We start from the raw sequence: 57,000 nt of genomic DNA, 5'->3' as shown, positions 1-57,000 counted from the left end.
AGGCTATGTTATAAGAGGTCCAAGGGCAGAGCTCGAAAATTTCTGGTCCCTCATAACCAACAGCTTTGCTCTCCACGAAATTGCCCACACTCTGGCGGCCTCTTATATACTCACGGGTTTCTTTGTGGCCGGTGTCAGCGCTTATTATCTGCTGAAAAAACAGCACCTTGACCTTTTCAAGAAATCCTTTGCCCTGGGAATCAGCATGGCCCTTATTTTTTCCGTCGTGGAAGTGCTTCAGGGGCACATGCACGGAGCAGAAGTTGCCCGATATCAGCCCACCAAGCTCGCCGCAATGGAGTCCTTCTGGGAGACCAAAAGTCACGCTCCCCAGTACCTTTTTATAGTACCCGATGAAAAAAACGAAAGGAACCTTGTGGAATTTGGCGCTATCCCCGGTGCTCTTAGTATGCTGGCCTATCATTCTCCGGATGCAACCGTAAAAGGCCTGAAGGATTTTCCGAAAAACGAGCGCCCACCGGTTACCATAACCTTTATTGCCTTCAGAACAATGATCGCCCTTGGTTTTCTCTTTCCCGTTATTGCCGCCATCGGATGGTTAAAGCGAAAAACCATTGAGCTTCACCCAGGACTTTTAAAACTCTTTCTGTGGATGATCCCTCTTCCTTACATTGCGGCTCAGGCTGGATGGACGGTTGCAGAGGTAGGTCGCCAACCCTGGGTTGTTTACGGACTGATGAGAACGGCCGATGCCGTATCACCGATAGATAGAACGCAGGTAATCCTTTCTTTCGTTGGACTCGTTACACTTTACACGATTCTCGGGGCCGTTGCCGTCTATTTGATGATCCGTTTTATCAGGAAAGGCCCCGAAGCTCCGGAATCAAACTAAGGAGGGTCCGACAATGCTTAACACGATATGGTTTCTTCTCTGGGGATTGATCTGGGCCGTCTACTTTGTTCTTGACGGCTTTGACCTGGGGCTGGGAACTCTTCATCCGGTAATTGCCCGAAACGAAAAGGATAAGAAGACGGTCTATCACGCCATGGGGCCTTTCTGGAACGGTAACGAAGTTTGGCTCATAACGGCCGGAGGAGTTACCTTTGCGGCCTTCCCCACTGCCTATGCCGTTCTGTTCAGCAGCTTTTACGCCCCCCTGATGATGATCCTGTTTGCCCTCATCATAAGAGGCATAAGCCTTGAGTTTCGGGAGCACTCTCATGACAGGGGCTGGAAGAAAATATGGGACTTCGGCACATGGATAGGAAGCGCGATTCCTGCAATTCTGTTCGGAGTGGCCTTTGCCAACATATTTCAGGGTATACCTATTGACGGAGAAGGCCGCTTTCACGGAACTCTTTTAACCCTTCTCAATCCTTACGGGTTGCTGGGCGGGATTCTTTTCTGTTTGCTCTTTTCCTATCACGGACTTTTATGGCTCCTGGCAAAAGTGAACGAAGGTGAGCTAAGGGAAAGAACCCTTCGGATGGCCAGGACTCTCTGGGTTCCTCTGGTTCTGTCAATTGTGGCCTTTTTGATTGCCACATGGTTCAAGACCGATCTTTATCGGAATTACCTGGAGAATCCCATTTTCTACTCCGTTCCGGCGGTCATTATTCCCGCCGCGGTTGTAGGCGGCCTTGTAGCATCGCGATACTACCTTGGAAAACCGAAGAGATGGCTACCCTGGATATGTTCGGCGGTGATGATAATCGGCACAACCTTTTTCGGAATACTCGGACTCTATCCCAACCTGCTTCCATCGAGCATCGATCCCAGGTTCAGCCTCACGGCCTTCAACGCATCCTCAAGCCCTTTAACCCTCAAAATCATGCTGACCGTCGTTCTGATCTTCGTGCCAATCGTTATTGCCTATCAGCTATGGACCTATCGGCTTTTTGCTTATCCGATAACGGATGACGAAATGGCCAAAAGCGAGCTGTATTGAAAACGAAAGAGCCGCAGGTAGATATCCTGCGGCTCCCTTTCTCATTTACGATGCTCTTCCTTGTCCCTGAAGACCAGGACGGGGCGCATTGTTCGTTTCACCAGAGTCAAAGCCTCGTCGCTTATGATCTGAAGATACTTAGGCCTGTTATGACCATAAGCTCCCAGGACCACGAGATCGTAGTCTTCGTTCATTATTTCCTTTATCGTCTCATCTACGAAATCGCCTTCCACGACCTTGGTGACCGGAGCATGACCGAATTTTTCCAAACTCGATCGACCTTCCATAACACACTTCTGGGCGAACTCTTCCGTCTCTCCCAAAGCCTTTTCCCTGACGTGAAAAACGGTGATCTGAGGCTTTTTTCGCTCAAGCATAGGTGCTATGAACTCAAGGGCTTTCTGATCGCAGGATGTTCCCCTGTAAGCAACGAGAACTCGATGTATGTTGCGCATTTCTCTCACGATGAGAACAGGGCGTCTGGCGTGATGCAGGATCTTATTGTGCACATTACCGAGAAGTAGCCCTCTGAGAGCCGAATGTCCGTGTGAACCCAATACGATAAGATCGTAGTCTCCTCTCTGAGCCTCCGCCAAGATCTCCTCGGCGGCATCTCCAGTGACAATCTTTGGCTCACAGGGAACCTTACCCGCAAGGCACACCTCACAGACATTCAAAATCTGCTTCTCGACTTCTTCTGCCTCTTCCTCGACCTTTTCCTCCAGGCTCTTCTTCTTGATAAAGGGTACTTCAAAATCATGCTGTAGATAAAAGGTAACGTCGGGTTTTACGTATATGGCCTCTACCTGAGCATCGCAGTGCTCGAGGAGATGGCAGACATATCTCAAGGCTACCCTTGATTCCGGGCTTGTATCCACACCTACGAGTACCTTTATCATCGTTTCCCCCTTTAATGGCCTCCTGTGCCCAATACCCCTGATGCCGCAACCGAAAGAACAATCACTTCCGCAATTACGATCATGACGAAGGGCCAGTCCTTCTGTTTTACGTAGGCAGGTATCAGGGTGATAAATCCGACTATGGTCATCAAGGCAAGAAGGGCTATGCCGATAAAATTGAGGAAGTCTCCTTTGTTCAGCAATCTTACCCATCCCCAGCCTACAGGGATCTTGGCCTGTTCCACGTAGTGATGGACGTTGTTGGACCAGTATTCACTAATACGGTCCATAGGAACATAGGGTTCCAGAATTCCGGTAAGATATATAAAATAAGTAACAAGCATAATGGCAATACCGAGCCAGCAACCGTAGAAAAGAAGGTCGGCATAAAGAATCTGCTCAGGTCTTGCCTTGGCTTTCGCTTTCAAATCTTCCATGTTTTATCCCCCCTTCTCACAGGAGTTTTAACCAATACCAAAGCCCTTCAAAAATGCTTTAATCCCAGCAAAGAGAAGGACAACTATGACTATGTAACGTATTACCTTGGGCTTGGCCACGGCGAGGACCCTGACTCCGACAAAGGAACCCAGCATCAGGCCTACTATGGAAGGGATTGCCATCAGAGGTATGACGCATCCCTGGTTGAGGTAAACCCATGCTGCCGATGTGTCCGTAATGGACAGCAGGAATTTGCTCGTGCCCACTGCGACCTTTAAAGGAACACCCATAAGCAGATTGAGGACCGGAACGTTAGCCCATCCCGCACCGAGGCCGAACATACCGGCCATTACCCCGATGACTATGAAAAGGATCAACCCGGCAAGGGTTCTATGGGTCTTCCATTCAACGACCTCTCTTGTGGACTCTTCCCAATAAGCACCGGACATACCAAGGGCCAGACCGATAGCATCCTGTTTTTTCACCTCTGGTCGTTCTACGTTTTTCGATGTTGCGAGTAGAACCGCTATGAAGATGATGGTTCCTCCAAGGCAAATCTGCACTATGTTTCTGGGCAGTGCCAGTCCGATGAAGGCACCCAGTATGGCGCAGGTGGATGCTATTAAGGCAACGGGTATTGCAAGGCGCAAATTGGCAAGGTTTCTTCGGAGCAGTCCGGGACCTGCGGCAAGGGCACCTGCCAGAGCAACAAGCAGTCCCGAGCCTCTTACAAAATCAAGATGGAAGGGAAAGAATCCGCTCACCAGAGGTACGTACAACACTCCTCCTCCCACTCCGGCAAGGACGGCAATAATCCCGAGAATAAAGCAGAAAATGAAGAGCACAATGACCCAGAACCACCAGGGTTTTCCTCCCTGATTTCCTTCAACTACTCGCGCGGCCGCAAAGGCGGTAACAGGATGAGCCGAAAGGAAAACTGAAAACGAAAGAAGGTAAGCCCAAAGGCCTTTCCACTTTGAAGTAAAAGCCCTTACATTCATAACCTCCCCCCTTTAGGTGCTTGAAACGATCGATTACGAAACACTATATACTTTTTTTCACAAGAGCCTGTCAAAGTAATATTATGAACTTTAACCCCGCCGATCACTTCTTCAAGTGTCACATTGTTCCTTTCGATGACGGTGTGCCGGGGTAAATCGTGGAAGGCCGTGTGGCTTCATACAGTGCCCTTCCCAGGGCTTTAAAGAGGGCTTCAACCATGTGGTGTGAATTTGAGCCGTAGCGTATGTGGGCATGGAGGGTTATGCGGCCGCTTGAAGAAAGTGCCCGGAGAAACTCTTCTATAAGCTCTGTCTCCATTTCACCCACCCTGTGACCCAGTGAAGAGCACCTCGAGTAAACCAGATAGGGCCGCTTTACCAGATCTACGCAAACCTCGGCCAGAGCCTCGTCCATGGGTATGCAGGCGTACCCGTAGCGACGGATTTGTTCCCGGTTTCCCAGAGCCATATCCAGAGCTTCACCGAGACACAGACCCACATCCTCCACGGTGTGGTGACAATCTACATGCAGGTCTCCCCGGGCAAGAATCTTAAGATCTAGTGCCCCGTGAACTGCCATCAAGGTAAGCATGTGATCGAAGAAACCGATCCCCGTCGAAACATCTACCTTTCCGGTACCGTCAAGGTTCACCAGAGCTTCAACTTCGGTTTCTTTCGTTCGCCTCTTTACCGAACCGGACCGCCCTTCCATTCCCGTCTCCTCAACGCTTATTCCGAAAAAAACTCCTCTTCAAAAACACTATCGATTTTATGCCTCAGTGTGTCAACATCATCGGCATGAACCCACTCATAACCCGGTTCTTTCCGGAACCATGTGAACTGGCGTTTGGCATAATGCCTGGTTTCCTTCTGTATTTCCCTTACGGCTTCCTCAAGACCCTTCTCCCCGCGGAGATATTCAACCATCTGGCGATAGCCTATAGCCTGCATGGGTTTCAGATCAGGGCCATATCCCATCTCCAGAAGCCTTTCCACCTCATCGACCAATCCATTTTTTATCATGTCGAGAACTCGCCGGTCGATCCGCCCGTAAAGTTCATGCCTGTCCCGAAACAGAAAGATTTTCAGGGCTCTGTAAGGGGACTCCGAGAAGCGATGCTTTTTTTGAAAGACCGATATGGGAAGACCCGTGGTTTCAAACACTTCGAGGGCTCTTAGAATCCGTTGCCTGTCGTTTGGGTGAACCCTACAGGCCGTATCAGGATCCACATCCTGCAACCTTCTGTACATCACGCCAATTCCGACCTTTTCACACTCCATCTTCAATCTCTTCTGAACCTCCGGATTGCCCGGGATCCCCTTACATATTCCCCTTGTGAGAACTCTTAAGTACAGGCCCGTACCTCCCACCACCAGTGGCACCCCTCCTCGACTCCAGATCTCTCGAATGACTCCGTCGGCGAGCTCCCGAAAGATACCGGCATCGAAATGCTCATCGGGGTCAACCACATCCAATAGATGGTGGGGGACTATCAGTCTTTCCATTTTTGACGGTTTTGCCGTCCCAATGTCCATGAATCTGTAAACCTGCATGGAGTCGGCATTGACAATTTCCAGGCCGTATTCCCGGGCAAGGCGCAGGGTAAGTGCGGTTTTACCCACCGCCGTCGGACCCGCAAATATTATGATGAGGGGTTTGTTTCGTTCTTCTTTCAAGGTTTTTATCTTCATGAAATCAGGTTCTTTTAAAGAGGCGATCGACTTCCTGTCTGGTCAGTCTGATCCAGGTCGGCCGACCGTGAGGGCAGGTAAGCACTTCCATCTCTCTGTCCATCTCTGTGAGGAGCCATTTAATTTCTTCCTCCCGAAGATATGCCGCCCCGCGAATGGCATTATGGCATGCCACGGTCTTAACGAAAAGGTCAACAAGTTCACTTATTCCCAACCCGTGATCAAGGGTCTTTATGAGGTCTTTAACGACGGCATCGTGGCGACAGGGCGGCAAAATTGCAGGGACGGATCTGATCATGGCTGCCGACATATCCAGTTTATCCACATCGTAGCCCAGAACCTTCAGGGTTTCACATCTGTCTTCCAGCCGTTCCGTCTCTTCTGCCGAAAGCTCAACCAGTATGGGCCTGACGAGCCTTTGAGACATTAGAGGAAAGGAGGTCCTGGACAACCTGTTGTAGAGAATTCTCTCGTGAGCGGCATGAACGTCGATTATCACAATGCCTTTCTCATCGCGGCAGGCCAGATAGGTTCCATCGATCTGACACAGGTACTGAAGACGAGCAAAGAAGTCCGGATTATCGGTCCACCGGGTAATTCTTTCTTCTAATTTAAGGTCCCTCTCCACTTCCCTCGGTTTTAAAAGGGTATTTAACGATTGTTCCGCGCAGTAAACAGAAGAACTGGTAAATTTTTTTCCGGGAAGGGAGCGGCGGGCCAGATCGATTCTGGATAATGCCGATCTGATCTCATCGCCAAGGAGTCCGTTAATGCGGGAAGGTTCTCTGAACCGGACTTCTCTTTTCGTGGGATGCACATTCACGTCCACGAGTTCGGCAGGAACTTCCAGAAATATGACGGCCGCGGGATATTCATCGGCGGGTATGTAGCCGGAAAAGCCGTCCCGGATAATCCTGCTTAACGTGGAATCTCTAACCGATCGACCGTTAACGAAAAGGTAAAGGTGCTTCCAGGAAGGAAATGTCAGCTCCGGAGGGCTTATAAAACCCTGAAACCTGTAGCCATCTCTTTCACCCGAGAAGTACACCAGTTTTTCTGCAATGTCCCATCCCAGCACCTGACCTACCCGTCTGGACAGATCGCCGGTCTTTGGATAGTCGAACACAATTTTTGATCCCTGACAAAGGCGGAAATGGATTCCCGGGTACGCCAGGGCAATTCTCTGTAGAAAATCGACGATGTGATACCGTTCCGTGGTCTCCGCCTTGAGAAATCTCTTCCTGGCAGGAAGGTTAAAAAAAAGGTCTCTGACGGTAACCCTGCAGCCCACGGGGCATCCCGTATCGTTTACTTCCCGGATGGTGCCGCCTTCCACAAAAACCTCGGTACCGAGTTCTTCTCCTCTGGAACGAGTGACCATCCTTAAACGACTGACCGCAGCTATACTCGCAAGCGCCTCACCACGAAACCCCAGAGTCCCTATTCTGTAAAGGTCGTCCGGGGAGCTGATTTTGCTGGTTGCGTGTCTTTCCAAGGCCAGCAGAGCATCCTCTCTGTCCATTCCTTCCCCGTTGTCCGTAACCTCCACGAGCTTCTTACCGCCGCCTTCGATAATCACGGTTATGTTATCCGCCCCGGCATCAATGCTGTTCTCAACAAGCTCCTTGACAACGGCAGCCGGCCTTTCTATCACTTCGCCTGCGGCTATCTTATTACATAACACATCGGGAAGAATGCGAATTTTCCCCATGGCGATTTTTTACCCCATTTTTAATAGTTATGTTGACATTCTGGATTATAGTGTGTTTTTTATTATAGTCATAAAAATAAGGCTCAGCAATTAAGCTCAAGGCTTTCTTGGTACGCTGGCTACGAAAGGAGCGGTACGATGCAGGTTTCCGTACCGGAGTGTGAAAACATTATACGACTTATCGCAGACGTGGTCGAAGCTTATACAGTAGCATTGATTCACTGTAATCGGTCTCGTTCCAGGATGTCATGTCTGTGTCATCACTCTCTGAGCAAACACTTTCAGGCGGAAAAAATCGTTCCCTTTGAAAAAAGCGGATTGCTTGCCCAGATAATAACGGTGCAACAGATGACCCATTGCGACAAGCTTGAGAACAAACCCATACACTCTGTTATGCCTTTTTACTCTGAAGAAGAAAACCTGATAAAAGCTTTTTGTATGTTTCCCGTAAGTAAGTGGAACGGCGTGCTCTATGTTGACACCAAGCACAAATGGTCCTTTTCACGAAAAGAACTCATGTGGATGCAACACGGTGTAGCGCTCATCTCCGATGCTTTAAAAAATCTGGAAGCTCGTGTGCAACGGGACGACTATGCCGAGTTGTTGACGTTCTTTTACGCCATCGACCACTCTCTGGACAGTTTTGACAATACTTCGCAGGATTCACTACAGGATATTCTGGACAGAACGTCAAGGTTCATAAAGGCCGATTACGGATTTCTGGTGTCGAGAAAATCTCCGGCAGGCGAAATAGCCCTGGAGGGGGTTACATCTTCCGCAGAATCCTTCCTCAGGAAGCGCATTAGCTTTTCCGGGACACTGATAGAACATACCTTTGAAAAGCGCCAACCTGTGATTGTGTTTCACCCTTCCCTTCACGGCAGGGAGATCAGCGTGATAAATCCCGGAGAAGCTCTCGGTCGGGACGGTTATTTTTATGGATTCTACGAGAAAACTCACGATAGCGAATGGGTTATGGCCTTCGTGTCTCAGAGAGAAGGCAATAACATAGGTTCGGACCACATATACGGCGTCAGACGTGCTTTCAGGCTTTTGCTCGGAGAAATAGAAAGAGACCGGCTCAGAAGGGAGTGCGATTTTAAGACCCTCTATGATCCTCTCACCGGCTTCCTCAACTCCAGGGCCTTTCAGATGGCCCTCCAGCAAAAATTTCAGCAGGCGGTAAGCCAAAATACGAGCCTTGCTCTGGTTATAATTCAGTGGGAACCCTATCTTACGCTCTGCACTTTAACGACTCCAGAGCTCCTCATGGACTGGACAAGGCAAATTGCATTGGCCCTAAGAAGCAACCTACTGGCCCCGGAAATGACCGCAGGAGTGCTTGGAGAGAATCGAATCGGCATAATTCTCAGCGACCCCGATCAGGTGGCCGGACACATTGCCTTCGCCAGGCAGTCCGAACATTTCCTGACCAGCCTGGAACTGGGCAAACGTTTGAAGCAATATCTGAGGTTTTATGCGGGTACTGCCGTTTATCCCCACGATGTTGCCCACATACCCGAAATGTGGAACAGGGCTTACACATCCCTTCTGGAGCGTATGAGAAGTTCAAACGGGCGGAACTCAGCGACTGACGAGGCAGTTCTTTCCGACGACGAAGCCCTGAAGGTACTTACAAGTTCTCGACGGACCTTACGGGCATAGTTTTTCAGAAATATCATGTCCTCATAGGTAAAATAATCGCTTCGACAGGCAAAAAAGGAATTGTTGTGATATAGAGGCTCTTCTCGAATGTTGAAAGAGCTGGTTTCGCAGGCAACCTGCCACATTGGCGTTCCCGGCACCGGTGAATATTCGGAAATAAAAGGCAGAACGCCCAGCTCGCCAACAAAATCTATGGATGCTTTTACTTCATCAGGGGTCTGCCCCGGAACTCCGCACAGGATATAAGCCCCTATTTCTCCTGTAGTCCAGCCGTGGTCGAAAAGCCTTTTCACGGCCACCTTGAACTCATCGCTGTACGTTTTTCCTCCCCAATCTCTTTGATGCCGAAATCGAGACGTTTCAAAACCCAGGCGTATTGTGGTAAATCCGGCATCTCTGAGCAACCTTACCACCCCATCTCTGCCATCTCTGTCCGAAATCAGAGCTCTTACGTGGAGTGCGTTAGGAGTGTGAAAACGAACCTTAATACCTTCATCTATCACCCTCCTGAGTACCTCCTTTAGACTTTCCCAGGAGGTCATAAGGAGTGCGTCGTCGTAGAAGGCAAAATCGCCGATTCCCTGCTCCAGTCCGTCGTAAATCTCATTCAGCACCACTTCAGGCGGACGAACGGAGTGCACGGGATAAAGATTTGACGATGCACAATAGGTACATCGATAAGGACAACCAACTCCGACCAAGAGGACTCTGTAAGGAGAGGCAGGTAAGAGGTCCCATGCCGGCGGGGGATAGCCGGAGAAGGCCTTCCACAGTTCTCTATTTTTCAGTGCTATGTCGAATTTCGCCTCCAAAAAATCGGGGATATCTTCCGGTGAGGAGCAGAAAACGAAATCGGCTCCCGAGTTGGCAGAGGCGTGGTCCGGACAAAGCCTTGCATATATTCCACCAAGCCAGACGGGCACGCCGGGCCATAGTTCCCGAAGTTTCTCGACGGTCATTCGGACACCGGGATACCAGTAGGTCATTACACAGGAAACCCAGATCAGATCTGGCACCCTCGGAATTTGAGATGCCCTCTTCAGAAATATCTCGTCGGGTATGCCATACCGGAAGTACCTTCTCGGAAAGTCCCCGTATGCCTCAGGGGTTTCGATTACCTTCTTGGGGAATTTACCCGTCCCGTAAAATCCTTCCTTTGAAGGCACGAAGCCGTCATAGGAGTTCACCACATCCGGCTTCAGGCGTTCAAGACAATCAATAAAGGCAACATCAATTCCACTTTCTCTGAGCAAAGACGCCAGAAAAAGCAAACCAAGGGGTTTTGACCAAAGATCGTAAAGAGCGAAGTCCGTAACCCAGGGATTTACCAGGACGACCAGAGGCCTTCTCATAACTATTTACCGCTACTCCTCAAGCCATGAAGGATTTTCGAGCTTACCGGCTGCAAACCTTACTATATCTTCTCAGAAAAAGGCTTCAAAAAAATATCGTGAATCATTATAGACCATAGGCGACAGACAGTTTAGCAGAGATTTAGGAGGTTTCCTGTGAGAGCGGTGATACAGAGGGTAACCGAGGCCCGGGTGACGGTAAAAGGAGAGATCGTGGGGGCGATAGGCCGGGGATTGCTGATTTTGGTCGGTGTGGGATCAGATGATTCAGAAGCCGATGTATCCTACATGGCCGAAAAACTGGTTAATTTACGAATCTTCGAAGATGCCACGGGAAGGATGAACCTTTCTCTGAAAGACATATCCGGCGACCTTCTGGTAGTATCCCAATTCACCCTCTATGGAGACTGCCGTAAGGGAAGACGACCCTCCTTTACAGATGCCGCACCGCCTGATAAGGCCAGGAAGCTCTACGATCAACTGGTCGAAGCTTTGCGCTTGCAGGGAATTAAAGTACAGACCGGAAAATTTCAAGAACACATGGAGGTGTATCTCGTAAACGACGGACCTGTAACACTTTTGATCGACAGCAAAAAGGTTTTCTGAGCAGGGAGGATGTTTTCCATGAACGGAAAAGCTCATAATGTTCCTGAAGATCTTCCACCATGCGGCATAAAGGTTGATTCAGAAGGAAACTGGTTCTACGAAGGCAGGCCTATCATTCGGGAAGACATACTGAAGCTTTTCTATTCGAACCTGCACTTTAGCCGTGAAAAGGGCTTCTGGATAGAGTGGCAGGGTAAGGCCTGCACTCTTGATGTGGAAGACACGCCTTATGTCGTGATCGACGTTGAGAAAAAGGAACAACCCGGCGGCAATGAATACTTTTTACTGCGCCTGAGGCATATAAAGGAAACGGAGCAGCTTGATCCCCGAACCCTTTTTGTCGGCCGGGGCAATGTTCTTTACTGCAAAATCAAAGGCGGAGAAGTTAAAGCAAGATTTTCACGCCCGGCTTATTACAGACTTGCAAAATGGATTGAAGAGGACAACGGAACCTTCTATGTGTGTCTTAATGGAAAAAGATATAATATTGCGTACGGCGACTTATAAAACCGCCGTAGCCGGAGTCGCCCCTGCCGTATCGCCAGCTAAACGATCGGCAGGGGCTGAACACAGAATGTTCAGACCTTTTTAGAATTCCGTCTTTTCAGTTCAGACCATCTTCGTAAAAATCCAACACCTCTCTTAAACAGCGGGTGTTCTTTGAAGGATGGACTAAGTATGCCTTTACTCTCAAGAGCCTTTCTAAGACATGTGGCTACAACTTCGCAGGATACACACTCCGGATTGGGCTCAATAAACCCCTTTTCGTTTTCCGGACACACCCTTTCCGGATTACCAAAGCACTCCCTTTCCGTGTCCATAAGGCTATTCGATAATTTCAAGAACGGCGCGCTTCCTCAGCTTAGTTGCCGCCGCATTGAGGATTGTTCTGATGGCATGAGCGTTTCGCCCTTCCCTTCCTATTATCTTACCGAGATCCTCTTTAGCCGCTCGAAGCTCGATCACACAGGTATTCTGACCCTCAATCTCCCTGACATCGACCTTCTCGGGATGCTCGGCAAGAGCCCGCGCAATAACAGCCACCAATTCTTTTAGCTCCTTCATACGCCCTACTCCGCTCGTTTAAGGTTTACAGGATTAACTCATTGCCCTACAATACCTATAAGGTTTTCACTCAAGAGCCTCTTACAGAATAAGGGGTTACACCTTCAGATCGTGTGTGGATGTACCAAACGACGATAGTTTATGACGCACTCATGCTACCACCCTGCTACCATAGGGGAAAAGGGGAAAAAGTGTCAAGAAAATTATAAACATCCAGAGACACACGGTAATGGGAACCCGGAACCAGCTCATATCCTACCAGTACGAGATGGCCGAAATCCTGTCCCTGGCTACATCGATCGTAAGAGGACTTGATCCGGAGTTCCTCATGTCAGGATCGCTGCCGCGAAGATTACTGGAAAGTATGGAGCTCTTTTATCGAGTATATGATGAGTCATGCCGGATGTATCTTGCCTATATTAAAGAGAAGCTGGGTCGAGAGGTTTCATGCCAAAGGGGATGTTCGTGGTGCTGCTATCAAATGCCGTCAGGCCTCTACTCCTTTGAATATATTTACATCTACGAAGGGCTAACCAGGGCGAATCCAAAAACTCTTTATCTGGCCAGGTTACTCGACCGAAGTGAGCACTTTTCCCTGATAATGCAAAAAGGAGAAAACGGCAAAAATCTCGAAAGGTATGTTTCAAAAAATCTTCCCTGTGCCTTTCTAAACCCCGATGATAACACCTGTGACCTTTATCACTTCCGACCCCTCTTGTGCAGGTCTTACTTCAGCCTGGGTCGCCCCAGGTATTGCCATCCCGGGAGATTCAATCCCGAAAGTAAGGACATAATTCATATTGAACCGTCCGGAAAGGTACGACAGGCCCTGATGGACTTCGATTCAAGCCTTCCTTTCAGGCTGTCTCCGATTATGAGTTTCGGAATCCTGGAATTTGGTATAAACATTATGAAGTGTAAGCCCATTCGCTGGACGGATACTTCCTGAGACCGGAGTGCCCGAAAATGAAGCAGACACTTGATCCCGTAATCAGTTACGTAAAATATGATTTGCCCCTGCCATCCCTTCAGGATAACACAGGCGACTGGGACAGGCTTGCAAGAGACCTTCGCAAGCGGGGCTATGAGCCTCTTTTGCCCTCTCCCGGCCGCCTGAAGGACCTGGCTTACAGAATAAGAGAATTGAAATTTCGAGGTACGGCTCTGCTCAAGTGGAACGGTTTTTTATGGGAGGTCCTGGAAATAAGGGCCTCTGAAAACAGAAATCCCCTTCTCGGTGCGGCTTTTGATTTAGGAACAACCCGAATTGCCTCTTACCTGGTGGACCTGCAACATGGCAGCATAATCCACCAGACTTCCGTGGAAAACCCCCAGATTCCCTACGGCGAGGACATACTGTCCAGGATTGTTTACGCAAACACACCGGAAAAGTTAAAACACCTGCAGGAATTACTCATAAACCGTATCAACGACACGATCCGAAATATTTTAAAGTCTGCAAACCTGAATCCCGACGAGGCTCATCGCTTTATCTACGCCGTAGCCGTTGCTGGGAATACAACCATGAGCCATTTTTTCGCAGGGCTTGATCCTTCAGGTATATGCAAAGAGCCCTATATACCCGTGGTCAACAGGTTCCCCCCTTTCCGAGCTTCTGAATTCGGACTCAGGGTCCATCCCGATGCGCTGCTATATCTGTTTCCCAACGTGGGCTCCTACTTTGGAGGTGATGTCGTAGCGGGTATAATTGCTACAGGAATGCATCGCAGTGAAGACATATCAATGTTAATCGATGTCGGAACCAATGCCGAGGTGGTATTGGGCAATAAAGACTGGATGATTGCCTGTGCAGGAGCCGCAGGGCCGGCTCTGGAAGGTGGAGTTGTGGAACGGGGTATGATGGCGGCTCCGGGGGCAATTGACCAGGTCAGAATAAATCCGGATACACTGGAACTGAGTTACCACGTCATAGGAGACGCCAGGCCTAAGGGGATATGCGGCTCGGGCCTTATCGACCTGATCGCCGAAATGTTTCAAGCGGGGCTACTCACCATTCAGGGAAAGATCAACAAAAAGCTCAAAAACAAAACGCACAGAATCATTGAGACGGAGGATGGAACTGCTTTTGTCGTAGCCCACGCCAACGAAACGGCCGACGGAGCCGACTTAACCATAACCGACATCGACATAGGCATTTTGCTTAAATCCAAGGCTGCCATGTACACCATTCTCAACATGATATGCAGAAAAGTGGGTATCGATATCCGCGATGTAAAAAAAATTTACGTAGCAGGAACCTTTGGAAACCATATAGACCCGAAAATGGCCATAAGGATAGGGATGCTTCCGGATCTTCCTCTCGAAACATTCATTCCCATGGGCAATACATCGGGAAAAGGAGCAGTGCAATTTCTGCTCGATAGAAGGGTGCAACGGGAAGTTGAGGAAATATGCGACAAAATCACGTACATTGAACTCAACGTAAACGTCGAACTCATGCATGAGTTCCGGGGGGCTCTTTTTATACCTCATACGGATCCCCGCCTTTTCCCCTCGGTTCGCATACCTGACGCCGCACGAGGATAGCGGGAAATGGCGTTTTTCAGGATCCTCTGGACTTCCATCACAATCGCGTTTTTCCTCATACTCTATTCCCTTTTCATATCGCCAAAGGGCCTTAAAGAGTACATTGAGCGAAGAAATCTTTATACGGAGCTGTCCAGGAGACACCAGGAGTTGATGACTGCCAACCGGGAACTTTACGATCGGATAAAGAAGTTTTCACAGAGTGCCGAATTTCGTGAGCAGGTAATCAGAGAAAAACTCGGTTGGACAGGACCAGGCGAAAAGATTATCGTGATAACGTCCGAAAAGGAAAACCCGCCAGGAAGGATCGGGGAGGGAAGAAAATGAACTATGATCGTGTTTTTTTCACAAAGTGGCGTCCTTTTTCAAATATGCTGTCCCGTTTCGACAGGTTACTTAAAAAATCCCATGTACTTGATGTGATCGAACCGGGGGATCTGGTTGCCGTGAAACTCCATGTGGGAGAACTGGGTAATCCCAATTACATCAGGCCTTTCTTTGTAAAGCATCTAATTGATAAGATAAAAGACAAAGGGGGCAAGCCCTTTCTTACGGATACAACAACCTATTATCCGGAGAAGCGATCAAACGGCTACGACCATCATGGAACGGCCGTTGCTAACGGCTTTGGTTACGCTCAGTTTGTCTGTGCAGACGGACTCAAGGGCGGATATGTTGTGCCCGTCAAAACCGGCGACGAACTCATACCGGAAATCGAGGTTGCCGGAGCATTGTATGAGGCCGACGCCATGATTGTGGTAACTCATGTGAAGGGACACCCTCTGGCAGGAGTAGGAGGGGCAATAAAAAACCTGGGAATGGGAGGGGTTTCCAAAAAATCCAAGCTGGTCCAGCACAGGCTTGTGGACATGAGACTTGAGGTAGAGAGATGCAATGCCTGCGGCAGTTGTGCCAAGGCATGCCGTTTTGGATTTCCCAGAATAGAGAACGATCATGTGGTTATCGATTCACCCGAGTGCATGCACTGCCCCATTTGCTCCAACGCGTGCCCCGAAGGGGTCATTATCATCGAAAACAGAGAACGCCTGTGCAGGGGACTTGCCATTGCCACCAAGGCGGTACTGGATACCTTCAGACCTGAAAAGGTAGCTTACCTCAATTTTGCCGTTACACTGAGCACCATATGCGATTGCGGACCGACACAGGCAGAGATACTCGGTCCGGATGTGGGAATCTTTGCCGGGTTTTCCGCTCTTTCCATTGATGCTGCGAGTTTCTCCAGCATAGACTACCGGAAGCTAAACGAGATGCACAAAACCGATTGCTGGGAGCAGGTCAGGTATCTGGCGTCACTTGGTGTCGAAGGTTCTCAGGAACCGGAAATTAAAGAAGTCTGATACGCCGAGAAGCTCCCTGAAAATATAGAACAAAACGTTGCTTCGCCTTATGGTCCTGGCGTCGAGTATTTCACCTATAAGGACCGGACGCCGGGATTTTTTTTCGTTGATCTGGATAACTCCTTCCGGGGTTACAACGTAGTCTGCAATGCTATCGTTTTCTTTAACCGGTATCATCAGATGCCTTCCGGCATTCCTGCCGTCCACACAGGCCACAGATAGGCAGTCCTTTTTGAGCCATCCCAGAAGGGCCATAACGCCTCGATGGAGATCGTAAAATCCCGTTCCGTCGCAGAGCAACGCACCCGTTCTGGTATTTGCGGCCACCACTTCGGACACGGTCATATCGATGAAAGGCTTTCTACAGGTTTTAAAGTCGATCTGTCTGCCGTATTTGCTAATCCGGTTTGTTCTTACGGCTACGAGCCGTGCACTGGGGGCTATGGAGGCAGGGTCAAGCAGGAAGAAGCTGTTTTTCAGTCGGGGCGACGGTAACACAACGATCTTACCGTCCATCAGGGCATTGTAACGCATTTGCTCCATCAAAGGACTGAGGGAAAGGTATATAAAACGGGCTTTTCTGTAGGCCAGCAGTCCTCTCAAACGCTCGCTGCACCTGTTAAGGCAGTGCTCCATCTGGCGAAGCAATTCTTCCGGGTTCAACCCGCTAAGAATGCTGATCCTCAAAGCATTTTTGCTCTGTTTCTGCCGCTCATACTTGTCTTTATTCCTGATGTATGGTCTAAAACACTCGTGCAATCTATCTTTTCGCACCATTCACTCCTTTCCATGATCGAGGTGATAGAACACAGGTTACATAAAACAAGATAGGAGGACGAAAAGATGATGAAAAGAGATCTTCGACCGGAAAATGTAAAAAAGCGTTTTCCCGACAGTATAGTACCGCTGGTTAACGGGAAGGCACTAATAATGGCGGCCAGAAAACACGGCACCATGATCATGGCCACCAACATCCGTTGCAGGCTTCCCGTTGAAGGGATTATCAGAGCTTCCATGGCTACGGGTGCTCCGGTGATGTACGAGATTGCCAAATCAGAGCTTGGCTACACGGAGTTTACTCCGGCAAGCTTTGTCGAATTTATAGTCAGGGAAAACGAACGGCTGGGTAACACCAGGGTGCCTTTTGCCATCCACGGTGATCACATCACGGTAAAAAACCCTTTGGAGAAGGAACCGGTACGCGCCTTAATAGCGGAAGAACTGGAAGCCGGGTTCACATCCTTCGCCATTGATGCATCTCACATGGAAAACGAACTGAATCTTGAAGCCACGGCCGATCTCGCCCGGCCCATAGTTGAACAGGGATTTTGTCTTGAAGTGGAACTGGGTGAAATCGGCGCAAAGAGCGGAAGCGCTGAGGGTTTTACGAGACCCGATGAAGCAGAGTGGTTCATAAGAGAGCTGGTTTCAAGGGGCATACACCCCGACCTTCTGGCCATAAACAACGGATCCATCCACGGAACCTATTTTGGGGCCGCCCAGGAAGGAATTCAGCTGGATCTGACCCTTGAAATCTGGAAGGCCATTCAGCCCTGGTCCGTGGATATCGCACAACACGGAATTACGGGGACATCCCTTGAGAAGATATCGTCCTTTATAAACTACGGCATACGCAAAGGGAATGTCGGAACCTTCTGGCAGAACATAACCTTCGGCTTTGCCATGAACCAGAACGGTAATGCCATTACGACGGAAGATAAAGGCTACGTTAAGAGACCTTACAGGGGAATTCCCGACGAACTGTGGGAAGAGATATGGGCCTGGGCAAAAGAAACCGGAAATGTGGGCGGCAATATAAAGAAGGCTAACAAGGTCTTTGCCGCCAAGCTTAACGCCATAGGTCGTGAATACAAAGAACGTATTACCTGGCAGGTTTACGAGGAAGCAGTTAAGCTATTTGAGGCCACCCGCTCAATAGGATTGGCCGATGAAGTCTGGGCGTGTCTGGAGGAACTGGGTTAAGCAGAAAAATTAATCCGGAACACCGGTACGGTGAACGGCCGGTGTTCTTATTTTTATGCCGGGAGGGTAATTTTGTAGTCCTATCGTCTTGATGAGATCTTGTGCAATGAGCTATATCTTTAAGCTGCCGAGGGGAAAGTGGTAGAGGACAGATTAAATAGAAACTTGAGCGCGGAAACCCTTTAATGCGCAAGAGGGAAAGACCCATGAAGAGCGATCGGATTATACGATCATTTCTTTTTTTTACTCTGGTTATTGTGGTTGTGTCAGGGCTATTTTTACCGTCCTACGCCGTCACAGAAAACGAGGTGATCATAGGTTTAAACATCCCTCTTACAGGTCCCTATGCCCTTCAGGGAAAGGACCAGATGAGAGCCTATAAAATGGCTCAGGAAGAAATAAATGCTTCGGGTGGAATACTGGGAAAGAAAATCAAATATCTTTATGCGGACAGTAAAAGTAATCCCGAAGTTTCCGTCGAAAATGTTAAGAAGTTTATAGCCCAGGGCGTTGATATGGTAACCGGCGGTTCTTCCAGTGGCGTGGCCGTAGCGGTCAGTCGGGTTTGTCAGGAAGCTAAAAAACTGTTCCTGGCCACCTTGACGTACTCGAACGACGTAACTGGCAAAGATGCTCATCGTTACACTTTCAGGGAAACCTATAATGCCTGGATGGCGGCGAAGGCTCTTGGGGCATATCTTAACGAAAGATTTTCCGGTGCTAGATACTTCTACATAACCGCCGATTACACCTGGGGCTGGACCACCCGGGATTCTCTGAAAAAATTTACCGGAACCGAAAACGCACCCGACGTACTGGTTCCTCTTGGAAGTCCGCGTCCCGAGTACGGGAAGGCCATCCGGAAGGCCCTGGAGACCGGCACCGACGTTCTGGTGCTCGTTCTTTTCGGCCGTGATATGATTTACGCCATGCAGGAGTGCATTGATCTGGGTTGTACCGACCAGGTTAAACAGATAGTGGTTCCCAATCTTGAAATTCACATGGCCATCGGCAGAAATCCACCTTATACTGCGGGTGTAATAGGGGCAGTTCCCTGGTACTGGGAAATCCCATACATTTATGGATATGAACGGGGAAAAAAGTTTGTGGAAGACTACAAGAAAAGATGGGGTGAAATGCCCGGATCCGGCGGTGCAACGGCTTACACCAACATCTACCTTTACAAATGGGCCGTAGAGAGGACGGGGTCCTTTGATCCCAGAAAGTTGATACCGGCACTGGAAGACTACACCTTCACTTTTCTTAAAGATCAGGAAACCATAAGAGCCTATGACCATCAAACGATTCAAACCGTCTTCGTCGTAAGGGGCAAAGCATCGGGCAGAGACATGTGGGATGTCTTCGAAGTAATTAAAGCATTCCCGGGAACCTTTGTTGCTCCGACACCGGAAGAGAATCCCGTAAGGCTTGAACCTCTGGACTAGCGTCGGGAGGTGATGCAGGAGGTGGAAAATTCCGTAACGACAGAACGAAGGCTGGTTGATACTCTGACTCTTCCCAACGGTCTGGAAGTGTTTTTTTACGATTGCTCGAGAAAAGTGGCTGGAGACAGATGGTACGTATGCCTTACCGTGGAAATACCCATCCCCGTACAGAAAGATCATTTTCGGGGACAGAGTGATCCGGAGAAGGCCTACGGAGAATTCACGCAGGCTTTCGGAGATACCTATGTCTTTCTCCAGAAGAAGGAAAGAAATTTCATAGACGAAAAGGAAGTTCAAACGCTGCTTCAGGCTATGAAGGACGATTTTATAAAAAACAACCTGTCCTATGTAGGGAAGGCTCAGTTTCCAATGCTTTGCATAAAAAAAGCTTACAGCGAATGGAAGGAACAGCAAAAGTGGAAGGTTCTGCACGAAGAAGCAATTCGTGTTGCCGACTCCGGAGAGTGATTTCCAGAGCAGGAGGATTTCATGAAGATAAGATGGCTTGTGCCCGAATACGAACGTTGTGATGTGCTTGTTCTTTTCTCCTTCGAAGACGAAAAAGAAGGGCTCGCCGAAAACAGGTGGTTTCGGCAATATTGCTCCTGGATGACCGAATCCTCGGCCTGGGAGCACTTTGCGGGTAAAAAGAAGCAGGTCTTTCACTCCTTTGCTCCCCGTGACGCCTTTTTTGAAAAATGCGTTCTGGCAGGGCTGGGCAAACGGAAAGATTTTTCAACGGACACATGGTACGAGGTCATAGCGGAAGTCTTTACCAGAATAACCCAGCTTGAAGGCAAGAACGTAGCCGTTCCCTTCCCGATTCTGTCAGCCCTTCAGGAAAATGCTTATGAACTTCTCAGAGAATTACTCTACGGTTTTTTTTCACTTTCTTATCGATTTACCCGGTACAAGACTTCTGAAGAACAACAGCGGGAAATTTCCGAGCAGATCGTCCTCCTTGAAGACGAGCCTTCCGGTGCACTTATCGATGTGCTGGCCTACATGGACACCCTAATGGGGCCGGTAAAGAGGGCAAGGGATTTAATAACGGCACCGTCCAACGATGTAACTCCGGAGAGTTTTGCCCGGGAAGCCGCCCGGGTTGCAGAGGCCCACAATCTGGGGTTGACCGTTATTTCTCAAAGGGAAGCCGAAGAAAAGGGAATGGGAGCTTTTGCCGCCGTCGCCAGGGGGAGCCACAACGAAGGCATAATCGTAATCCTCGAGTACTGTCCGAAGGGCTGTGAGAACGAAAAACCCCTGGTTTTCGTCGGAAAGGGAATCACTTTCGATACAGGCGGCATTTCAATAAAACCGGCACAGAATATGGAGTTAATGAAGCACGATATGGCCGGTGCTGCTGCAGTCCTTGGAACCATGGAAGCCGTGGGAATATTGAAGCCTCCCAGGCGGGTAGTGGGTATCATGCCTCTTGCCGAAAACATGCCCGACGGTAAGGCCTATAGACCCGGAGATGTGCTTAAAACTTACTCCGGAAAGACCGTTGAAGTTATAAGCACAGACGCAGAAGGCCGTCTCATTCTCTGCGACGCCCTGGCTTACGCAGTCAAAACGTACAGCCCGGCATTCCTTGCAGACATTGCGACCCTTACGGGAGCGTGCATAATCGCCCTCGGTGATAGAGTGGCAGGGCTTATGGGAAACAAAGATGAAACCGTCGAGCGGGTAAGACGGCTTGGAGAAAAGGTGGGTGAAAAGTTCTGGCCTCTTCCTCTGTGGGATTTTTATGCTGAAGACATCAAGAGCGACGTAGCGGACATGAAAAACGTCGGTAACAGAAAGGCCGGAACCATAATCGGCGGTATGTTCCTGAAACAATTCGTTCCCGATGAAATCCGCTGGGTGCACATCGACATAGCCGGCCCTGCCTGGGCAGAAAAACCCTGGTTCCACATGCCAAAAGGGGCAACCGGTTTTGGCATAAGAACCTTTATTGAGATCATAAGGAACTGGGATTAAAAGATGAAAAATGCGGATTTAGAAAATCGTTACGGGGCAGTCCTAAATGCTTTCCGTCGGGTTTATCCTGATCCGAAGCTTGCACTCCGCTTTGAAAATCCCTTCCAGCTCCTGGTGGCAGTAATACTTTCGGCCCAGTGTACCGACGAAAGGGTAAACAGTGTGACGGAGGAGCTTTTCAAGAAAGTCAAAGGTCCTGAAGACATAATTCGCATGTCTGACGAAGAGCTGGAGAATCTAATTCGCCCGACCGGCTACTACCGACAAAAGGCAAAAAGCCTAAAGGGGTGCTGTGAAGTTCTTCTGAAAAATTATGGGGGAGAGATACCCACCAGGATGGACGAACTTGTGAAACTTCCTGGAGTGGGGAGAAAAACCGCCGCAATGGTTCTGGGGAATGCCTTTGGCATTAACGAAGGCATAGCCGTGGACACACACGTCAGGAGGGTTGCACAGCGTGTGGGCTTGAGCGATCATGATACGCCGGAAAAGATAGAACAGGACCTTATGAAGCACATCCCGAGAGACCTGTGGACCTGGTTCAGCAATGCAACGATTCTTCACGGCCGTAATGTCTGCAAAGCCCGAAAGCCCAACTGCGGGGAATGCCCCGTAAAGGAAGTTTGTCGGTTTTTCATGAAGTCCGGAGGGGTTTGATAAACTAACATCCCTCCCCTTCTTCCACAGGGTGAAATTGCAAAAACATTAAAAGGAATGCCACACCTATCGAATAGATCCCAATAACGCCCATTCCGGCGGAAAAGCTCCAGTGTTCTCCCAGATAGCCGAGCAGGTAAGGAATTACCCCGCCACCTATGACAAAGGCTAAAGGCGGAGCTAAAGAAGTTGCAATACTCCTTTGCGTTGAAGGCACACACCGGGAAAGGGCAGCAAAGGCCGGAGCAAAAAACAGCGACACGAGGGCGGGCTGAAGGAAAACGAAAAGATTCATTAAAAAACCCTTGCTCCATACGAGGCCGACAAGAGCCAGACCCGAAGCGATAATGGAGCCTGCCATTGTGATTTTCATCCCCAGTCGGTCGCTCAGCCACCCTCCCAAAAAGGTAAGAAAAAGACAGGGAATCCTGGACATTCCCACGAGGACATTTGCCTTCGAGAGGTTGAGTCCTTTCTCATGGATAAGAAAAAGAGGTAGCATGCTATACACACCCACGGCGGCTCCAATCCCTGCACCGATGATGACCACCATCACCCAGAAACCAGGATAGCCGGTTACGGCCTTCACATGGCCCACTGTGGGAGGCTTCCCCGCAAAGGAACCAGTTCGACCCAGAAGGCAGAACAGGAGGCCCAACAAGACCGAAGAAGTCGAAATTACACAGAGCAATAAACGCCAGGACATCACATTAAAGGATGCTTCGACCAGAAAAGGGCCAATTATCATTCCCAAAATCGGAGCAGTCTGGTGAACGCCCATGGCCTTCCCCAGGTCCTCATGATCTACCGAAGCCGCTATCGTGGCGACGGCCGACGGGAGATGAAGCCCCGCGGAAAATCCCAGCAATATCAAAAAAATGCGCAATATTGAAAGTGAGGGGGCCAGGGTAACAAGAAAGAGACTCAGACCCACCAAAAAGGCAGAGATTATCAAATTTCCCCGGTGATTCCATCTGGACGAAAACAGCCCTGAAAGGATTTGTCCCGAAATGAAACCAAAAGCCATAAAAAGAAAAAAAGTTCCCGCCCCTTCGTGACTGATCTTCCATTCCCTTTCAAGGGTCGGCATCAAAGGTACAAAAATAAACCTCGCCAGAAAGCCAAGAAAAAACATCAGGCTAATGAGCACAACATCCCACAGTATGCGGCGGAGGCTCACGGGCTGGGGACAAACGCTGGAACTCAAGTCATACCTCCGGACAACGAAATTGACACATCAGTACCCGAACATTCGGGGAACAAATAGGGCAACACCGGGAACATAAGTAACCACAAACAATGTCACAATTTCAATCAACAAAAAGGGAAAGATCGCCTTGACCAGATCCACAAAATCCACGTTGCTAACGGAACAGCACACGAAAAGACAAAGCCCCAGGGGAGGCGTTATCAGCCCTATCATCAGATTCATTACGACAATGATGCCAAAGTGTACGGGATCAATTCCGGCATGCTGGGCGATGGGTAGCAGTATGGGCACCATAATTATGATTGCAGCAATTCCTTCGAGAAAACACCCCACGATGAAAAGCACCAGGTTAATCAGCAACAGGAGGACATAAGGGTTCTGGGAAATTGAGGTTATGGCACTTGCAATTTTTTGTGGAATCATCTCCGTGCCGAGAATCCAGGTAAACACGTTTGCGCAGGCCATAACGAGAAAGATGGTAGAGGTCGTCAACATGGCACGATAGAAAATGGAAGGAAGATCTGAAAGCTTAAGAGTACGAAGAACGAGTAATCCAACAATCACCGCATATCCTGCGGCGACCGAAGCGGCTTCTGTGGGTGTGAAGATTCCGCTGAGAATTCCTCCAAGGATGATAAGGGGCATGATGAGCGGGATGAGAGCCCCCCAGCAGGCCGCCAGAAATTCTCTCACCGAAGCCACAGGCCTTTTTGTTCCGTAATCGTATTTTCTGGAAATAACGTACGCTACGGCCATAAGTCCAAGGCCTATGAGAATCCCGGGAATAACTCCGGACAGAAAGAGAGCGCCGACGGAAACCGACCCCACCAGGGCATATATTACCACGGGAATACTGGGAGGAATGATCGGCCCTATGATCGAGGACGAGGCGGTCACAGCCGCCGCAAAGCTTTTACTATAACCGTCTTTTTCCATGGCAGGGATCAGGATAGATCCCAGCGCGGCCGTGTCCGCCACCGCCGAACCCGATATCCCGGCAAAAAACATACTGGCGACGATATTAACATGAGCCAGCCCTCCCCTGATATGTCCCACAAGAGCCGTGGAAAAGCGAACTATCCTTTCGGTAATTCCTGCGCTGTTCATAAGGTCACCGGCGAGGATGAAGAAGGGTACTGCCATAAGGGGAAAGGAATCCATACCCGTAAACATTCTCTGGGGGATAAGATGCAAAGGAATATCACCGGATATGATTAAAAAGATCATGCTGCTTAAAGCGAGGCAAAAGGCTACGGGAACCCCCAGCAACATGGTCAGAAGAAAAGAGCCCAGGAAAACCCATATCATACGATCCTCCGAGCACAAAGATGACAAAAGCCTCTAAAGATCATTCCATCAGCACAGTGTCTCTGGTGTCCGGACTAAAAAGCGTCTGCAAAAGCAATCGGAGGGCGTGGGTAAAGGTCATCCCCGCTCCGACGGGAACGGAAGAATAGGTCCAGAACATGGAGATGCTCATGGCAGGCGACAGTTGATCGGAAACCTTTAAGGCCAATTTCCATCCCTGATAAAAGATCACCAGCATGAGCGTCGCAACAACCGCGTGGATTCCGACGTTCACAAATCGCTCCATCCGTCCGGCAATAGATCGGGTAATTATGTTTACGGTCACATGGGCTTTGTCTGCATAAGCATTGGCACCGGCCAAGCAGGCAGCCCATATCATCAGGTATCTCGCGAGCTCCTCAGACCAGGGCAGAGGACTCTGAAGAAGGTAACGAAAGACGACCTGCGAGAGCACCACAACGAGCATGGCACCGACCATGATAGAGACCAGTACCCTGCTCAGCTTTTCGAAAAAGAGTGACGCCAGAATTATAAAGCCCGTCATTTCAGCTACCGCTCCGAACATTGAAGTGCCGGGCTCCGATTGTGAGCCCGGCTTCCAAAGCTTTATTGAGTTCTCTTCCCAAGCTCTTCCTCTGCCTGTTTGACCGCGGCAAGAACCTTGTCCACCCAGGACGGATCCACCTGCGTCTTCAACCATTCAATGACAGGACCCTGAGAAGCAGCTTTGAACTTCTCACGCTCCTCCGGCGTAGGAGAATAAACTTCCATACCTTTCTCTTTGAGCTTTGCCACGGCCATTGCCGAATTAAGCTGTTGTATGGCCCTTCCAACGTTGCCCGCAATTATGGCGGCTTTGTCTATTACGCGGCGCTGTTCCTCCGTCAGTTTATTCCTGTAAAAATCGTCGTTTATCAGTATAAAATCCGTGCCGTAAGAATGGCCGTCCAGCGTCAGATACTTCTGAACCTCGTAGAATTTGACGTTGTAGATCACGCCGGCAGGATTTTCCTGACCATCCACAACCTTCTGCTGAAGGGCCCCGTAGACTTCAGGCCAAGCGATGGGCGTGGGAAGAGCGCCCAGAGACTTAACCATTGTTATGTATATGGGAGACTCCATTACCCTGATCTTCAGCCCCTTTAAATCTTCGGGAGTACGCACCGGCCTTTTGGAATTGGTGAAGTGACGGAAGCCCGTTTCCCCATAAGCCAGATTTCTCAAGCCCGTTTCCCTGAGCAACGCCGCTGATAATTCTTGACCAAAAGGCCCGTCGAGAACCTTCCAGGCCACAGGCGCCGAACTGAAAAGATAGGGAATGTCAAGAACCATAACAGGTCGAAAATATCCGGCCAGAGCGGCCGACACGATGCACATCTGAATGGTTCCCAGCTTAGTCGATTCGATCATCTCCCGCTCGCCGCCGAGCTGATTGGAAGGAAAGACCTGAACTTCTACGCTCCCTCCCGTTTCTGCCTCAACGATGTCCTTAAAGACCCTTGCAGCGGCGCCTTTCTTTGAAATACATGGGTCCTCAGGATCGGAATGCCCGAGCTTTATGACCACCTTTTCTGCCTGAACAGAAGGCGCCGTCACAAGCCAGGCTACGAATAGCAAACAAAGGCTCACTACCTTCATGACTTTCCCAAACTTTTTCATAACAATTCCTCCTGCCTCGTGGTTGAACATTGATCCCGGCTCAGATGTCGGTCCGCCCTACTCAATCTCAAAAACCACCTTCACGGTCTCACCGTAGCGCAGAGCCTCAAAAGCGCTTTGCGCATCCTCAAGGGGAAAGGTCCTCGAGATCATAGGCTTGACGTTCACCTTTCCACTTTCCACCCAATTCATGGCCATGAGAAAGTGGTGCGGCAGTATGGCAACGTCACCGTGAACGGTCAGACCGTTACGAAGTAGTGTGACCGGGCTAATGGTGGCCTCCGGATAGAGACCGAACAGGATGACCCGACCTCTAGGAGCCGCCAGTTCAACAGCAAGGCGTGTCGCTTCAGGCGAGTTTGCCGTTTCCACAACGATATCTGCACCGTAGCCTGCCGTTTCTTCCAAAAGCGCCTTAACGGGATCTTCCCTGCTGATGTTTATGTTCCGATGAGCTCCCAAACTCTCCGCAATTTCAAATCTCTTTTTGTCCTGATCAAGCCCGATAACCATGATCTTGGAGGCACCTGCCGCCAGAAATGCCTGCAGATGGAGCATTCCCAGGGCTCCCGGTCCGATGATGGCAACGGTTTCTCCCGGCAACGGCTTTGCGAACTCCAGCGTTCTGACCGTCAGGCCGAGAGGCTCGAGGAGCGCAGCATCCAGAAAATCGACCCCTGGTGACAGTGGATGAACCAGCTTTGCGGGAACGACAACGTACTCCGCAAAGGTCCCGTGTCTGGTTATGCCCAGGTGTTCCCAGTCCTTACACATGTTTTTATAACCCACCTTGCACCACTTACACTTTCCACATCCCCACAGCGCTTCAAAGGCAACCCGCATACCCGGCTCTATACCCTGAACCTCGGACCCAACTTCTTCGACCACACCGGCACCTTCATGACCCATGATCAGCGGGATCGGAACGGGCTTTCGTCCTATGTAGCGATTCGTCAGGATGGAAACGTCGGAATAACAGATCCCCGCCGCCTTCACCCGAACCAGCACATCCTCGGGGCCGATTGTCGGCACGGGAAAATCAACAACCTGCAAAGATCCCGCATCCTGTGTAGCCTTAACGACAGCTTTCATTTTCAAGCCCTCATCTAAAATGGAGTTGCTTTGTCAGACCGGAATTGCCCACGCCACCTACGCTGGAATCCTTTAAGGGCGTATCAAACCTAGGGCGGAAAACCGAGCACATAGAGATGCTTACCTCCTTTTGTCGGACCCTTTAGAATGTCCTCGAGGAGTTTAGGATCTCGCTGACTCATTTGCTCAACAGGCGGAAGTTTACCCGGTGGGAAGCGCTCCAAAATGTCGTTGTGAAGCTTAACCATATAATCCAGAAACTTTTCGATGGAAGGAACGGCTTTTGCCGGATCCGCTTTGCTGGGTTTGCCAAGAACACCCTGAGGGTACATAACACATTCAATTCCGCAGGCACCAACCTGACAATGCCCGGGAATTGGGTTTCCGTAAATGTCGCCGCCTCGATCTATGTGACCCGGTGGAAGGTAGCCCCTTACCTCGGTATCTTCGGCCCATTCGGGCTTGCATAGCTCGGGAAATAGCGCCATTGATATTGACTGTTCGGCCTCGCAGGCGTGCTGGAAGGGATCATCGTATGGTCCGCCATGGGCCTTGTCCATCAGCGTTTCTCCCATAACCCTGGGCACATCAACGAAAAACAACATACAGGGTACCTGATAACGCTTGTTGAACTCCTGAAGAGCTGACGGGATGATGTACTCCTGTCCGTGCAGGCTTATCCAGATCTGTTTGCGAAATCCCGCATTCCAGAATCCCGCTATAATTGCCCGAATATACGCAGAAAATACATCATCGGGTATCACAATCGTCCCGGGTTGTCCGAGGTGATGGTAGGGATGAGAGCCGTAGTGTATGGGTTCCGCCACGGTACATCCCGTCACCTTGGCTACTTCCTCGGCAAGCCGCGTTACCACAAAGGTATCCTCACCAAAGGGCCCCGCGGCACCGTGATTTTCCGTCGAACCGACCGGAACTATCAGGATGTCGTTTTTTTTCAGCCTCTCCTCAACATCGCGCTTTGTCATTGTTTGAAAGTAAATTCCCGTCGGCTTGTCCATATGTCCGCCTTCCGGCGGAAGTTTCCACTTACCCATACCTTTACCTCCTTTAGTCTTCCTTCGATACACGATGGCTCGGCAGTTGTGGCGAATAAATCCAGACGAATTTCAGGTCCACATCGCCGGTGTTGATTATTTTGTGAAGCTTCCCCGGTGGGTTGTAGATGCACACACCCGGTTCAAGAGGTATCTCTTCATCTTCCGTAACGAAAAGGCCCTTTCCTTCAAGAAAAAACATGACCTCTTCCTCGTTGTCGTGCTTGTGCTCCGGGACCATTCCTCCGGGATGAGTACAATTCAATCCCATGGCGAGGTTCTTCGCCCCCACAGTTTTTTCGGACACCAGAATCCAGGACGTCCGGGGCGGTTCCCTTCTCTCACCCTCAACATCCTGCAGGCGAATTACTTTCACACCAGCCATTTCTCCCTCCAGAGTTATTCTGTTACTCATCGCATGTAGATTCCGCCGTTGATGTCCAGGGTGACCCCTGTGATCCAGCCCGCACCGTCGGAAGCAAGAAACAACACAGCTTTTGCAACGTCCTCTGGATAACCGTCTCGATTCACCGCTCTACCCACATTCCATCTCGCAAAAACCTCCGGCGGCACCTGTCGCGTAAGCTCCGTCATGATGGGTCCGGGGGCCACGGCGTTAACCGTTATGCCGTACTCTCCGACCTCACGAGCAAGCGAACGGGTGAATCCTACGATGCCGGCTTTGGCGGCCGCGTAATCTACGGCAACGCCGGGCCTTCCGGTACGTCCTCCAAGAGACGAGATGCTAACTATTCGCCCATAATTCCGCTTTTTCATATGAGGAATAACAGCCTTGCAGGCTATAAAGGTTCCCGTAAGATTTACCCGTATCACCCATTCGAACTCTTCAACGCTCTTTTCCTCTATCGGCTTGTGCCTCAATACCCCTGCACAATTGACCAGTATGTCTATTCGTCCCCGTCGGGAGACTATCTTTTCAACGACCTCAAGGACCTGATCTTCTCTGGTAACATCGGCCTGGAAGCTCATAGTGCCTTCGCCCGATGGATCTATCATTCCTGCCCTGCGGGCAGCTTCATCGCCGTCAAGGTCAAGGATCGCTACCACTGCGCCGGCCTCGTACAGAGCCTGAGCAATTGCGGCGCCAAGCCCCCTCGCACCGCCCGTAATCAATGCAACCCGTCCTTTCTCGAGTTCACACATATCCTTTCTCCTCAAAAAACGTCCTCCGGCGGATCTGCCACCCAGGTTCTCTTGAGTTCGTCAGGACTGACGTCAAATACGGTGTTGTAAGGCGGCAGAGGCTCTTCGCGCATAAATTCCGGCACATCGGCCGGTTCGATTATTCCCGCCCGTTCGTTAAACGTTTTCTCCTTTTGCAAGCACTCCACGGCAAAGTTTCGAACATCTTTGTAAGTCCAGTTCCACCCGTATCGAGCATTCAAAAGCTCTGCTATAAGCTCCGGTTTTTTCACGAAGGCAGGCCGAATGAAGAGGCAGACGCCAAGGCTGTCGAGAATAGCCGCTCTTAGCTGAAGCCGCCTTGAGACTTCCGGTTGATTTGCCGAACTGCGAGGGTCAACCGTGGATGCCGTTTCCAGGGCGTTTCCGGCGGTATGATCGGCTCCCATCGGGGATGTAGCGTAGGTCACGCCTATGCCCTTTAGAGAACGGGGATCGTAGGCGGGAATTCCTTGTCCTTTAATGACGGGTACACGCCTTACGTTAAAAACCCTCCCGGTCACTGCAGCACCGTTGCCTATAATACGACCCAGGGGCGTTCCCTTTCGAACCTCATGCAAAAGCTCTTTAGCCGCCTCTGCATCCCCGAAGTCCAGAATACCGGCCTCCATGGCGACCCCGATGGCGGCCCCGGTTTCTATGGCGTCCAGCCCAATTTCATTACAGAGCCTGTTAAGCTCTGCCACTTTGTCGATATCACCTATCCCCAGATTGGATCCGAGAAGAGCGATATTCTCGTACTGAATAGAGGCAACTATTTCCTTTCCGGCCGCATCTGCAAACACATTAGAACAGCGAATTACGCACCCTTTTACACAGGGAGTCCCCTTTCTGGCATCGCCGCCTCGTTTATCAATGAGCATCGCAATGGTTTCACCACAGATCTTCAAAGCCCCTTCAAAACTACCGGATCTGAAATTCCGGGTAGGAAGAATACCAAGCTCATTGCAGAGGGACAGAACGGCGGGGGTTCCGAAGTTGTGTCGATTTTCCGTTTTGGGGTCTTCCATGAGGAGCCGAACCAATTCCTTATTTGCCCTGTTAAGAGCTACAGAATCGTAGAAGACCGGATTGGGCGCATCCTTTGGATCAAAGACCATTGCCTTAATCCCTTTAGAGCCCATCAACGCACCGAGCCCGCCACGAGCCGCGTATCTAATCTGAACCCCCGTATGATCGGTCGTGGCAATCCCCGCTGCACACATACCCATCTCTCCGGCCGGCCCTATGCAAAGGATGCCAATCTGATCCCCAAACCTTGCACGGAGGTAACCGCAGGTATCGGAAACGGACGCCCGAAGCAAATCGCGAACCTCGAAGAGCTCTACACCACTACGGTTAATGTACAGAACCCTGGGTGAATAACTCCGGGGGGCGTCTTCCACAATCACAGCCCGGAAGCCGAGGCGTGCCAGCGCTTTTCCGGCGGCGCCGCCTACGTTTGCCTCCTTTACGCCCATAGTAAGCGGGCTTTTGCCTCCCAGGGAAAAACGACCCGCCGTGGTGACGGGAGTGTCTCCCAGAAGGCCACAGGCAACTATGAGTTTATTTTTTCTTCCCAGGGGATCACAGGTCGGAACGACCTCGTTTAGCAACACATGAGCAATCAGGGCCCGGCCCCCAAGCCTTCCTATTTCACCGTCACAAACTTCAATTTTCCATGATCCCGTTCGGGAGTTGACCCTGAGAATCTTTTCCATTTTCTTCTCCTTCAATTCGAAAAGAAATCCCCTTTTCCTCCAGCAACCGATTGAGGCTATCGATAACCCTGTCATCAACCGCAATTCCGTTCTTAAGGCTATGACGGGCCCTTTCGGCCTCTATCTCACCAGGCAGGAAGATCCGTTCTACTCCTCTGGCCTTCCTGGAGTTACGGATTATGTCGGCATAAAGTGAGAGGGTGGAACGAAATTTCTCAAGAGGCATTACCCTCGAAATATCCAGTGCCATAAAAGCGGCGCCGACACCGGTGGGTCCAAGCGGTTTATGGAAGGTTCTGAGGAAAGGCCCGAATTGCGAACCCGATAGGATTCCTGCAATTACATCAACAAAGAAAGCCAGCCCGTAACCCTTGGGACCACCGATAGGCAGAAGTGTGCCCTTTAGAGCTTCGCCGGCATCGGTGGTCGGTCGGCCCTCCGAGTCCAGCGCCCATCCAGGGGGGATAGCCTCACCCCGCCTTGCCGCCTGCCGAATTTTACCCCTTGCCACAACACTGGATGACATATCCAGAACGACGGTATCGTCGTCGTTCCAGGGTACGGCCATCGATATGGGATTGCTTCCCATAATCGGCTCGGCACCGCCCCAGGGAGCCATGGATGGAGCCGCGTTGGTCATACAGAGCCCGAACATGCCTTCAAGAGCGGCCATGTGGGTGTAATAGCCCAGAAAGCCGATGTGATTGGTGTTCCTTACCAGGGCAAAACCAACTCCGTAGCGCCGGGCTTTTTCAATGCAAATTGCCATAGCCCTGAAGGCGGCCACAGGCCCCAGTCCATTCCCTCCGTCAAGATGGGCCAGGGCGTTTTCATCTTTGATAACCCGCACGGTCGTGGGCAACTGCAGAACTCCGGCTTTAACCCTATTTGCGATAAGAGGTACATAAACGCATCCATGGGTTGAAATACCCCGCATATCTGCTTCAACAAGGACACCTGTCGTTATTGCGGCTTCTTCTTCCGAAGCACCGAGAGCCTGGAGGATCTTTGAAACACCCTGCAGAAGCACCTCTTTTCGAACTCTCATGACGACTCCTCAACCAGTCCGAGTTGCGCAAAGACTCTGTCCAGCCTGTTATAGGAGACCGTAGAAACCCCACTGCTCAACACTCTGGCCTTTTCTTCTTCCTTTCGTGCTCGATTCAGGGAAGCCTCAAGGACCTCCTCAATTCGGTCCCGTTCGACGATTACAATTCCGTCATCATCGCCCAGAACAAGATCACCCGGAGAAACGATCACCTCACCGAAGAGAATCGGATGATTGATCAGCCCCAGAAGGCCTTTCGTCGTGCCACGAATACAGGTTCCCCGGCAGAAGACGGCAAGCCCCATTTCAGCGATCGATGAGCTGTCGCGGACGCATCCGTCAATAGCCAGCCCGGCAATACCGCGACTTACGGCATAGGTGGCCATCAAATCGCCGAAGTAGCCTGCGAAGGGATAATTTCCCGTTGAAGCCACGATTACATCACCCGGCTCGGCAACCTCCAGTGCCTTGTGGAGCATAAGATTGTCTCCGGGGGCGCATTTAACCGTGACGGCCGGGCCGACAATTTTCATTCCGGGCCGTAGCGGTTTAATCGAAGGATGCACGGATCCTGATCGGCCCGACGCTTCGTAAACGGTAGCCGATCCCAGGGTCCTGAACTTATCAATTATTTCTTCTGGCGGACGCTGTATTTTCTTGATGACGTGAACCATGATCAGCTCTGCTCCCTTCTTGGTAAGATGAGACCCATCAAAAAGGCGGCAGCATTTCTGAGATGGACCTGAACTGCCCGTTCGGCTTTCTCGGGATTGCCCTCAATAAGAGCATCAAGAATGTTCAGATGTTCTGTCAGGATTTCTTCTCTTCGATGGTGCGTAAATCGTTTGCCGAATTGATTTCTAATACGGACTATGTGATCCAGAATCCGCAGGTAGGCTTCCGTAAGCCTTTTGTTATTAAGCACTCCTATTATGTAGAGATGGATGTCCTCTTCCGGACCCCATGACAGGGTTGTCTCTTCGGCCTGATCGGGCTTGAAGGCCTCCAGTTGGCGCCTTTTAGCCTTCACGTCTTCTTTATTGCAAAGCAGCGCTGCTCTTTTAGCGGCTCCACACTCAAGGATTTCTCTTATTTCGAATATCTCCCTTATGTCGTTGAAGGATATATTGGAGACGGTCGATCCCCGTCCCGGTATGTTTTCGACAAATCCCTCTTTTTCGAGTTCCCTGAGGGCTTCTCTCACGGGCGTCTTGGATACGTTGAGTTCTCTGGCGAGTTCTACTTCGTTTATAGGACAGCCCGGTGGAAGGGTTCCGTCCAGGATGCGCTTTTTTATTTCGGTATAGACAAAGCTTTTTTTGTTCATGGGCTACTTTTCGATCCCTTTTGTTTATACCCCTTTTATTCTTCCCGTATCTTCTGTGCATATCCTGAATATACTACTAGCATACTCATGTCAACAAAAATCTTCGACCAGCCTAAAGGCCGGTTCCGTCGCCCTCAGGCCGTAAACCCGGACGCCTTTGCATCAGGGATTAAAAACCCCTGCTTGACATACCGGAAAGGTCAATGTTATTTGAAAATAAAAAAGGAAAACGGCGGAGGGATGGCCGAGTGGTTTAAGGCGGCGGTCTTGAAAACCGTTGTCCCGTTAACGCGGGACCGCAGGTTCGAATCCTGCTCCCTCCGCCATGTAGGGCGGAGAGATGGCCGAGTAGGTCGAAGGCGCTCGCCTGCTAAGCGAGTGTGCGTGGAAACACGCACCGTGGGTTCGAATCCCACTCTCTCCGCCATCTATTTTAACAACACGGTTTCCAACCCTTATGGCAGAAAACCTAACAGAACGGAACAATCGCCATGGAGAAATTCTCTTACCCCAATCGTTGCTTCACCTGTGCGGGCTGTGATGCCGACTGCCCTATAAGCCTCCGTACAGGAGCACTGAAGCCCAGAAGCCTTGTCAGACTCCATGTTCTGGGCATGACAGAGGCTCTGCTAAGAGATCCCAGCATCTGGTACTGCATCCAGTGTGAGCGATGTGCCAGGACATGCCCGATGAATGTAAAACCCTCGGCCGTCATAAGAAGCGCCAGAAACAAAGCCCTTTCTGAAGGGATCGTAAATCCTAAATTTCCCGAAATGCTTCGTCAGCTTCGCCGTCGCCTTCAGATTGCCCGTCGTCAGGCGGCACAGGACATTTTTTACCGGCGCATTCCCGTTGATCCGGCCCAAATATGGCAGGAAGCGGAAACACTGCAATTCCGTGGAAACGGCCTGCCCGTTACGGTGTCAACGGGAACCCGACTGCAAAGTCTAAAGCCCCATAAACGCTATATGGGCAACAGCACGGCCGTATCGTCCTGCTGGACCTGTGGCTCCTGCTCCAACGCCTGCCCGGTTTCGGAAAATTCCGACCTTTTCAGCCCCATGTTCATCATCCGCACGGTTAACATCGGGCAGGACACGCTTACCGCCAGGTCGGGTGAATGCTGGTTGTGTGTGGCCTGTGAAAGGTGCATCGACGCATGCCCCCAGGGCGTCAAAGGTGCCTGGGTAATTCGTTCCGTTCAGGACATCGCCCTTCGCAACGGTGAAATTCCCCCTCAGAGTTACGAAATCTGGCGTAACGTGGACTCAAGGCTTCATTCACTTTTCGTCGATGCAGTCAGGGCCGGACTTCTTTCGGCCGGAGGCAATGATTAAGGCAACCTGACGGACAAAGCTATCCTCCGCAATCTCTTCCAGCGGTTTACTCCAGCGGATTCTCCAGCACGGATATTCCGTGGTTGTCCCCGGCAGGTTGGGTTGAAATTCTTCCATAAGGAGATCCTCAACCTGCACGGCCATCAGTCGTGACCGTGATCGGGCGATGTAACCCAGTACTGCTTTGGTAAGCTCCGGAAAGGGAACTTCGTCCGGTAACTTGTCCAGATCGGGCATTACGGCCCTGAGGAGATTTTTTTTATCTGCCTCCCTTTGTCGCAGGTAAAACTCGGCCCTTTTTTCGTCGCCGAACATACCCAGGTTTCGCCTGAGGATGAGATCTTTGGCTTTCCAGTATCCTACCAGAGTGGGCAAATCGTGAGTGCTTACCGAGGCAATGGAAAACTCGGGATATTCTTCAGGAGCCGAAAAGGTTCCATCCTGATTTTTTGAAAAATAGAGTACCCGGTAAGAAAACCACTTCCTGGAGGACATTTCCTGCCTGATCTCATCGGGAACAGTTCCGAGATCTTCGCCAATAACAACGCAACCGTTCCGCACGCTTTCCAGCGTAACGATTCTTGCAAGGTCATCCAGAGGATACCTCACATATACTCCCTGTGCCGGAGAAAACCCCGAAGGAATCCAGAAAAGACGGAACAGGCCCATAACGTGATCTATGCGAATTATTGAAGCATAAGCCATGTTGGCTCTGATCACTTCAATAAAAGGCCTGTAGGAGCAGGCGGTGAGCCTGTGGGGTATAAAGGGAACAACTCCCCACTTTTGACCCATTGGATTGAAATCATCGGGTGGAGCCCCAACATCGGCTTCCAGAGCATAACACTCCTGATCGTACCATGCATCAAAGCCCCCGCGATCGACCCCGACGGCCAGGTCTGCATATAGAAGAACCGATGGATGCAGGCCGAGACCGCGGTCACGACACCGGCTCAGCTGTAGGTGGGCGATGTATTGTAAAAAGGCCGAAAATTCCACGCCCTCCTGCCATCCTTCGGGTAACCTCGGCTCCTCCAGTTTCATCGGATGAGAGAACTCAGAAGGCCATTCATACCAGGGCGTTCCGAAGCGCCACCTGAGGTACTCGAAAATTCCGAAGTATTTTAAAACCGGCGTCCTTTCCTCGATAAATCTGCGAAAACCTTCGGACAGAGGCGACTCCGGCTTTGTACAATGGTCCTTGAATTTAACATAAAATTCCTTAAGGGAAGCCCACAGGCGGGGAACCAGCGTTTCGTAATTTATCAAACCGGGCAAAGAAGGATTTTTATCACCTTCTTCGACGTTAGAGCCGAAAATTGCCGCACTTTCTGGAAATTTCTGATCCGGAATTACATACAGAGGATTGAGAAACCTGCGGCTGGATGCGCAATAAGGGCTTATATGATGAGGATTTTCGGGGTAGCCGTAGTGGAGAGGGTTAATACCCACAAAAGCTGCCCCCATTCGTGATGCCACATCCATAAGAGCGGAAAGCTCGTAAAAGCTACCCATGCCCCCTCCCCGCCGTGACCTTGCCGCGTACAACTGAACGGCAAGTCCCCAGCACCTTTTAATCGCCCTGTAAGCTTCGGCAGGAGAGACCACGACATCGAGAGTGCTCCTGAGACCCAAGTCGGGAACGTAGATTTCCAGGGTATGGTATCCCGAGGGAGGTCTGACCGGAATTTCCAGGCAGATCTTTTCAGGAAGGCGGTAGCTCGGAAGCGCTACTTCCCGAAATTCCGGAAAAAGGGGCTCAACGCACCCGTCTGCAAGGTCAAGTTCACTTCTGCCCTCACTCAGAGTACCGTCCTCAAGCCTCAGAGACCATTCAAAGCGCAACCCGGTTCGATTCCACCCGGGGGTCAGAACACATGGAACGGCTACGAAATCACCCTCATCAGCAGTGACAATCGGGGGTACGGGTTTTCTGAAATGATCTTCTATCACTCTATGGACCGCTCTTTCGGCAGAAGCTTTATCTTCCGCCTCCACTCCCATGTACTTCAGAACGGCCAGCTTCTGTTCCGGTGATGCTACGCGCAGATTCCCCCAGATGTCGTAGTAAGAAGGGACGATACCGTAATACTTCGACAGAAAATCCAGAAGTTTTTCCATTATGACTCCGGTTTGAAGAACACAGCTGCAAGGGGCGGGAGCATGATTTTGAGAGATTGACTATAACCGTGGGCAGGAACAGGCTCCGTATGGAGGCCTCCCATGTTACCAAGGCCGCTTCCGCCGTAAAGCTCACTGTCGCTGTTTAAAAGTTCTTTCCAGAAACCTTCTTTCGGAACACCAACATAAAAGGGGTATCGAGGAACCGGGGTGAAATTGCAAACGCAGAGTAGCAGATCCCTATCTGTGTGCCTCCCGATCCTTAAAAAACTTAAAGTGCTCTGATCACTGTCATGGCAGTCAATCCAGCGAAAGCCTTCCCACGAAGAATCCAGTTCGTAAAGAGCGGGTTCCGATGAAAGAAGCCTGTTAAGGTCTTTGACCCAGAGCTTCAACCCCCGATGGAACGGATCGTCCAGAAGGTACCAGTCCAGAGAGGTATCGTGGTTCCATTCCCGCCACTGACCGAACTCATTGCCCATGAAAAGCAGCTTCTTTCCCGGATGGGCGAACATGTAACCGTAGAGAACTCTGAGATTAGCAAACTTCTGCCACTTATCTCCGGGCATCTTGTTGATCATCGAGCCCTTTCCGTGAACGACCTCATCGTGAGAAAAGGGTAAGATAAAGTTTTCGTGGAAGGCATAAAGAAGGCTAAAAGTCAGTTCATTATGGTGATACTTCCTGTAGATCGGGTCTTTAGACATGTATTTGAGGGTATCATGCATCCACCCCATGTTCCACTTAAAACCAAAGCCCAGTCCTCCAAGATAGGTCGGACGCGACACCATGGGCCAGGCAGTAGATTCTTCGGCTATGGTCATTACACCCGGACATTCCGAATAGAGGACTTCGTTAAAGCGCTTTATAAAAGCGATGGCCTCAAGGTTTTCTTTCCCTCCATACTGATTCGGGATCCATTCTCCATCCGGTCTTGAATAATCTCTGTATAGCATCGAAGCCACCGCATCGACCCGAAGACCGTCCGCATGAAAAACCTCACACCAGAACAAAGCACTTGACAGAAGAAAGCTTCTCACCTCGTTTCGCCCGTAGTCGAAAACGTAGGTGTTCCAGTCTCTGTGGAAGCCGATCCTGGGGTCTGGGTACTCGTAAAGGTGAGTTCCGTCGAAGTACCCCAGGCCGTGTTCATCGGTCGGGAAATGAGCCGGAACCCAATCCAGAATAACGCCGATTCCGTTACGGTGCAGTTCGTTTATCAGAAACATGAAGTCCTGAGGCGTTCCAAACCGGCTCGTTGGGGCGAAATAACCGGTAACCTGATATCCCCAGGATCCATCAAAGGGATGTTCCATAACCGGCAGGAATTCAACATGAGTAAATCCCATGTCCTTCACATATTCGACGAGTAAAGGTGCGATTTCTCTGTAGCCGCAGTAGGCATCTGATCCCTCGCGACGCAACCATGAACCCAGATGCACCTCGTATATGGAAATGGGTTCGTCGTAATGTTTCCTGGAAGAGCGCTTATTCATCCAATCGTGGTCACTCCATTCAAAACCGGAGAGATCCCATGTCACAGAAGCCGTCCCGGGAGGCCGCTCACAATAGAAAGCATAGGGATCAGCCTTGAGAACCCTGTAATTGCCGCCGTGAGAAATTATGCAATACTTGTAATACATCCCGGGCCTGATCCCTTCTATAAAGCCCTCCCAGATGCCCGAGTCTCCACGACGACTCAGAGGGTTACCGGTTTCGTCCCACTCATTGAAGTCGCCTACCACGCTGACATGGTCGGCATTGGGGGCCCAGACGGCAAAGTAGTAACCATCAGAACCGTCAACATTGCAGGGATGGGCACCGAATTTTTCCCATAACCTATAGTGCTCACCCCTTCTGAAAAGATAAATATCGTAGTCCGTAATGGGAGACCGAAAAGACATATCTGATTTACTCCGGTTCATGAATTCAGAAAGGACCCGTTAACACAAACAAAGCCGCACTGGCAGGCGTCATATTATAGACATCTCCCGGATTCCAGTACAGCAGGTTCTCCGGAGGATCCAGCTCATAGGTGGTGTCCACGAGCAACTTCCATCTGAAAGGCCGATGAATCCTTTTCCCGGGCGCGGTATCGTTATAGGTGCAGGCAGGAAGGACAAAGGGTGTTATGCCGTCCCTGAAGAAATGGAAGAGGATCAAAACCGTGTCGCCAGTTATCCTGTTACCCTCGTCATCCAGCTCGTCTATGGCATCTCCGCCCAGAATTACACCCAGAGCTCTTGCCCCGGGATCGTACCAGTCTTCATGTTTCATCTCGGTGCCGTCGGGTTTGAACCAGGTGATGTCCTTCCATCCTGAATCATGGATCGGGCGTCCCTGAAAGAAATCCGACCTCTGAAACACCGGTTGCTGCTTACGAATTGACACGACCTTCTTTACGAATTCAAAAAATTTCGCATCCCTGGGCGAAAGTTCCCAGGGGTACCAGCTGATGGGATTGTCCTGACAATAGGCATTGTTGTTACCCTTCTGGGTTCTCCCCAGTTCGTCTCCTCCGGATATCATGGGCACCCCCAGAGAACACATGAGGGTCAGCATGAAATTGCGTTTCTGCCTGTAGCGTGTTTCGATAATATCGGGATCATCGGTCGGCCCTTCAACACCGTAGTTAAAGCTTATGTTGTTGTTTTCACCGTCTCTGTTTTCCTCAAGGTTGGCTTCGTTGTGTTTTTCGTTGTAGCTTACCAGGTCCTGAAGGGTGAACCCGTCATGGCAGGTTACGAAGTTGATACTGGCATAGGGTTTCTTGCCGCTCCTTTCATAAAGGTCGCTGCTCCCGGCAAGCCTTGTGGCCATGTCTCTCATGTTATTAGCCGACGGATAATTCCAGAAGGCTCTGATCGTGTCCCGATATTTTCCGTTCCATTCTGCCCAGAGAACCGGAAAGTTTCCCACCTGATAGCCCCCTTCGCCGAGATCCCAGGGTTCCGCTATAAGCTTAACCCGGGATATGACGGGGTCCTGATGAATAATGTTGAAAAAGGCCGAAAGCTGGTCAACCTCGTAGAGACCTCTGGCTAAAGCACTGGCCAGATCGAACCGGAAGCCGTCAACGTGCATTTCAAGCACCCAGTACCTTAAGCTGTCCATGATAAGCTGTAAAACTCTTGGATGGCGTACATTGAGCGAATTTCCACATCCCGAAAAATCGATGTATTTCATCATATCCTGAGAATCGAGTCGGTAATAACAGGGGTTGTCTATCCCGCGGAAGCACAGGCTCGGACCTGAATGGTCGCCTTCGGCCGTATGGTTGTAAACCACGTCCAGAATGACTTCAATGCCGTGGCTATGCAGGATCTTCACCATGGTTTTAAATTCTCTGACCGGATCGGAAGACCCAATCCCCCTCGCCGAAAACCTCTCATCGGGCGCAAAAAATCCGATGGAATTGTACCCCCAGTAATTTGCAAGCCCCTTTCTGACCAGATGATACTCGTCAATATGCTGGTGAATGGGCATCAGTTCAACTGCCGTAACCCCGAGATCCCTGAGGTGGCGGATAACCGGCTCCGTTGCCACCCCAAGGTAGGTTCCTCTCAGTTCCTCCGGTACATCGGGATGCAAATAGGTAAGCCCCTTTACGTGAGCTTCGTAGATTACCGTCTTATTCCATGGAATATCGGGATGTTCGTCCTTCTGCCAGGTAAAGGCGTCGTCAACCACCATGCCGAGAGGTGCCCATGCCGCGTTGTCTCTGGTATCGGGGACCAGCCTGCCCTCTTTTTCGAATACATCAACTCGATAATCAAACCATGTTTCATGCCATCTGGAACTGCGAATTATACGCTTTGCATAGGGATCGAGCATTACCTTATTTGGATTGTATCTCAACCCTCTTTCAGGCTCATAGGGGCCGTAAACCCTGTAGCCGTAAAGCTGTCCCGGATACAGGTCCGTTAGATACATGTGCCAGACCATATCCGTGTATTCTACCATGGGAATACGGGCAGATTCTCTGGTTGCGTCGGGAGAATCGAAAAGGCAGAGTTCAACCTTTTCGGCGTTTTCGGAAAAGAGGGCGAAATTTACACCCATCCCGTCCCACGTAGCCCCGAGCGGATAAGGTCTTCCAGGTCTGACCCTCGGCATGGCTTACCTCCCCCTTTAAGACGGCGCCTGCATATTATCACAGGTTCTCCATGAAACAAACCCGGTACTCAGTATTGAAAAGGTCTTGTCTTTTTCTGTTCCCGAGGGCATGATGCGCTGCGGTTTTAAGGGATCTTAACAGGAAGAAGGACAGCTCTATGGATTTGCCCATGTCAGAAATTCCCATGGTTACCCTTGCCGCAGGGTACGGTTCGAGAATCAGGAGCAACGGCTTGAACGGCCCAAAGCCCCTCACACCCGTTCTCGGAATTTCTCTTCTGGAAAGAACGCTGACCGCGGGTGCCAGGGCTGGCATTAAAAGGTTCTTTGTCGTCGTGGGGTATGAAAAAGACATCGTATCGTCTCATGCCATCGAAATTGCAAAACGGAAGGGCTTAAACGTCAAGGTTTTAGAAAGTCAACGATGGCAGCTCGGAAACGGTGCATCGGCAACCGCGCCGGCAGGAATAATCAACGGCCCTTTCTTCATTACAATGTGCGATCACCTTTTCGATCCGGAAATACTCAAAAGGCTTTACGCTTCCGAAGACGGCTCCGCCATATGCCGAATCGCCGTTGATAAGAACATGGACGGAGTTTTTGACCTTAAAGAGGCCACCCTGGTCAGTCTGGACGGCGATGTAGTGACCGACATAGGGAAAGGCATAGCCTCTGCCGACGGTGTCGACACGGGCTTCTTCCTCTGCCAGCCGGACTTTTTTGAAGTGTTGAATAAGGCCCTTCTTCGAGGCAGGTACACCCTGTCTGAAGCCATAAAATCGCACATTCCGTCAAGGCGTATTAAGATGGCCGATGTTTCGGGGCTTTTCTGGCACGATGTGGACACGACCGCGGATCTTGAACATGCGGAACGCCTGCTTAAAGAGAAGATAACGGCTGAATTTTAACGCAAAATTTAAACTCCCTTTATCTCTTCCTCATAACCCGCACCTAAACAATCAGCGAGTTCTAAAGGCAAACGTATTACGCTTAAGGAGGTACGATTATGAAAAGACTTCTTGCCATCTTCTTACCCGTTGTGGCGGCCTTTATCTTTTCTGCCACGGCGGGTTACGGCGCCGAGAGCCTGACGGGAGCCGGTGCAACCTTCCCCTATCCCCTCTATGACAAGTGGTTCAGTATCTATCATCAGGTGACGGGCGTGAAGGTTAACTACCAGGCCATCGGCTCGGGCGGAGGAATCAGGCAGCTTCTGAGCAGGGTGGTTGATTTTGGTGGAACCGACGCCTTCATGAGTGATGAGGAATTGAGCAAAGCCCCCGGTGAAATTCTCCACATTCCCACCTGTCTTGGTGCCGTTGCGATAACTTATAACATCCCCGGAAATCCGGAGTTAAAGCTAACGGGGGATGTGATAGCCGACATCTTCTTGGGCAAAATTACCAGGTGGAACGATTCCAGAATAACGGAATTGAATCCTGGGATCGAACTACCGGACATGAAAATTATAGTAGTTCACAGATCTGACGGGAGCGGAACGACCTTCATATTCAGCGACTACCTCAGCAAGGTCAGCCCGGAATGGAAGGAGAAGGTCGGGCGAGGTAAATCTCTCAACTGGCCTGCGGGGTTAGGTGCCAAGGGTAACGCCGGTGTCGCGGGTATGGTCAAACAGATGGCGGGTAGCATCGGCTATGTAGAACTAATCTATGCCGAGCAAAACAAGATGCCGGTAGCGCTCGTAAAAAACAGGGCCGGCAATTTCATAAAACCATCTCTGGCAAGCGTTTCTGCAGCGGCAAACGTCGAACTCCCACCGGATACCAGGGTATCCATTACCGATACCGAAAGCCCCGAAGGCTATCCCATCAGTTCATTCACGTGGATCATCTTTTACAAAGAGCAGTCCTATGACAATCGTTCCCGGGAGCGTGCGGAAGCACTGGCGAAGCTTCTCTGGTGGATGATCCACGAAGGTCAGAAGTATAATGAATCCTTGCTCTACGCAAAATTACCCCCCAAAGCCGTAGAAAAAGCAGAGGCGATTATAAAGACCATGACCTACAACGGTGCTCCGCTGGTAAACTGGTAAATCGATCCGAAACCGGTAGGGATCATCTCCCTGCCGGCTTCAACCTGAGCATTCACAGCAGACAGAGCTAAATGCCTTTCCGAACTATCACCGCCGATGAACTCGAAACCGGAATCTTCACTCAAGGGCGGTTAAAGCCCGGTAAATTTTTTGCTCTCTTTATCAAAAATTAACAGAATTCTTAATACAGATTAACAGCCCCCCGGGATACCTGCTCTGCCTTTGATCGGGAAGTCATAGTGTTGAGAGGCCGTAGAGGGTGAAACAAAGGTCGGATAGAATTTTTAATTTGGTCGTCAAGTCCTGTGCCGTAGCCACTCTGGTGCTCGTATCAGGGCTCTGCCTAACCCTCATTATTAACTCCTTACCGGTGTTCCGCCACTCGGGTATAGCATTTTTGATGAACAGCACCTGGGATCCTTTGCGTCACCGGTACGGGGCAATGCCTTTCCTGACCGGTACGGTCATCACGGCTCTTCTCGGCGTCTTCGTCAGCCTGCCCTTTTCTCTTTCGATAGCCTTCTTTCTCGGGGAATACTTTCCCACGGGTCGCCTGTCGGTCTTTTTCCAGAGCGCAACGGACCTTCTGGCCGGAATACCGTCGGTAATTTACGGCTTCTGGGGGCTCTTGGTTCTTGCACCTTTCATACAGAAGCTGGAAATGAAGCTCGGGGTCATGCCCTACGGTGTAGGCATTTTCACGGCCTCGGTTATACTCGCCGTTATGATCATTCCTTACACCGCCTCGGTGGCAAGAGAGGTCATAAGGCTGGTTCCGGCGGATCTGAAAGAGGCGGCTTATGCCCTGGGAGCAACACGATGGGAAGTTTTGCGTTACGTAATAGTTCCCTACGCACACTCGGGCATCTTTGCGGGAATCCTGCTGGCCCTCGGACGAGCCGTAGGTGAAACCATGGCGGTTACCATGGTTATCGGGAATAGAAACGAATTTCCAAAAAGCATTTTCGATCCGGCCAACACGATGGCCAGTGTTATAGCAAACGAATTTGCCGAAGCTTCCGACGACATTTACCTTTCTGCCCTGATAGCCGTTGCGCTTCTTCTTTTTCTGTTCACCACAATCATGAACATAGTCGGCCGTATCGTAATAAAGAAACTTACGGTGAGGGAAAAACCGTGAAAGCCGGGTCCTATAGGCGACGCCTTATCGTCAACAAATTCATGGAAGGCCTTATCTTCTTCTTCGCCTTCACATCTCTTTTTCCCTTAATGCTCATCCTCTTTTACCTGGCCCGAAAAGGTATCGCCGTAATAGACTGGCAGTTTATAAGTCACCTTCCAAGGCCTATCGGTGAAGAAGGGGGAGGTGTTTTAAACGCTATCGTCGGGACGTCCATGCTCATACTGTGCGCCGCTCTGATGGCCGTCCCTTTGGGCGTGGGAGCAGGGCTCTATCTTGCCGAAGCCAGGGAAAGCAGGCTTTCCTACTGGACCCGAGTTGCCGTGGACATCCTTCAGGGCTCGCCTTCAATCGTTCTCGGCGTTGTCGTCTACATATGGGTTGTAAAGCCCATGCAATCCTTCTCGGCCATCTCGGGAAGCATCGCCCTTGCGATAATGATGTTACCTATGGTTATTTACAGCACCGAGGAAACCCTTAAGGTCATTCCGGATACTCTAAAAGAAGCTGCCCTGGCTCTGGGCGTACCTTACTATAAAACGATCCTCAAAGTGATCATTCCGGCAGGCATGAGCGGCATAACGACGGGAATACTGATAGGAGTTGCCAGAATTGCCGGAGAAACGGCACCGCTCCTTTTCACAGCCTTCGGAAGCCCCTTCCTGAATCTCAACGCACTCAAACCCGTCGCCGCCCTTCCCCTCGTGGTCTTCAACTACGCAATTTCTCCCTATCCACAATGGTGGGAACAGGCCTGGGGTGCATCCCTTCTTCTGGCCTTTCTCGTTCTTTGCCTTAACCTTGCGGCTAAAATGGGAACACGGAGATGGAAAGTTCAATTCTAGTTACCGAAAATCTCAAAGCCTACTACGGAGACCATCTGGTCCTGAAAGGCGTCAACCTGGAAGTGCCCAGGTTAAAAATAACGGCCATTATGGGACCTTCGGGCTGCGGGAAAACAACTCTTTTGCGGTGTTTTAACAGGCTGCATGAACTGTCCCCCGAGGGCAGGATAGAGGGTCGTATATGGCTTGGAGACACCGATATTCTCTCTCTCGACCCCATAATGGTACGCCGGCGCATCGGCATGGTGTTTCAGAGACCCAACCCCTTCCCCACAATGAGCATCTACGATAACGTCATAGCAGGTTACAAACTCAACGGGATGAAACTTTCCAGGATCGAAGCCGACGAGATTGTGGAGCAGGCTCTTCGCAGTGCGGCACTCTGGGATGAAGTGAAAGACATCCTGCACCGAAAAGGAACCTTCCTTTCGGGCGGTCAGCAACAGAGACTCTGCATAGCCCGTGCCCTTGCAATGAAACCAGAAGTGCTGCTGCTGGACGAACCAACATCGGCACTTGACCCCAAAGCAACTGCCCGTATCGAGGAACTCCTGGTCTCGCTCAAAGAACGGGTAACCATAATGATAGTCACACACAACATCGGGCAGGCCGGAAGGATTGCCGACTACACTGCTTTCCTTTATCTGGGAGAGCTTGTGGAGTTTGGACCTACGGAGAGGCTTTTCACGGCGCCCAGAGACCGCCGTACGGAAGAATATCTCAGCGGAAAATTCGGTTAAAGCGGAGAGAAGAACCATGCTGGAAAAAAGGATGAACAGGCTTCGGGAGCTTCTGATTACCGAAGCATCACTGGTGGAGTCAATGCTCCAGAAAAGCATTCAGGGCCTTCTGCAAAAAAATGTGGGAATGCTACATGAGGTTATAGAACAGGATGAACCCACAGTAAACGGATACGACATAGAGATCGATAAACTCTGCACTCAGATAGCGGCACTCTACCAGCCGGGCCCCAAAGCCCTGAGGACATTGCTTACGATACTCAAGGCAAATTACGACATCGAAAGGGCGGGAGACCACGCCGTAAACATAGCGCAAAGCGCCGTCGAGATTATTCCTTACGACTTTCGAAACGTGGAGGGTATCGTATCCTCCACGGCCAACGCCGCCCTGTCAATGCTCCACGATGCTCTGACCGCCTTTGTCAAAGAAGACGCAAAACTGGCCGAGGACGTACTTGTCCGGGATGATCACGTGGATAAACTTCGAGATGAGTGCGTTCGCATATTTACGGAAGAAATCAAGAAGCGGCCCGAGCTGAGTGCGGTTTACATGAACCTAACAAGGGTGGTCCGAAGCCTTGAGCGTGTTGCCGACCTTGCAACAAACATAGCCGAATACGCTCTCTTCATAATCCGGGGTGAGATAAGCAAACACGGAAGAGACGAGCAATTGTGAGGCAGCAAGGATCATGAAGGGGAAGACGATATTCGTTGTTGACGACGAACCCGATCTGTGTGACCTCGTAAAGCTCCATCTGGAGAAGAGCGACTTCCGGGTAAAAACGTTTCTTTCCGCCACGTCGCTCCTCAATGCTCTGCAAACGGAACTGCCGGACCTCATCATACTCGACCTCATGCTTCCGGACATGGACGGAATGGACCTGTGCAGGATACTTCGGAAAAACGAGCGCACGGCCCGTGTACCCATCATAATGCTGACGGCAAGAGGAGAAGTTTCAGACAGGGTGCTCGGGCTGGAGCTCGGAGCCGACGACTACGTAACCAAGCCCTTTTCGCCCAGAGAAATCGTTGCACGGGTTCGAGCCGTTCTCAGGAGGCTTGAACAGAGTGACGAGGAGGAAATATTACAGATAGGTGACGTTCTTTCAATAAGCCCCCGTCGTTTTGAAGTTCTCGTTGAAGGCAGGAAGGTTAGCCTGACCCCTACGGAGTTCCGAATCCTTACCGTTCTTGCCCGCAGAAAAGGGTGGGTGTTCACAAGAGAACAGCTTCTGGAAAACCTCTGGGGCGGGGAAAAGATCGTGGTCGACAGAACCATTGACGTTCATATTAAAAATCTACGGGAAAAATTGGGAAAGGCCGGAAAGTTGATAAAAAGCATAAGAGGCGTAGGCTACAAGATAGAAGCGGAGTAGTTTAAGGCACAGAGGGCAATTTATGCCGTTTTGGGATAAGAGCGTTTTCTTCCGCTTTTTCATCAGCATCGTATTGCTGATTGTTTTGCTTACCTTTCTTACACTTGCCTTAATATTCCGTGACGTCGAAAGCTTTTACAGGTCACAGCTCATAAACCACCTCAACGGCCTCGCCATATCACTTTCGGATCAGCTTCTTCCTTTACTGAAAGACGGTTCCACCGATTCCATCGATCGATTTGCCAAGCTTAACGGGTCTCGGCTCGGCGTTCGCATAACCGTGATTGACCCATCCGGCAGAGTATTGGGCGATACGGAAGAAGATCCCCAAAAGATGGAAAACCACGCCAACCGCCCTGAAATACGGCTCGCACTGACGCAGGGCACCGGGTCATCTTTTCGGTTCAGCACCACCGTCGAACACACGCTACTGTACCATGCATTACGGATAGACGACGGGAGCAAACCGGTGGGAATTGTAAGGGTGAGCCTCTTTGCCGACAAAATACGCCCCGTTTTGAACAAATTAAAAGGTCGTATGGCCGTAACGGGAATTCTGGTAATCCTGCTGGCGGCGGTTCTGGCCTTTCTCCATGCAGGTTCCCTTTACAAACCCATCAGATTGATAGGCAGGGCACTTGAAGAGCTCTCTTCGGGAAATTTCAACACACGCCTGCCTTCCAGCATCACCGGAGAAATGGGAGCCATTGCCAGACACATAAACGAGACGGCCAGAGGACTGGAGAAATTATTCAAGGAGTTAAAGGAAGAACGGGAAGAGCTGAGATCTCTTGTCGAGAGCCTGAACGTGGGTCTTGTGGTCATAGATGTGGAGGGTCGCATACTGATGATGAATAAAGGTTTCATGACCACAGGCCTCGCACAGAACGGCTCCTGTGAAGGTAAGTACTACTGGGAATGCTTCCGGGAAGGCAGGGTAAACGAATTCATTCGGGAATTCAGGCAAAAACCGCAAAGTTCCTTCAGAGAAATTCACCTTCAGGGAAGGGTCTATCTTGTGACCGGCACTCACATTCGATCTCGCCGAAAAATCCTTTTAACTTTTCAGGACATTTCAGCATTAAAAGAAACAGAGCGCATTAAAAAGGATCTCGTGGCAAATATTTCTCACGAGATAAAAACCCCCCTTACGGCAATAAAGGGCTATGTCGAAACCCTCCTGGAAGATGAAAGGGACAAAACGAAAAAACGATATCTCTCTGTGATATATCGCCACGTAAACAGGTTATCGGATATAGCAGAGGGTTTGATCACTTTGCACGAGCTCGATGTAGAGCAACCCTTCCAGGAAGTACCCGTGAACTTGCGCGACGTCGTTCGCAGAGTGGTCGAGCTTTACAGAAGGCAAGCAGAAGAGAAAGGTCTGAGCCTCAGGGCCAGCGTGCATTCTGATGTGGAAATCATAACGGATCCTTTGAAGCTGGAGGAGCTGCTCATCAACCTGGTGGATAATGCCATCAGGTACACCAGGGAAGGTGAGGTAAAAATATCCGTCTGTGAAACCGAAGATGACGCAGTAACCCTTTCCGTCAGCGACACCGGAATAGGCATTGCCGCAGAACACATCCCCAGGATCTTCGAAAGGTTTTACGTCGTTGACCGATCCAGAAGTCGAGAAACAGGGGGAACGGGGCTTGGGCTTTCCATTGTAAAACATATAGTCGAACGCCTTGGCGGAACCATTTCAGTGGAGAGCACCCCTGGTGTGGGCAGTACTTTTATCGTGAAGCTACCGGGCCGGAGAAAAATCGTGAGGGGCTCCTGCGCCCCTCACGATGACCGGGATTAAGTGGATATACCGAGCTTCTTCATTATTTCTTCGACCTCTTCGCCACCTTCTTTGTAGAACTGCTCTTCATCCGGCGCCAGGTGTTTCAGCAGTCTCAGAAATTCTCCGGCGTGCACCCGCTCTTCATCGGCAATGTCTTTAAGGACCTCCTGAGCCAGCTTGTCATCCGTTGACTCGGCAAGTTGCATGTAAAGCTGAATGGCTTCGTACTCGGCCGCAATGGCAAAACGTATGGCCCTGATTAGTTCCTCTTTTGTCAGCTTTCTGTCATGAGCCAACCCTGCAAAAGGATGTCCGAACTCAGGCATACCTACCCTCCTTCTCTCTTAATTGAATTACCCCGGTTAGTTGAATGCTAACGCTTTTCGGTTTCAAATCAAGTACAACAACCCCTCTATTGCCGGCTACTCAGATATCACTCATCCTCCACTATACTTTCCCTGTAGGCTCTGGGATGAGGAACAGGCATGGGATCAATTCCGCCGCTGACAGGATTATAGCGAAACCTGTAAGAAAACCCCAGATTTCCCTGCTCAAGCATAGCCATCCATCCCCGCATGAAGTAAGGACAGAGGTCGTTAAAGCATACGTAAAAGAAGTCGGTATCCCACTCCGTAAAGGGGGTCAAGGGCACCTTCCATTTTGAAAGCCTTTGTCCACAGTAGGGGCACGATTTGGTGTGGGAAACCCAATTTTTTAACTCATCTCGTGACATATTCGGCAAATCGGGCAAGTCCGGATCAACCGGCCTGGGTCGTTTCCTGGGGCCGCCCTTCGCTCCAGGCCTTTCCGCATTAACGGCATAGACGGGATCGCTGGGTATGTCCATATGTGCATAGCGATCATCCCTGGGCCTGGGCTTTCCCCGGGATATGAAAATTTCCGGCTCACTGAAAAACCCGCTTTTCTTGAAATAATCAATCACCAAAAGTATCCTTTCCTCTTCAGACATCTCCTTCCATATCTTAACCGCTTTCGGAGGAAAATAACGATTGCTGAAGATTACAAGAAAAAGACCTCCCGGAACGAGTATTCTTCCAACCTCCTTAAAGACTTCTATCGGCCTGGTCATGTAATCAACAGATAAGCTGTTTATAACGACGTCAAAGTGTGAATCGGGAAAAGGCAGGGTGGGATCCTCATTCAGATCGTGTATCACGTAATCCGTTAAAATTTTGTTATTCCTCAGCTCCTCTTCGTTGAGGCCGAGACCTATCACCTCTCCGGGTCGAACCTTTTCTGGAATGTGAGAATCCCAGCTGGCCATGAGGTCCAGGATGCGGGGACTTTCCTCAACGATGAGAGTACCTATTATGTGGCTTATGGTGTTTAAAGCCGTGCTGTCCACGTGCTGTACGAACCTGGGCTTTAAGTAAAATTCCCTGTCGGGTCGCTCATCATCCCGCACGAAGGCGTCAATACCGTATTGCTCAAGCTCCCGGGCCTTATTGATTTTCTCCATAGCAACTCCTTTTATTTTCCTTTCAGACAGTTTTTTAAGAAAATAGTAATCACTCACATTTAATCGCGCCACAAAAAGTTGAGACAACCGTTACGAAGAGCCATTCAAAAGAATTTGTGAAATAAGTGCGAAAAAAGCGCGGCGGAACGCAGGGCCGCCAGCCGTAGCCTTAGTGTTTAGTCAAATATGTCCGTAGGGGAAGAGGCTTTTCTGAATTTAGCGATGGTTTCCCGGAATCCCGGTAAGCTTTTTTGTCTGTATTTTTCGTTCATATGCGATAGTATCAGATACACCATTTTGTAGACAGCCTACGGACCGGAAAAACCTCTATAACCCTGGCCCTTCTTTTTATTTCTTTCATAAGCCTTTCCAGTTGATTGGTGGTGCATATGAATCTTCTGATTTCCTGAGGATAGTCCATAAAGGTGGTGAGATTATTAAGCTTTCCTCCCACCTTTTAACCACCTCAGGATACATCTTTCCCCATTTTTCCTTGAGCTCTATAAGGGCCTGTCTGGCTTTTTCCCGGTTTGATGCCCTGTAAATGGCCTTAAGAGATTCTGCCACCGCTTCCCTGTCTTTTTTTCTGACCTTTTTCAGAGACCCTTTAACGGCATGAAGCACACAAAGCTGGAATCTCGATCCAGGAAATTTCCTGAAAACAGCCTCTTCAAGTCCTCTCAGACCGTCAGCTATGAAAAGATCAACCCTTTTAAGGCCCCTTGACTTGAAATGTGAGAGATGTGAGATGTGAGATGTGAGATGTGAGAGATGTGAGAGGAAAGTGAATCCCAACATCTCACGCCTCACATCTCACCTCTCACATATCTGAGTTCACCAAATATTTCCTGCCAGTTTACGGCACTCTCACCTTCGGAACCAAAGAACCAAAAACCCAAAACTTCTCTTGTCCCATCCCAATTGACACTGAGTTATTTTTAAAGTACGGGAAGTATACCATGAAGGGAAAATGTTATCTCTGCAACCAAACGTTCAGCAAAGCGGGAATGACAAAACACCTCAGAACACATCTGAAGAATGATGGAGACACAAAACTCTTTCACATCATGGTTGATGGGCTGTATGAACCTCAATACTGGCTTCACATTGAAATTAAAGCTAATGCGAAGCTGAAAGATCTTGATCAATTTTTGAGAGATCTATGGCTTGAGTGCTGCGGACATCTGAGTGCTTTCGAGATTGGAGGTGTTAGCTATCATTCCGATTACTTCGATTTCGATTTGGATCCGACGGCGAAAGACATGAACGTACCAGTTAACAAAGTTCTGAATCCGGGAATGGAGTTCTACCACATCTACGACTTTGGCAGCTCAACAGAGCTGAGGCTTAAGGTTTTGGGAGAAAGAAAGGGTAAAGCTAAAGAGAAGGTCAGAATTCTTGCAAGGAACAATCCGCCTGAAAAAGCATGCGGTTGTGGTGAAAAGGCAAAGTGGGTCTGCACACAGTGCTTTGTTGATAATCTGGGAGAGAACTGCTATTTCTGCGAGAAATGTGCAAAGGAACATGAATGCGGAGAAGAAATGCTTCTGCCTGTTGTTAACTCGCCAAGATCCGGTGTTTGCGGGTTTGAAGGCGGCAAATACGATTAAGGGATAAGATGATAAGGATTGAGAGCGGCAAAGATGCTGCTATGGTCAAATCCCCTTACAATCCAGACTATATTGCGAAAATTAAAGCTGTTAAAGGCTACAGATGGCACCCTGATAAGAAATGCTGGAGTATCCCGTATTCTCAGTTGAAGAGTCTTTTATCTACATTTGATGGAGAAAAGGTTGAGATCAACACTTCGGTCTGGTTCTATGAGCAGAGAAAAGAACTGATGGCAAGAAAGTACAGCAGGAGAACAGTAAAGCTTTACCTGCATTACAATGAAGAATTTCTGAGATTCTGCAATAAAACACCTTATCAGGTGTCAAATGATGACGTGAGAAATTATCTGTATTATTTGGCGGAAAAGGGTTGTTCGGCTTCAACTTTAAACATAGCAATAAATGCGTTAAAGTTTTACTATGGTGAGATTTTAAAGCGGAGATTTGTTTATGAGATAAAGAGGCCGAAGAAGGACAAGAGGTTGCCTGCTGTTTTTAGCCAGGAAGAGGTTTCAGGGATTTTGTCATCGATAACCAACACTAAGCACAAGCTAATTCTGATGTTCATGTATTCTGCAGGATTAAGAGTTGGGGAGGTTGTAAGGCTTAGAGTTGAAGATATGGATGTGGAAAGAAGGTTAATCAGAATAAGAGGTGGAAAGGGAAGAAAGGATCGCTATACAATACTTTCTGAAGTGGCATCGAAGACACTTAAAGAATACTTACGGAAATATAAGCCTGAAAAACGGCTGTTTTCGGGGCAGAGAAAATACAGACATATAACAACCAGAACTGTACAGAAGATTTTTGAAAATGCATGTAGGAAAGCTGAAATAAAAAAGGATGTAACTGTTCATTCTTTGCACCATTCATTTGCTACCCATCTGCTTGAGAGTGGAGTTGATTTAAGATACATTCAGGAGCAATTGGGACATAAAAGCTCAAAAACGACAGAGATTTATACTCATGTTGCGATGAAAGATTTGAGGAGGATTAGAAGTCCGCTGGATTTGATGGGAGGTGATAAAAAGGATGGTTGAAAAGCTCGTATATACTACCAAAATTGGAGATATTATGAAGTTCGTATATCCTTCCATATTGGGGCAAAATGTGAAGTTCGTATATACTAAGTTAGGCGAAAGCTTATAGGAGGTGAGTTTATGCCTTATTGGTGGCAAATAGAAAGTATGCTCGGGCATCTCCAAGAGATTTTAGCTCATATAAATTATACGAGAACATCCCCTATATACAAAAAGACGGAGCTCTGTAGATACCTATTTGATGCTTTAAATAAAACCTGGACGGCGTTCAATGATTTCCAAGGAAAACTAAAGAGAGCAGATATATTATCTTTCAGACAATTACTCATTGAGGGAATACCTAACAAGTATATCGAAGAATTTATCAAAAGCAAAGAATTACAAGATCTTGTCAATTTTGAACCTCCTATCATGAATCACAACACACTACGGAGAAGAGGATATAGACCAGATAAGGAGATAGGACATCATCTAGTAAGAGAGGCAACAGACGAACATCTGCAACTTGTAAATGCCTATAGAAGCTATAAGGAAAATCCTTCAGATGATACGAAAGAGAGATTATTAAAGAAGACCGCACAACTTCTTTACGTTGTAAGGTCAAATATCGCTCACGGAGAAAAAACACCCTATGGTCCAGATTTAAAAAAAACAGAAAGGGACGAAAAGGTCTCTGGTGTAGTTATTCCTGTCTTGCTCAAATTACTGGAGTTAATCTTTGATAAGCCGGATCAGAAACTTGTAGTATATGGAACCTTAGCGCCCAACGCCCCCAATGAAAGGTTATTAAAGAATATTGCCGGAACATGGCAAGATTGCAAAATTAGAGGAAGGATTATACAGCGTCATGGATTGAAGTATTTCAAATGGATCCCAGATGCTGACGAAATTAATACAAAGATGTTTGTTTCTGAATCTCTTTCTGATAAGCTATCAAGCATAGATCAGTTTGAAGGTGAGGATTACCATCGTATTTTAATCCCTGCAAAAGTTGGAAAAGATTTGGTGGTCGCTAATATTTATGAATGGAAATATGATATTTAAAGCTGCAAAGCCTTCGCCTAACAGCGGACATAAGGCTACGCTTCGCTCATTCCGCCCAAATCCCACCAGAGGCGGGACTTCGTATGTCCGCAACGCATTGGGCGTAATCGGGTGCTGCGGCTTGAAGAAAAGATTAAAAAAGAAAAAATTATCAGAGAGTTATAGGTGAAGAACATGAACGAGGAAAAATACAAGATCATTACTATAAATCATTTGGTAAATAATAAAATAATTAATGAACTGGATAGGTTGTTTTCACGATATCCAACAGAAGATATATATTATAAAATAGAAAATGCTAATACTATTAAAATCTATCTAAACCAACTTGATTTTTCTGATTTCAAAAATACAACAACATTAAGAATACACTTTATAGATGATAATACAAAACTTCTTCTTAAAAAAATACTAACTAAAATAGAAAGTATAAAGAGCTATGGATTAAAAGGAAGAAAAAGAGTATATGTAGGATATGATCAAGAACGAAAAGTTAGAAATAGAAAATTGAAAGAAGTTATCCGTAAAAAGTACTATTATGCACAAGATCATAATTTCTCAAAAAAAAATAATGAGGTTCCAAAGGAATTTATTAACAAAATAATTGTTGGAGATAGTGAGGAAGTTTTAAAAAAATTACCAGATAATTGTATTGATCTAATTTTCACCTCACCACCTTATAACTTTGGATTAGATTACGAAAATCATAAGGATGGAATAAACTGGAATGAATATTTTAATAAGTTGTTTAGAATCTTCAAAGAATGTATAAGAGTCCTTAAATATGGGGCCAGAATTATAGTTAATGTGCAACCACTTTTTTCAGATTATATTCCAATACATCATATTATTTCAAATTTCTTTATGGAAAATAAACTAATTTGGAAGGGAGAAATCCTTTGGGAAAAACATAATTATAACTGCAAATATACAGCATGGGGTAGCTGGAAAAGTCCATCTAATCCTTATTTAAAATATACTTGGGAATTTCTTGAAATTTTTTCCAAAGGTACCTTAAAGCATTATGGAAAACAGGAGAATGCAGATATAACTGCTGATGAGTTTAAAAAATGGGTATATGCAAAATGGGACATAGCACCTGAATACAATATGAAAAAGTATGGACATCCTGCAATGTTTCCAGAAGAGCTTGCAGAAAGAGTGATAAAACTTTTTAGCTTTCGTGGTGATGTAGTATTAGATCCTTTTAACGGTGCGGGAACTACTTGTGTTGTAGCAAAGAGGCTTGGAAGAAAATATATAGGAATAGATATTTCAGAGGAATATTGTAAAAAAGCAGAAGAAAGATTACGAAGTGTACTAATCCAATTACCATTGTTTGATAAAGGAGGTAAAAAATATGAATGAGAAAGCAATTAAAGAACTCCAAGGAATTATAAATACATATGAAGATTTAGTCCAAGGAATAGATAAAAGGGCAAAAAAGTCAAACGAGAGAGCATATGGTGGGATTATAAGGGCAAATAAAGGAAAATTAGTAGAAAGTGTCGCTGAACAACTTGTAAGAATTGCATGGGAAGATTTAGAGATGAATGAACATAGATTATCTTTTAGGCATCATACAATAAAGATTCCCATCAATAGGAAGTATATCAAGAAAATCAAGAGCCCCAAGGTTAGAAAATTTATTATAAAGAACATAGAGCACATGTATTACAGGATAAAACCTGATGTTCAGGTTTATGTGGATAATAATTTTAAGATTTCTATAGAGTGTAAGGCATATACGGAAAATGCGATGCTTAAGAGAATACTTGTGGATTGTACTTTAATAAAGCATGTATTTCCTGACGTCAAATTTGTTTTATTACAATTAGAAAGTCAACTTGGGGGAGATTATTCGGAGGTCTTTAAAGAAGTTCATTTTGGCAGCCCATCAACTCACGCTTTGCTTTCATACTTTGATATAGATCTTAACATCATAACTCTGTTAGAAGGTGAAAGAAAGGTAGATAAACCAATACACAAGAGTGGATTTTTAAAGCCGTTGAAAATGGAAGCATTACTAAAAGCAATAAATGTATTAAAGGAGTTATTAAAGTGACGCCGCACCGCCCGACTCTCCGTTCGCATTTGCTCAAGTTTTCCATTTTTTGTAAACGCCTACTGGAAGTTCTAGAGTTTTTAAATACTTACTGTTTCATATAGTGTAACTGTATATTTTAATCCGTTTCACTCTTGACAGACATGGAAGTAATCTGTAAAATGTAATTGTTATGAAGACAATGTAATGACCCCTGTGAATCAAGACCAAAATTCACGTTATTATGGTTGGCGAAATCAAAGGGTCATACCCCTTCGGCCATCGCTCCAGGCCTTGACAACCGGTTTTGGGCCTGATGAACGGAAGGCGGTTTTGGCGGTTGCACT

At 49.0% G+C, this 57,000-nt stretch carries 55 protein-coding genes, 2 tRNA genes and 1 pseudogene (1 of these 58 only partly in view); 30 read left to right on the top strand and 28 right to left on the bottom strand.

The features are described from left to right. Both BM091_RS12680 and cydB read left to right on the top strand, forming a co-directional pair. Positions 1-853 carry the 3' portion of a cytochrome ubiquinol oxidase subunit I gene (locus tag BM091_RS12680; protein ID WP_093396283.1) on the top strand. The gene continues 461 nt to the left of window position 1, outside the view, so the window shows 853 of its 1,314 coding nt (coding positions 462-1,314); the start codon falls outside the window, past its left edge; the stop codon is at positions 851-853. Between the two features lie 13 nt (positions 854-866). Further along, positions 867-1,910 carry a cytochrome d ubiquinol oxidase subunit II gene (cydB, locus tag BM091_RS12675; protein WP_093396281.1) on the top strand — a complete coding sequence of 348 codons (1,044 nt, stop codon included), beginning with the start codon at positions 867-869 and terminating at the stop codon, positions 1,908-1,910. Positions 1,911-1,951: 41 nt separating this feature from the next. Here cydB and BM091_RS12670 read toward each other — a convergent pair whose 3' ends face one another. The 6 genes from BM091_RS12670 to mutL form a co-directional block, all read right to left on the bottom strand. Next, positions 1,952-2,809 (bottom strand): universal stress protein, encoded by an 858-nt coding sequence (locus BM091_RS12670; protein WP_093396280.1) that lies wholly within the window; start codon positions 2,807-2,809, stop codon positions 1,952-1,954. A gap of 11 nt (positions 2,810-2,820) precedes the next feature. Continuing rightward, positions 2,821-3,246 carry a DUF1634 domain-containing protein gene (locus BM091_RS12665; protein WP_093396278.1) on the bottom strand — a complete coding sequence of 142 codons (426 nt, stop codon included), beginning with the start codon at positions 3,244-3,246 and terminating at the stop codon, positions 2,821-2,823. A 27-nt stretch (positions 3,247-3,273) separates the two neighbouring features. After that, positions 3,274-4,248, bottom strand: a complete 975-nt coding sequence (locus BM091_RS12660) for a sulfite exporter TauE/SafE family protein (RefSeq protein ID WP_093396276.1) — start codon at positions 4,246-4,248, stop codon at positions 3,274-3,276. A 118-nt stretch (positions 4,249-4,366) separates the two neighbouring features. Further along, complete coding sequence (gene hisB / locus BM091_RS12655) at positions 4,367-4,960, bottom strand: imidazoleglycerol-phosphate dehydratase HisB (protein ID WP_093396274.1); 594 nt, start codon at positions 4,958-4,960, stop codon at positions 4,367-4,369. 17 nt (positions 4,961-4,977) lie between these two features. Then, positions 4,978-5,940, bottom strand: a complete 963-nt coding sequence (gene miaA, locus BM091_RS12650; protein ID WP_093396273.1) for a tRNA (adenosine(37)-N6)-dimethylallyltransferase MiaA — start codon at positions 5,938-5,940, stop codon at positions 4,978-4,980. Positions 5,941-5,944: 4 nt separating this feature from the next. Continuing rightward, positions 5,945-7,651: a DNA mismatch repair endonuclease MutL gene (gene mutL / locus BM091_RS12645; protein WP_093396271.1), complete on the bottom strand. Its 1,707-nt coding sequence runs from the start codon at positions 7,649-7,651 to the stop codon at positions 5,945-5,947. A 138-nt stretch (positions 7,652-7,789) separates the two neighbouring features. Here mutL and BM091_RS12640 point away from each other — a divergent pair. Next, positions 7,790-9,145 (top strand): annotated as a pseudogene (locus BM091_RS12640) (nucleotidyl cyclase domain-containing protein); the annotation flags it as partial. A 44-nt stretch (positions 9,146-9,189) separates the two neighbouring features. Here BM091_RS12640 and BM091_RS14520 read toward each other — a convergent pair. Beyond that, positions 9,190-10,668 (bottom strand): B12-binding domain-containing radical SAM protein, encoded by a 1,479-nt coding sequence (locus BM091_RS14520; protein ID WP_093396266.1) that lies wholly within the window; start codon positions 10,666-10,668, stop codon positions 9,190-9,192. A gap of 156 nt (positions 10,669-10,824) precedes the next feature. On the opposite strand from BM091_RS14520, the gene dtd reads away from it, so the two are divergent. Continuing rightward, positions 10,825-11,274 (top strand): D-aminoacyl-tRNA deacylase, encoded by a 450-nt coding sequence (gene dtd / locus BM091_RS12630; RefSeq protein WP_093396264.1) that lies wholly within the window; start codon positions 10,825-10,827, stop codon positions 11,272-11,274. 18 nt (positions 11,275-11,292) lie between these two features. Next, positions 11,293-11,781, top strand: a complete 489-nt coding sequence (locus BM091_RS12625) for a DUF1285 domain-containing protein (protein WP_177193655.1) — start codon at positions 11,293-11,295, stop codon at positions 11,779-11,781. A gap of 318 nt (positions 11,782-12,099) precedes the next feature. Here BM091_RS12625 and BM091_RS12615 read toward each other — a convergent pair whose 3' ends face one another. Continuing rightward, on the bottom strand, positions 12,100-12,339 hold the full coding sequence (locus BM091_RS12615) for a KH domain-containing protein (RefSeq protein WP_093396258.1): 240 nt from the start codon (positions 12,337-12,339) through the stop codon (positions 12,100-12,102). A 229-nt stretch (positions 12,340-12,568) separates the two neighbouring features. Between BM091_RS12615 and BM091_RS12610 the strand changes: the two genes are divergently transcribed. Genes BM091_RS12610 through BM091_RS12595 form a run of 4 tightly spaced genes read left to right on the top strand, consistent with a single transcriptional unit; the run spans position 12,569 to position 16,244 of the window. Further along, a complete protein-coding gene (locus tag BM091_RS12610) occupies positions 12,569-13,288 on the top strand; it encodes a YkgJ family cysteine cluster protein (protein WP_093396256.1) in 720 nt (239 codons plus the stop codon). A 17-nt stretch (positions 13,289-13,305) separates the two neighbouring features. After that, positions 13,306-14,886 (top strand): ASKHA domain-containing protein, encoded by a 1,581-nt coding sequence (locus BM091_RS12605; protein ID WP_093396254.1) that lies wholly within the window; start codon positions 13,306-13,308, stop codon positions 14,884-14,886. A 6-nt stretch (positions 14,887-14,892) separates the two neighbouring features. Further along, positions 14,893-15,213, top strand: a complete 321-nt coding sequence (locus tag BM091_RS12600; protein WP_093396253.1) for an FtsB family cell division protein — start codon at positions 14,893-14,895, stop codon at positions 15,211-15,213. Next, complete coding sequence (locus tag BM091_RS12595; protein WP_093396251.1) at positions 15,210-16,244, top strand: DUF362 domain-containing protein; 1,035 nt, start codon at positions 15,210-15,212, stop codon at positions 16,242-16,244. Before BM091_RS12600 ends, BM091_RS12595 begins: the two co-directional genes overlap by 4 nt. On the opposite strand, the gene BM091_RS12590 is transcribed toward BM091_RS12595, so the two are convergent. Then, positions 16,197-17,021 (bottom strand): 5-formyltetrahydrofolate cyclo-ligase family protein, encoded by an 825-nt coding sequence (locus BM091_RS12590; protein WP_093396249.1) that lies wholly within the window; start codon positions 17,019-17,021, stop codon positions 16,197-16,199. The two genes, BM091_RS12595 and BM091_RS12590, sit on opposite strands and share 48 nt — an antisense overlap. A 66-nt stretch (positions 17,022-17,087) precedes the next feature. Here BM091_RS12590 and BM091_RS12585 point away from each other — a divergent pair, with 66 nt between their 5' ends. From BM091_RS12585 to nth, 5 genes are all read left to right on the top strand, one after another. After that, entirely contained in the window at positions 17,088-18,227 is a 1,140-nt protein-coding gene (locus BM091_RS12585) for a class II fructose-bisphosphate aldolase (protein ID WP_093396248.1), read from the top strand. Between the two features lie 206 nt (positions 18,228-18,433). After that, positions 18,434-19,672: an ABC transporter substrate-binding protein gene (locus tag BM091_RS12580; RefSeq protein ID WP_177193654.1), complete on the top strand. Its 1,239-nt coding sequence runs from the start codon at positions 18,434-18,436 to the stop codon at positions 19,670-19,672. A 21-nt stretch (positions 19,673-19,693) separates the two neighbouring features. After that, a complete protein-coding gene (locus BM091_RS12575) occupies positions 19,694-20,140 on the top strand; it encodes a hypothetical protein (RefSeq protein ID WP_177193653.1) in 447 nt (148 codons plus the stop codon). Positions 20,141-20,161: 21 nt separating this feature from the next. Next, a complete protein-coding gene (locus BM091_RS12570) occupies positions 20,162-21,655 on the top strand; it encodes a leucyl aminopeptidase (RefSeq protein ID WP_093396243.1) in 1,494 nt (497 codons plus the stop codon). A 3-nt stretch (positions 21,656-21,658) separates the two neighbouring features. Next, positions 21,659-22,312: an endonuclease III gene (gene nth / locus BM091_RS12565; RefSeq protein ID WP_093396242.1), complete on the top strand. Its 654-nt coding sequence runs from the start codon at positions 21,659-21,661 to the stop codon at positions 22,310-22,312. Between the two features lie 4 nt (positions 22,313-22,316). On the opposite strand, the gene BM091_RS12560 is transcribed toward nth, so the two are convergent. The 12 genes from BM091_RS12560 to BM091_RS12505 form a co-directional block, all read right to left on the bottom strand. Then, positions 22,317-23,519 carry an MFS transporter gene (locus tag BM091_RS12560; protein WP_143083150.1) on the bottom strand — a complete coding sequence of 401 codons (1,203 nt, stop codon included), beginning with the start codon at positions 23,517-23,519 and terminating at the stop codon, positions 22,317-22,319. Positions 23,520-23,549: 30 nt separating this feature from the next. Continuing rightward, entirely contained in the window at positions 23,550-24,830 is a 1,281-nt protein-coding gene (locus tag BM091_RS12555; RefSeq protein WP_093396239.1) for a TRAP transporter large permease, read from the bottom strand. A gap of 40 nt (positions 24,831-24,870) precedes the next feature. After that, the gene (locus BM091_RS12550; protein WP_177193652.1) at positions 24,871-25,374 is read right to left on the bottom strand and encodes a TRAP transporter small permease; all 504 of its coding nucleotides are present in this window, start codon (positions 25,372-25,374) and stop codon (positions 24,871-24,873) included. Between the two features lie 62 nt (positions 25,375-25,436). Further along, the gene (locus BM091_RS12545; RefSeq protein ID WP_093396237.1) at positions 25,437-26,489 is read right to left on the bottom strand and encodes a TRAP transporter substrate-binding protein; all 1,053 of its coding nucleotides are present in this window, start codon (positions 26,487-26,489) and stop codon (positions 25,437-25,439) included. Between the two features lie 57 nt (positions 26,490-26,546). After that, the gene (locus BM091_RS12540) at positions 26,547-27,581 is read right to left on the bottom strand and encodes a zinc-dependent alcohol dehydrogenase (RefSeq protein WP_093396236.1); all 1,035 of its coding nucleotides are present in this window, start codon (positions 27,579-27,581) and stop codon (positions 26,547-26,549) included. A gap of 89 nt (positions 27,582-27,670) precedes the next feature. Then, complete coding sequence (iolN, locus tag BM091_RS12535; protein WP_093396234.1) at positions 27,671-28,636, bottom strand: 3-dehydro-scyllo-inosose hydrolase; 966 nt, start codon at positions 28,634-28,636, stop codon at positions 27,671-27,673. A gap of 13 nt (positions 28,637-28,649) precedes the next feature. Then, the gene (locus BM091_RS12530) at positions 28,650-29,021 is read right to left on the bottom strand and encodes a cupin domain-containing protein (RefSeq protein ID WP_177193651.1); all 372 of its coding nucleotides are present in this window, start codon (positions 29,019-29,021) and stop codon (positions 28,650-28,652) included. 26 nt (positions 29,022-29,047) lie between these two features. Then, positions 29,048-29,815, bottom strand: a complete 768-nt coding sequence (locus BM091_RS12525) for an SDR family NAD(P)-dependent oxidoreductase (RefSeq protein WP_177193650.1) — start codon at positions 29,813-29,815, stop codon at positions 29,048-29,050. Further along, entirely contained in the window at positions 29,812-31,539 is a 1,728-nt protein-coding gene (locus tag BM091_RS12520; RefSeq protein ID WP_177193649.1) for an aldehyde ferredoxin oxidoreductase C-terminal domain-containing protein, read from the bottom strand. The genes BM091_RS12525 and BM091_RS12520 overlap by 4 nt, the downstream gene beginning before the upstream one ends. Then, positions 31,490-32,587 carry an Ldh family oxidoreductase gene (locus BM091_RS12515; protein ID WP_093396228.1) on the bottom strand — a complete coding sequence of 366 codons (1,098 nt, stop codon included), beginning with the start codon at positions 32,585-32,587 and terminating at the stop codon, positions 31,490-31,492. The genes BM091_RS12520 and BM091_RS12515 overlap by 50 nt, the downstream gene beginning before the upstream one ends. Beyond that, positions 32,584-33,261, bottom strand: coding sequence for a 4-carboxy-4-hydroxy-2-oxoadipate aldolase/oxaloacetate decarboxylase (locus BM091_RS12510; protein WP_093396227.1), 678 nt, complete (start codon positions 33,259-33,261; stop codon positions 32,584-32,586). The genes BM091_RS12515 and BM091_RS12510 overlap by 4 nt, the downstream gene beginning before the upstream one ends. A 2-nt stretch (positions 33,262-33,263) precedes the next feature. Next, positions 33,264-33,914 (bottom strand): GntR family transcriptional regulator, encoded by a 651-nt coding sequence (locus tag BM091_RS12505; RefSeq protein WP_093396225.1) that lies wholly within the window; start codon positions 33,912-33,914, stop codon positions 33,264-33,266. A gap of 234 nt (positions 33,915-34,148) precedes the next feature. Between BM091_RS12505 and BM091_RS12500 the strand changes: the two genes are divergently transcribed. The 3 genes from BM091_RS12500 to BM091_RS12490 all read left to right on the top strand — a co-directional run bounded on the left by BM091_RS12500 (position 34,149) and on the right by BM091_RS12490 (position 35,251). Next, a tRNA-Ser gene (locus BM091_RS12500) sits at positions 34,149-34,240 on the top strand. A gap of 8 nt (positions 34,241-34,248) precedes the next feature. Continuing rightward, positions 34,249-34,341 (top strand) — tRNA-Ser (locus tag BM091_RS12495). Between the two features lie 64 nt (positions 34,342-34,405). Next, complete coding sequence (locus BM091_RS12490) at positions 34,406-35,251, top strand: 4Fe-4S dicluster domain-containing protein (protein ID WP_093396224.1); 846 nt, start codon at positions 34,406-34,408, stop codon at positions 35,249-35,251. On the opposite strand, the gene malQ is transcribed toward BM091_RS12490, so the two are convergent. Genes malQ through glgX form a run of 3 tightly spaced genes read right to left on the bottom strand, consistent with a single transcriptional unit; the run spans position 35,195 to position 41,488 of the window. Then, positions 35,195-37,372, bottom strand: coding sequence for a 4-alpha-glucanotransferase (gene malQ, locus BM091_RS12485; RefSeq protein WP_093396222.1), 2,178 nt, complete (start codon positions 37,370-37,372; stop codon positions 35,195-35,197). The genes BM091_RS12490 and malQ overlap by 57 nt on opposite strands. Then, positions 37,372-39,276 carry a 1,4-alpha-glucan branching protein GlgB gene (gene glgB, locus BM091_RS12480; RefSeq protein ID WP_093396221.1) on the bottom strand — a complete coding sequence of 635 codons (1,905 nt, stop codon included), beginning with the start codon at positions 39,274-39,276 and terminating at the stop codon, positions 37,372-37,374. The genes malQ and glgB overlap by 1 nt, the downstream gene beginning before the upstream one ends. Positions 39,277-39,301: 25 nt before the next feature. Then, positions 39,302-41,488 (bottom strand): glycogen debranching protein GlgX, encoded by a 2,187-nt coding sequence (glgX, locus tag BM091_RS12475; RefSeq protein ID WP_093396219.1) that lies wholly within the window; start codon positions 41,486-41,488, stop codon positions 39,302-39,304. Positions 41,489-41,646: 158 nt separating this feature from the next. On the opposite strand from glgX, the gene BM091_RS12470 reads away from it, so the two are divergent. From BM091_RS12470 to BM091_RS12435, 8 genes are all read left to right on the top strand, one after another. Next, a complete protein-coding gene (locus BM091_RS12470) occupies positions 41,647-42,396 on the top strand; it encodes a phosphocholine cytidylyltransferase family protein (protein ID WP_093396218.1) in 750 nt (249 codons plus the stop codon). Positions 42,397-42,494: 98 nt separating this feature from the next. Next, the gene (gene pstS, locus BM091_RS12465; protein WP_093396216.1) at positions 42,495-43,541 is read left to right on the top strand and encodes a phosphate ABC transporter substrate-binding protein PstS; all 1,047 of its coding nucleotides are present in this window, start codon (positions 42,495-42,497) and stop codon (positions 43,539-43,541) included. A 259-nt stretch (positions 43,542-43,800) separates the two neighbouring features. Next, positions 43,801-44,682, top strand: coding sequence for a phosphate ABC transporter permease subunit PstC (gene pstC, locus BM091_RS12460; protein ID WP_177193648.1), 882 nt, complete (start codon positions 43,801-43,803; stop codon positions 44,680-44,682). Then, positions 44,679-45,527 (top strand): phosphate ABC transporter permease PstA, encoded by an 849-nt coding sequence (pstA, locus tag BM091_RS12455; protein ID WP_218148898.1) that lies wholly within the window; start codon positions 44,679-44,681, stop codon positions 45,525-45,527. Before pstC ends, pstA begins: the two co-directional genes overlap by 4 nt. Next, positions 45,509-46,267, top strand: coding sequence for a phosphate ABC transporter ATP-binding protein PstB (pstB, locus tag BM091_RS12450; RefSeq protein WP_093396215.1), 759 nt, complete (start codon positions 45,509-45,511; stop codon positions 46,265-46,267). Before pstA ends, pstB begins: the two co-directional genes overlap by 19 nt. A gap of 16 nt (positions 46,268-46,283) precedes the next feature. Further along, positions 46,284-46,943, top strand: coding sequence for a phosphate signaling complex protein PhoU (phoU, locus tag BM091_RS12445; protein WP_093396213.1), 660 nt, complete (start codon positions 46,284-46,286; stop codon positions 46,941-46,943). 13 nt (positions 46,944-46,956) lie between these two features. Beyond that, positions 46,957-47,643: a response regulator gene (locus tag BM091_RS12440; protein WP_093396211.1), complete on the top strand. Its 687-nt coding sequence runs from the start codon at positions 46,957-46,959 to the stop codon at positions 47,641-47,643. A 22-nt stretch (positions 47,644-47,665) separates the two neighbouring features. After that, on the top strand, positions 47,666-49,453 hold the full coding sequence (locus tag BM091_RS12435) for an ATP-binding protein (protein ID WP_093396210.1): 1,788 nt from the start codon (positions 47,666-47,668) through the stop codon (positions 49,451-49,453). On the opposite strand, the gene BM091_RS12430 is transcribed toward BM091_RS12435, so the two are convergent. The 4 genes from BM091_RS12430 to BM091_RS12415 form a co-directional block, all read right to left on the bottom strand. Next, positions 49,450-49,761: a ferritin family protein gene (locus tag BM091_RS12430; RefSeq protein ID WP_093396208.1), complete on the bottom strand. Its 312-nt coding sequence runs from the start codon at positions 49,759-49,761 to the stop codon at positions 49,450-49,452. The genes BM091_RS12435 and BM091_RS12430 overlap by 4 nt on opposite strands. 107 nt (positions 49,762-49,868) lie before the next feature. Continuing rightward, positions 49,869-50,915: a class I SAM-dependent methyltransferase gene (locus BM091_RS12425; RefSeq protein WP_093396206.1), complete on the bottom strand. Its 1,047-nt coding sequence runs from the start codon at positions 50,913-50,915 to the stop codon at positions 49,869-49,871. A gap of 283 nt (positions 50,916-51,198) precedes the next feature. Continuing rightward, positions 51,199-51,336, bottom strand: coding sequence for a transposase (locus tag BM091_RS14580; RefSeq protein WP_093396205.1), 138 nt, complete (start codon positions 51,334-51,336; stop codon positions 51,199-51,201). After that, positions 51,273-51,713 carry a transposase gene (locus tag BM091_RS12415; RefSeq protein ID WP_218148897.1) on the bottom strand — a complete coding sequence of 147 codons (441 nt, stop codon included), beginning with the start codon at positions 51,711-51,713 and terminating at the stop codon, positions 51,273-51,275. The genes BM091_RS14580 and BM091_RS12415 overlap by 64 nt, the downstream gene beginning before the upstream one ends. A 161-nt stretch (positions 51,714-51,874) precedes the next feature. Between BM091_RS12415 and BM091_RS12410 the strand changes: the two genes are divergently transcribed. The 5 genes from BM091_RS12410 to BM091_RS12390 all read left to right on the top strand — a co-directional run bounded on the left by BM091_RS12410 (position 51,875) and on the right by BM091_RS12390 (position 56,674). Beyond that, positions 51,875-52,525, top strand: a complete 651-nt coding sequence (locus BM091_RS12410; RefSeq protein WP_093396203.1) for an IS1096 element passenger TnpR family protein — start codon at positions 51,875-51,877, stop codon at positions 52,523-52,525. An 8-nt stretch (positions 52,526-52,533) separates the two neighbouring features. After that, positions 52,534-53,565 carry a site-specific tyrosine recombinase/integron integrase gene (xerA, locus tag BM091_RS12405; protein ID WP_218148896.1) on the top strand — a complete coding sequence of 344 codons (1,032 nt, stop codon included), beginning with the start codon at positions 52,534-52,536 and terminating at the stop codon, positions 53,563-53,565. Positions 53,566-53,685: 120 nt separating this feature from the next. Further along, the gene (locus tag BM091_RS12400) at positions 53,686-54,609 is read left to right on the top strand and encodes a gamma-glutamylcyclotransferase (RefSeq protein WP_093396202.1); all 924 of its coding nucleotides are present in this window, start codon (positions 53,686-53,688) and stop codon (positions 54,607-54,609) included. Positions 54,610-54,783: 174 nt separating this feature from the next. Further along, positions 54,784-55,977: a DNA-methyltransferase gene (locus tag BM091_RS12395; RefSeq protein ID WP_093396200.1), complete on the top strand. Its 1,194-nt coding sequence runs from the start codon at positions 54,784-54,786 to the stop codon at positions 55,975-55,977. Beyond that, positions 55,970-56,674, top strand: a complete 705-nt coding sequence (locus BM091_RS12390; RefSeq protein WP_093396199.1) for a restriction endonuclease — start codon at positions 55,970-55,972, stop codon at positions 56,672-56,674. Before BM091_RS12395 ends, BM091_RS12390 begins: the two co-directional genes overlap by 8 nt. Positions 56,675-57,000 lie beyond the last annotated feature (326 nt).

This window comes from Thermodesulforhabdus norvegica, from assembly GCF_900114975.1.
Lineage (GTDB): Bacteria > Desulfobacterota > Syntrophobacteria > Syntrophobacterales > Thermodesulforhabdaceae > Thermodesulforhabdus > Thermodesulforhabdus norvegica.
Note: the sequence above shows the minus strand (reverse complement) of the source record. Positions and strands in the feature narration are given on the sequence as shown.

Excerpts from the sequence above, each read along its gene's own strand:
- cydB (WP_093396281.1), top strand. The coding sequence starts at position 867 with ATGCTTAACACGATATGGTTTCTTCTCTGGGGATTGATCTGGGCCGTC.
- BM091_RS12670 (WP_093396280.1), bottom strand. The coding sequence starts at position 2,809 with ATGATAAAGGTACTCGTAGGTGTGGATACAAGCCCGGAATCAAGGGTA.
- BM091_RS12665 (WP_093396278.1), bottom strand. The coding sequence starts at position 3,246 with ATGGAAGATTTGAAAGCGAAAGCCAAGGCAAGACCTGAGCAGATTCTT.
- BM091_RS12660 (WP_093396276.1), bottom strand. The coding sequence starts at position 4,248 with ATGAATGTAAGGGCTTTTACTTCAAAGTGGAAAGGCCTTTGGGCTTAC.
- hisB (WP_093396274.1), bottom strand. The coding sequence starts at position 4,960 with ATGGAAGGGCGGTCCGGTTCGGTAAAGAGGCGAACGAAAGAAACCGAA.
- miaA (WP_093396273.1), bottom strand. The coding sequence starts at position 5,940 with ATGAAGATAAAAACCTTGAAAGAAGAACGAAACAAACCCCTCATCATA.
- mutL (WP_093396271.1), bottom strand. The coding sequence starts at position 7,651 with ATGGGGAAAATTCGCATTCTTCCCGATGTGTTATGTAATAAGATAGCC.
- BM091_RS14520 (WP_093396266.1), bottom strand. The coding sequence starts at position 10,668 with ATGAGAAGGCCTCTGGTCGTCCTGGTAAATCCCTGGGTTACGGACTTC.
- BM091_RS12625 (WP_177193655.1), top strand. The coding sequence starts at position 11,293 with ATGAACGGAAAAGCTCATAATGTTCCTGAAGATCTTCCACCATGCGGC.
- BM091_RS12615 (WP_093396258.1), bottom strand. The coding sequence starts at position 12,339 with ATGAAGGAGCTAAAAGAATTGGTGGCTGTTATTGCGCGGGCTCTTGCC.
- BM091_RS12610 (WP_093396256.1), top strand. The coding sequence starts at position 12,569 with ATGGGAACCCGGAACCAGCTCATATCCTACCAGTACGAGATGGCCGAA.
- BM091_RS12605 (WP_093396254.1), top strand. The coding sequence starts at position 13,306 with ATGAAGCAGACACTTGATCCCGTAATCAGTTACGTAAAATATGATTTG.
- BM091_RS12600 (WP_093396253.1), top strand. The coding sequence starts at position 14,893 with ATGGCGTTTTTCAGGATCCTCTGGACTTCCATCACAATCGCGTTTTTC.
- BM091_RS12595 (WP_093396251.1), top strand. The coding sequence starts at position 15,210 with ATGAACTATGATCGTGTTTTTTTCACAAAGTGGCGTCCTTTTTCAAAT.
- BM091_RS12590 (WP_093396249.1), bottom strand. The coding sequence starts at position 17,021 with ATGGTGCGAAAAGATAGATTGCACGAGTGTTTTAGACCATACATCAGG.
- BM091_RS12585 (WP_093396248.1), top strand. The coding sequence starts at position 17,088 with ATGATGAAAAGAGATCTTCGACCGGAAAATGTAAAAAAGCGTTTTCCC.
- BM091_RS12580 (WP_177193654.1), top strand. The coding sequence starts at position 18,434 with ATGAAGAGCGATCGGATTATACGATCATTTCTTTTTTTTACTCTGGTT.
- BM091_RS12570 (WP_093396243.1), top strand. The coding sequence starts at position 20,162 with ATGAAGATAAGATGGCTTGTGCCCGAATACGAACGTTGTGATGTGCTT.
- nth (WP_093396242.1), top strand. The coding sequence starts at position 21,659 with ATGAAAAATGCGGATTTAGAAAATCGTTACGGGGCAGTCCTAAATGCT.
- BM091_RS12555 (WP_093396239.1), bottom strand. The coding sequence starts at position 24,830 with ATGATATGGGTTTTCCTGGGCTCTTTTCTTCTGACCATGTTGCTGGGG.
- BM091_RS12550 (WP_177193652.1), bottom strand. The coding sequence starts at position 25,374 with ATGACGGGCTTTATAATTCTGGCGTCACTCTTTTTCGAAAAGCTGAGC.
- BM091_RS12545 (WP_093396237.1), bottom strand. The coding sequence starts at position 26,489 with ATGAAAAAGTTTGGGAAAGTCATGAAGGTAGTGAGCCTTTGTTTGCTA.
- BM091_RS12540 (WP_093396236.1), bottom strand. The coding sequence starts at position 27,581 with ATGAAAGCTGTCGTTAAGGCTACACAGGATGCGGGATCTTTGCAGGTT.
- iolN (WP_093396234.1), bottom strand. The coding sequence starts at position 28,636 with ATGGGTAAGTGGAAACTTCCGCCGGAAGGCGGACATATGGACAAGCCG.
- BM091_RS12530 (WP_177193651.1), bottom strand. The coding sequence starts at position 29,021 with ATGGCTGGTGTGAAAGTAATTCGCCTGCAGGATGTTGAGGGTGAGAGA.
- BM091_RS12520 (WP_177193649.1), bottom strand. The coding sequence starts at position 31,539 with ATGGAAAAGATTCTCAGGGTCAACTCCCGAACGGGATCATGGAAAATT.
- BM091_RS12515 (WP_093396228.1), bottom strand. The coding sequence starts at position 32,587 with ATGAGAGTTCGAAAAGAGGTGCTTCTGCAGGGTGTTTCAAAGATCCTC.
- BM091_RS12510 (WP_093396227.1), bottom strand. The coding sequence starts at position 33,261 with ATGGTTCACGTCATCAAGAAAATACAGCGTCCGCCAGAAGAAATAATT.
- BM091_RS12505 (WP_093396225.1), bottom strand. The coding sequence starts at position 33,914 with ATGAACAAAAAAAGCTTTGTCTATACCGAAATAAAAAAGCGCATCCTG.
- BM091_RS12490 (WP_093396224.1), top strand. The coding sequence starts at position 34,406 with ATGGAGAAATTCTCTTACCCCAATCGTTGCTTCACCTGTGCGGGCTGT.
- malQ (WP_093396222.1), bottom strand. The coding sequence starts at position 37,372 with ATGGAAAAACTTCTGGATTTTCTGTCGAAGTATTACGGTATCGTCCCT.
- glgB (WP_093396221.1), bottom strand. The coding sequence starts at position 39,276 with ATGTCTTTTCGGTCTCCCATTACGGACTACGATATTTATCTTTTCAGA.
- glgX (WP_093396219.1), bottom strand. The coding sequence starts at position 41,488 with ATGCCGAGGGTCAGACCTGGAAGACCTTATCCGCTCGGGGCTACGTGG.
- BM091_RS12470 (WP_093396218.1), top strand. The coding sequence starts at position 41,647 with ATGGATTTGCCCATGTCAGAAATTCCCATGGTTACCCTTGCCGCAGGG.
- pstS (WP_093396216.1), top strand. The coding sequence starts at position 42,495 with ATGAAAAGACTTCTTGCCATCTTCTTACCCGTTGTGGCGGCCTTTATC.
- pstB (WP_093396215.1), top strand. The coding sequence starts at position 45,509 with ATGGAAAGTTCAATTCTAGTTACCGAAAATCTCAAAGCCTACTACGGA.
- phoU (WP_093396213.1), top strand. The coding sequence starts at position 46,284 with ATGCTGGAAAAAAGGATGAACAGGCTTCGGGAGCTTCTGATTACCGAA.
- BM091_RS12440 (WP_093396211.1), top strand. The coding sequence starts at position 46,957 with ATGAAGGGGAAGACGATATTCGTTGTTGACGACGAACCCGATCTGTGT.
- BM091_RS12435 (WP_093396210.1), top strand. The coding sequence starts at position 47,666 with ATGCCGTTTTGGGATAAGAGCGTTTTCTTCCGCTTTTTCATCAGCATC.
- BM091_RS12430 (WP_093396208.1), bottom strand. The coding sequence starts at position 49,761 with ATGCCTGAGTTCGGACATCCTTTTGCAGGGTTGGCTCATGACAGAAAG.
- BM091_RS12425 (WP_093396206.1), bottom strand. The coding sequence starts at position 50,915 with ATGGAGAAAATCAATAAGGCCCGGGAGCTTGAGCAATACGGTATTGAC.
- BM091_RS14580 (WP_093396205.1), bottom strand. The coding sequence starts at position 51,336 with ATGGACTATCCTCAGGAAATCAGAAGATTCATATGCACCACCAATCAA.
- BM091_RS12415 (WP_218148897.1), bottom strand. The coding sequence starts at position 51,713 with ATGTTGGGATTCACTTTCCTCTCACATCTCTCACATCTCACATCTCAC.
- BM091_RS12410 (WP_093396203.1), top strand. The coding sequence starts at position 51,875 with ATGAAGGGAAAATGTTATCTCTGCAACCAAACGTTCAGCAAAGCGGGA.
- xerA (WP_218148896.1), top strand. The coding sequence starts at position 52,534 with ATGATAAGGATTGAGAGCGGCAAAGATGCTGCTATGGTCAAATCCCCT.
- BM091_RS12400 (WP_093396202.1), top strand. The coding sequence starts at position 53,686 with ATGCCTTATTGGTGGCAAATAGAAAGTATGCTCGGGCATCTCCAAGAG.
- BM091_RS12395 (WP_093396200.1), top strand. The coding sequence starts at position 54,784 with ATGAACGAGGAAAAATACAAGATCATTACTATAAATCATTTGGTAAAT.
- BM091_RS12390 (WP_093396199.1), top strand. The coding sequence starts at position 55,970 with ATGAATGAGAAAGCAATTAAAGAACTCCAAGGAATTATAAATACATAT.